The organism is Thiofilum flexile DSM 14609, from assembly GCF_000380185.1.
GTDB classification, from domain to species: Bacteria; Pseudomonadota; Gammaproteobacteria; order Thiotrichales; family Thiotrichaceae; genus Thiofilum; species Thiofilum flexile.
In genome coordinates this window covers 1-57,671 of sequence record NZ_KB904780.1, presented here as the reverse complement: position 1 = coordinate 57,671, position 57,671 = coordinate 1, and the positions used below count along the sequence as shown (strand labels likewise).

57 protein-coding genes, 2 tRNA genes and 1 rRNA gene (1 of these 60 running past the window's edge) are annotated in these 57,671 nt (G+C 43.4%); 36 read left to right on the top strand and 24 right to left on the bottom strand.

Annotated features, from left to right (window positions below):
* The 3 genes from A3IK_RS0112360 to A3IK_RS0112350 form a co-directional block, all read left to right on the top strand.
* Positions 1-281 carry the 3' portion of a pilus assembly PilX family protein gene (locus A3IK_RS0112360; protein WP_020560297.1) on the top strand. 208 nt of this gene lie to the left of the window's left edge, so the window shows 281 of its 489 coding nt (coding positions 209-489); its start codon lies beyond the left edge, outside the window; it ends in the stop codon at positions 279-281.
* An 86-nt stretch (positions 282-367) separates the two neighbouring features.
* Positions 368-844, top strand: a complete 477-nt coding sequence (locus A3IK_RS20435) for a type IV pilin protein (RefSeq protein WP_020560296.1) — start codon at positions 368-370, stop codon at positions 842-844.
* A 44-nt stretch (positions 845-888) separates the two neighbouring features.
* Positions 889-4,239, top strand: a complete 3,351-nt coding sequence (locus A3IK_RS0112350) for a PilC/PilY family type IV pilus protein (protein WP_020560295.1) — start codon at positions 889-891, stop codon at positions 4,237-4,239.
* A gap of 13 nt (positions 4,240-4,252) precedes the next feature.
* Here the strand turns inward: A3IK_RS0112350 and prmC are convergent, their stop codons facing one another.
* The 3 genes from prmC to hemA are packed head-to-tail and all read right to left on the bottom strand — an operon-like array spanning position 4,253 to position 7,470.
* Positions 4,253-5,107, bottom strand: a complete 855-nt coding sequence (gene prmC, locus A3IK_RS0112345; RefSeq protein ID WP_020560294.1) for a peptide chain release factor N(5)-glutamine methyltransferase — start codon at positions 5,105-5,107, stop codon at positions 4,253-4,255.
* Complete coding sequence (prfA, locus tag A3IK_RS0112340) at positions 5,104-6,186, bottom strand: peptide chain release factor 1 (protein ID WP_026220950.1); 1,083 nt, start codon at positions 6,184-6,186, stop codon at positions 5,104-5,106. Before prfA ends, prmC begins: the two co-directional genes overlap by 4 nt.
* Positions 6,187-6,189: 3 nt before the next feature.
* Complete coding sequence (hemA, locus tag A3IK_RS0112335; RefSeq protein WP_020560292.1) at positions 6,190-7,470, bottom strand: glutamyl-tRNA reductase; 1,281 nt, start codon at positions 7,468-7,470, stop codon at positions 6,190-6,192.
* 124 nt (positions 7,471-7,594) lie between these two features.
* Between hemA and A3IK_RS0112330 the strand changes: the two genes are divergently transcribed.
* The 13 genes from A3IK_RS0112330 to ilvN all read left to right on the top strand — a co-directional run bounded on the left by A3IK_RS0112330 (position 7,595) and on the right by ilvN (position 19,060).
* Positions 7,595-9,355: a tetratricopeptide repeat protein gene (locus A3IK_RS0112330; protein WP_020560291.1), complete on the top strand. Its 1,761-nt coding sequence runs from the start codon at positions 7,595-7,597 to the stop codon at positions 9,353-9,355.
* A gap of 39 nt (positions 9,356-9,394) precedes the next feature.
* Positions 9,395-10,090, top strand: a complete 696-nt coding sequence (gene lolB / locus A3IK_RS0112325) for a lipoprotein insertase outer membrane protein LolB (protein WP_020560290.1) — start codon at positions 9,395-9,397, stop codon at positions 10,088-10,090.
* A 3-nt stretch (positions 10,091-10,093) separates the two neighbouring features.
* On the top strand, positions 10,094-10,936 hold the full coding sequence (gene ispE / locus A3IK_RS0112320; protein WP_020560289.1) for a 4-(cytidine 5'-diphospho)-2-C-methyl-D-erythritol kinase: 843 nt from the start codon (positions 10,094-10,096) through the stop codon (positions 10,934-10,936).
* Positions 10,937-11,011, top strand: a tRNA-Gln gene (locus tag A3IK_RS0112315).
* A gap of 21 nt (positions 11,012-11,032) precedes the next feature.
* Positions 11,033-12,001 (top strand): ribose-phosphate pyrophosphokinase, encoded by a 969-nt coding sequence (locus A3IK_RS0112310; RefSeq protein WP_211209445.1) that lies wholly within the window; start codon positions 11,033-11,035, stop codon positions 11,999-12,001.
* A gap of 71 nt (positions 12,002-12,072) precedes the next feature.
* The gene (locus tag A3IK_RS0112305; RefSeq protein ID WP_020560287.1) at positions 12,073-12,645 is read left to right on the top strand and encodes a 50S ribosomal protein L25/general stress protein Ctc; all 573 of its coding nucleotides are present in this window, start codon (positions 12,073-12,075) and stop codon (positions 12,643-12,645) included.
* 15 nt (positions 12,646-12,660) lie between these two features.
* Positions 12,661-13,233, top strand: coding sequence for an aminoacyl-tRNA hydrolase (gene pth, locus A3IK_RS0112300; RefSeq protein ID WP_020560286.1), 573 nt, complete (start codon positions 12,661-12,663; stop codon positions 13,231-13,233).
* A gap of 27 nt (positions 13,234-13,260) precedes the next feature.
* Positions 13,261-14,352: a redox-regulated ATPase YchF gene (ychF, locus tag A3IK_RS0112295; protein WP_020560285.1), complete on the top strand. Its 1,092-nt coding sequence runs from the start codon at positions 13,261-13,263 to the stop codon at positions 14,350-14,352.
* A gap of 50 nt (positions 14,353-14,402) precedes the next feature.
* Positions 14,403-14,479 (top strand) — tRNA-Met (locus A3IK_RS0112290).
* Positions 14,480-14,918: 439 nt separating this feature from the next.
* Positions 14,919-15,839, top strand: coding sequence for a HipA domain-containing protein (locus A3IK_RS19375; RefSeq protein WP_020560283.1), 921 nt, complete (start codon positions 14,919-14,921; stop codon positions 15,837-15,839).
* Positions 15,840-15,842: 3 nt separating this feature from the next.
* Positions 15,843-16,598, top strand: a complete 756-nt coding sequence (locus A3IK_RS0112275; RefSeq protein ID WP_020560282.1) for an HIRAN domain-containing protein — start codon at positions 15,843-15,845, stop codon at positions 16,596-16,598.
* Between the two features lie 264 nt (positions 16,599-16,862).
* Positions 16,863-18,563 carry a biosynthetic-type acetolactate synthase large subunit gene (gene ilvB, locus A3IK_RS0112270; protein WP_020560281.1) on the top strand — a complete coding sequence of 567 codons (1,701 nt, stop codon included), beginning with the start codon at positions 16,863-16,865 and terminating at the stop codon, positions 18,561-18,563.
* A gap of 2 nt (positions 18,564-18,565) precedes the next feature.
* On the top strand, positions 18,566-19,060 hold the full coding sequence (gene ilvN, locus A3IK_RS0112265) for an acetolactate synthase small subunit (protein ID WP_026220948.1): 495 nt from the start codon (positions 18,566-18,568) through the stop codon (positions 19,058-19,060).
* Positions 19,061-19,126: 66 nt separating this feature from the next.
* Here ilvN and A3IK_RS0112260 read toward each other — a convergent pair whose 3' ends face one another.
* The 17 genes from A3IK_RS0112260 to A3IK_RS0112180 all read right to left on the bottom strand — a co-directional run bounded on the left by A3IK_RS0112260 (position 19,127) and on the right by A3IK_RS0112180 (position 35,733).
* On the bottom strand, positions 19,127-19,585 hold the full coding sequence (locus tag A3IK_RS0112260; protein ID WP_020560279.1) for a CopD family protein: 459 nt from the start codon (positions 19,583-19,585) through the stop codon (positions 19,127-19,129).
* 153 nt (positions 19,586-19,738) lie between these two features.
* Positions 19,739-21,682, bottom strand: a complete 1,944-nt coding sequence (locus A3IK_RS0112255; RefSeq protein WP_020560278.1) for a polysaccharide biosynthesis tyrosine autokinase — start codon at positions 21,680-21,682, stop codon at positions 19,739-19,741.
* 165 nt (positions 21,683-21,847) lie between these two features.
* Positions 21,848-22,993: an acyltransferase family protein gene (locus tag A3IK_RS20430; protein ID WP_020560277.1), complete on the bottom strand. Its 1,146-nt coding sequence runs from the start codon at positions 22,991-22,993 to the stop codon at positions 21,848-21,850.
* Positions 22,994-23,032: 39 nt separating this feature from the next.
* Positions 23,033-24,418 (bottom strand): undecaprenyl-phosphate glucose phosphotransferase, encoded by a 1,386-nt coding sequence (locus tag A3IK_RS0112245; protein WP_020560276.1) that lies wholly within the window; start codon positions 24,416-24,418, stop codon positions 23,033-23,035.
* Between the two features lie 304 nt (positions 24,419-24,722).
* Complete coding sequence (locus A3IK_RS0112240; RefSeq protein ID WP_020560275.1) at positions 24,723-25,565, bottom strand: glycosyltransferase; 843 nt, start codon at positions 25,563-25,565, stop codon at positions 24,723-24,725.
* Entirely contained in the window at positions 25,565-26,500 is a 936-nt protein-coding gene (locus A3IK_RS0112235; RefSeq protein ID WP_020560274.1) for a glycosyltransferase family 2 protein, read from the bottom strand. Before A3IK_RS0112235 ends, A3IK_RS0112240 begins: the two co-directional genes overlap by 1 nt.
* Positions 26,497-26,958, bottom strand: a complete 462-nt coding sequence (locus A3IK_RS0112230; protein WP_051081565.1) for an acyltransferase — start codon at positions 26,956-26,958, stop codon at positions 26,497-26,499. Before A3IK_RS0112230 ends, A3IK_RS0112235 begins: the two co-directional genes overlap by 4 nt.
* A 3-nt stretch (positions 26,959-26,961) precedes the next feature.
* Positions 26,962-28,212 (bottom strand): hypothetical protein, encoded by a 1,251-nt coding sequence (locus A3IK_RS0112225; protein WP_211209444.1) that lies wholly within the window; start codon positions 28,210-28,212, stop codon positions 26,962-26,964.
* A 66-nt stretch (positions 28,213-28,278) separates the two neighbouring features.
* Entirely contained in the window at positions 28,279-29,559 is a 1,281-nt protein-coding gene (locus A3IK_RS0112220; protein ID WP_020560271.1) for an oligosaccharide flippase family protein, read from the bottom strand.
* A complete protein-coding gene (locus A3IK_RS0112215) occupies positions 29,556-30,029 on the bottom strand; it encodes a glycosyltransferase (protein WP_020560270.1) in 474 nt (157 codons plus the stop codon). Before A3IK_RS0112215 ends, A3IK_RS0112220 begins: the two co-directional genes overlap by 4 nt.
* The gene (locus A3IK_RS0112210) at positions 30,026-30,490 is read right to left on the bottom strand and encodes a glycosyltransferase family protein (protein WP_020560269.1); all 465 of its coding nucleotides are present in this window, start codon (positions 30,488-30,490) and stop codon (positions 30,026-30,028) included. The genes A3IK_RS0112215 and A3IK_RS0112210 overlap by 4 nt, the downstream gene beginning before the upstream one ends.
* Complete coding sequence (locus A3IK_RS0112205; protein ID WP_020560268.1) at positions 30,487-31,437, bottom strand: class I SAM-dependent methyltransferase; 951 nt, start codon at positions 31,435-31,437, stop codon at positions 30,487-30,489. Before A3IK_RS0112205 ends, A3IK_RS0112210 begins: the two co-directional genes overlap by 4 nt.
* Before the next feature lie 5 nt (positions 31,438-31,442).
* Positions 31,443-32,507 carry a dTDP-glucose 4,6-dehydratase gene (rfbB, locus tag A3IK_RS0112200; protein ID WP_020560267.1) on the bottom strand — a complete coding sequence of 355 codons (1,065 nt, stop codon included), beginning with the start codon at positions 32,505-32,507 and terminating at the stop codon, positions 31,443-31,445.
* Between the two features lie 2 nt (positions 32,508-32,509).
* Positions 32,510-33,388, bottom strand: coding sequence for a dTDP-4-dehydrorhamnose reductase (gene rfbD / locus A3IK_RS0112195; protein WP_020560266.1), 879 nt, complete (start codon positions 33,386-33,388; stop codon positions 32,510-32,512).
* Positions 33,385-33,933, bottom strand: coding sequence for a dTDP-4-dehydrorhamnose 3,5-epimerase (gene rfbC, locus A3IK_RS0112190; protein WP_020560265.1), 549 nt, complete (start codon positions 33,931-33,933; stop codon positions 33,385-33,387). Before rfbC ends, rfbD begins: the two co-directional genes overlap by 4 nt.
* Positions 33,930-34,814, bottom strand: coding sequence for a glucose-1-phosphate thymidylyltransferase RfbA (rfbA, locus tag A3IK_RS0112185; protein ID WP_020560264.1), 885 nt, complete (start codon positions 34,812-34,814; stop codon positions 33,930-33,932). Before rfbA ends, rfbC begins: the two co-directional genes overlap by 4 nt.
* A 100-nt stretch (positions 34,815-34,914) precedes the next feature.
* Positions 34,915-35,733, bottom strand: a complete 819-nt coding sequence (locus A3IK_RS0112180) for a M23 family metallopeptidase (protein ID WP_020560263.1) — start codon at positions 35,731-35,733, stop codon at positions 34,915-34,917.
* 47 nt (positions 35,734-35,780) lie between these two features.
* On the opposite strand from A3IK_RS0112180, the gene A3IK_RS0112175 reads away from it, so the two are divergent.
* Positions 35,781-36,956 carry a pyridoxal phosphate-dependent aminotransferase gene (locus A3IK_RS0112175; protein WP_020560262.1) on the top strand — a complete coding sequence of 392 codons (1,176 nt, stop codon included), beginning with the start codon at positions 35,781-35,783 and terminating at the stop codon, positions 36,954-36,956.
* Positions 36,957-37,162: 206 nt separating this feature from the next.
* Here the strand turns inward: A3IK_RS0112175 and ypfJ are convergent, their stop codons facing one another.
* The gene (gene ypfJ, locus A3IK_RS0112170) at positions 37,163-38,008 is read right to left on the bottom strand and encodes a KPN_02809 family neutral zinc metallopeptidase (protein WP_020560261.1); all 846 of its coding nucleotides are present in this window, start codon (positions 38,006-38,008) and stop codon (positions 37,163-37,165) included.
* A gap of 150 nt (positions 38,009-38,158) precedes the next feature.
* Between ypfJ and A3IK_RS0112165 the strand changes: the two genes are divergently transcribed.
* The 4 genes from A3IK_RS0112165 (at position 38,159) to rpoS (ending at position 41,369) form a co-directional block, all read left to right on the top strand.
* Positions 38,159-38,761, top strand: a complete 603-nt coding sequence (locus tag A3IK_RS0112165) for an RNA polymerase sigma factor (RefSeq protein ID WP_020560260.1) — start codon at positions 38,159-38,161, stop codon at positions 38,759-38,761.
* Positions 38,758-39,168 (top strand): hypothetical protein, encoded by a 411-nt coding sequence (locus tag A3IK_RS0112160; RefSeq protein ID WP_020560259.1) that lies wholly within the window; start codon positions 38,758-38,760, stop codon positions 39,166-39,168. Before A3IK_RS0112165 ends, A3IK_RS0112160 begins: the two co-directional genes overlap by 4 nt.
* A gap of 126 nt (positions 39,169-39,294) precedes the next feature.
* Positions 39,295-39,708 carry a DUF3106 domain-containing protein gene (locus tag A3IK_RS0112155; RefSeq protein WP_020560258.1) on the top strand — a complete coding sequence of 138 codons (414 nt, stop codon included), beginning with the start codon at positions 39,295-39,297 and terminating at the stop codon, positions 39,706-39,708.
* Between the two features lie 617 nt (positions 39,709-40,325).
* Positions 40,326-41,369 carry an RNA polymerase sigma factor RpoS gene (gene rpoS, locus A3IK_RS0112150; protein WP_020560257.1) on the top strand — a complete coding sequence of 348 codons (1,044 nt, stop codon included), beginning with the start codon at positions 40,326-40,328 and terminating at the stop codon, positions 41,367-41,369.
* 13 nt (positions 41,370-41,382) lie between these two features.
* On the opposite strand, the gene A3IK_RS0112145 is transcribed toward rpoS, so the two are convergent.
* The gene (locus A3IK_RS0112145) at positions 41,383-41,754 is read right to left on the bottom strand and encodes an Mth938-like domain-containing protein (protein WP_020560256.1); all 372 of its coding nucleotides are present in this window, start codon (positions 41,752-41,754) and stop codon (positions 41,383-41,385) included.
* A gap of 147 nt (positions 41,755-41,901) precedes the next feature.
* Here A3IK_RS0112145 and alaC point away from each other — a divergent pair, with 147 nt between their 5' ends.
* The 13 genes from alaC to iscX (A3IK_RS0112080) all read left to right on the top strand — a co-directional run bounded on the left by alaC (position 41,902) and on the right by iscX (A3IK_RS0112080) (position 52,626).
* A complete protein-coding gene (alaC, locus tag A3IK_RS0112140; RefSeq protein ID WP_020560255.1) occupies positions 41,902-43,095 on the top strand; it encodes an alanine transaminase in 1,194 nt (397 codons plus the stop codon).
* A 12-nt stretch (positions 43,096-43,107) separates the two neighbouring features.
* Positions 43,108-44,418: a homoserine dehydrogenase gene (locus A3IK_RS0112135; protein ID WP_020560254.1), complete on the top strand. Its 1,311-nt coding sequence runs from the start codon at positions 43,108-43,110 to the stop codon at positions 44,416-44,418.
* A gap of 4 nt (positions 44,419-44,422) precedes the next feature.
* On the top strand, positions 44,423-45,853 hold the full coding sequence (gene thrC, locus A3IK_RS0112130; protein WP_020560253.1) for a threonine synthase: 1,431 nt from the start codon (positions 44,423-44,425) through the stop codon (positions 45,851-45,853).
* 166 nt (positions 45,854-46,019) lie between these two features.
* Positions 46,020-46,790 carry a serine O-acetyltransferase gene (cysE, locus tag A3IK_RS19365; protein ID WP_020560252.1) on the top strand — a complete coding sequence of 257 codons (771 nt, stop codon included), beginning with the start codon at positions 46,020-46,022 and terminating at the stop codon, positions 46,788-46,790.
* Positions 46,791-46,867: 77 nt separating this feature from the next.
* Positions 46,868-47,332: an Rrf2 family transcriptional regulator gene (locus A3IK_RS0112120; RefSeq protein WP_020560251.1), complete on the top strand. Its 465-nt coding sequence runs from the start codon at positions 46,868-46,870 to the stop codon at positions 47,330-47,332.
* A 22-nt stretch (positions 47,333-47,354) separates the two neighbouring features.
* Entirely contained in the window at positions 47,355-48,578 is a 1,224-nt protein-coding gene (locus tag A3IK_RS0112115; protein WP_020560250.1) for an IscS subfamily cysteine desulfurase, read from the top strand.
* A gap of 52 nt (positions 48,579-48,630) precedes the next feature.
* Entirely contained in the window at positions 48,631-49,020 is a 390-nt protein-coding gene (gene iscU / locus A3IK_RS0112110; protein ID WP_020560249.1) for a Fe-S cluster assembly scaffold IscU, read from the top strand.
* Between the two features lie 2 nt (positions 49,021-49,022).
* Positions 49,023-49,343, top strand: coding sequence for an iron-sulfur cluster assembly protein IscA (iscA, locus tag A3IK_RS0112105; protein WP_020560248.1), 321 nt, complete (start codon positions 49,023-49,025; stop codon positions 49,341-49,343).
* Positions 49,343-49,879 carry a Fe-S protein assembly co-chaperone HscB gene (hscB, locus tag A3IK_RS0112100; RefSeq protein WP_020560247.1) on the top strand — a complete coding sequence of 179 codons (537 nt, stop codon included), beginning with the start codon at positions 49,343-49,345 and terminating at the stop codon, positions 49,877-49,879. The genes iscA and hscB overlap by 1 nt, the downstream gene beginning before the upstream one ends.
* Positions 49,880-49,906: 27 nt before the next feature.
* Positions 49,907-51,772 carry a Fe-S protein assembly chaperone HscA gene (gene hscA / locus A3IK_RS0112095; protein WP_020560246.1) on the top strand — a complete coding sequence of 622 codons (1,866 nt, stop codon included), beginning with the start codon at positions 49,907-49,909 and terminating at the stop codon, positions 51,770-51,772.
* Between the two features lie 3 nt (positions 51,773-51,775).
* Positions 51,776-52,114, top strand: a complete 339-nt coding sequence (gene fdx, locus A3IK_RS0112090; protein WP_020560245.1) for an ISC system 2Fe-2S type ferredoxin — start codon at positions 51,776-51,778, stop codon at positions 52,112-52,114.
* Between the two features lie 12 nt (positions 52,115-52,126).
* Entirely contained in the window at positions 52,127-52,333 is a 207-nt protein-coding gene (iscX, locus tag A3IK_RS0112085; RefSeq protein WP_020560244.1) for a Fe-S cluster assembly protein IscX, read from the top strand.
* A gap of 86 nt (positions 52,334-52,419) precedes the next feature.
* On the top strand, positions 52,420-52,626 hold the full coding sequence (iscX, locus tag A3IK_RS0112080) for a Fe-S cluster assembly protein IscX (protein ID WP_020560243.1): 207 nt from the start codon (positions 52,420-52,422) through the stop codon (positions 52,624-52,626).
* Positions 52,627-52,715: 89 nt separating this feature from the next.
* Here iscX (A3IK_RS0112080) and A3IK_RS0112075 read toward each other — a convergent pair whose 3' ends face one another.
* Complete coding sequence (locus tag A3IK_RS0112075; protein ID WP_020560242.1) at positions 52,716-53,834, bottom strand: anhydro-N-acetylmuramic acid kinase; 1,119 nt, start codon at positions 53,832-53,834, stop codon at positions 52,716-52,718.
* Positions 53,834-55,486, bottom strand: coding sequence for a M23 family metallopeptidase (locus tag A3IK_RS20425; RefSeq protein WP_020560241.1), 1,653 nt, complete (start codon positions 55,484-55,486; stop codon positions 53,834-53,836). The genes A3IK_RS0112075 and A3IK_RS20425 overlap by 1 nt, the downstream gene beginning before the upstream one ends.
* 290 nt (positions 55,487-55,776) lie before the next feature.
* Between A3IK_RS20425 and tyrS the strand changes: the two genes are divergently transcribed.
* Positions 55,777-56,976, top strand: a complete 1,200-nt coding sequence (gene tyrS / locus A3IK_RS0112065; protein ID WP_020560240.1) for a tyrosine--tRNA ligase — start codon at positions 55,777-55,779, stop codon at positions 56,974-56,976.
* A 436-nt stretch (positions 56,977-57,412) separates the two neighbouring features.
* A 16S ribosomal RNA gene (locus A3IK_RS0112060) occupies positions 57,413-57,671 on the top strand; the annotation flags it as partial.

Genomic DNA, 57,671 nt, shown 5'->3' with positions numbered 1-57,671 from the left:
ATAGGGCTGCTGAATTAAAAGGTGAAAAAGAATTAGTGGGGAAGTTTGAAGACCGCGCGATGGAGGGTACGGTTAACTCAGATGCTACAATAATGATGAGTAAAAAAGTTAGCTGTAATATGTTAAATGACTTAGCGATGAGCACTTCAATGAAAGCAGATGATTATGAGTGTCGTTTATTTGATATTGAGGTGAATGCTAGGGTAGCAGGAACAGGGGCTAAAAGCACTCATGCTTTAGGTGTGATGCGTTTTACTCCCGCCTCGGCAAATAATAATTAAATAGTATTATTGATCTAAATTATTTATTTAATCTAAAAATATAAAATAACTACATTACACTCATCACTATAATAACTAGGTGTTAGATGAAAAAGTTAAAAATACAACAAGGTTTTACCTTAATAGAGTTAATGATAGTATTGGTGATTGTTGCAGTGATTGCCGCCTTCGCTTATCCCAGCTATCTCAGTAGTGTACAAAAATCAAATCGTACCGATGCCTTTATTAGCTTAAATGAGGTGGTACAATTACAGGGTGAGTATTTCATTCGTAATCGTAGTTATGCTAGAGACTTAACCCAGCTTGGTTATAGCGATACAACGATTGATAGTGGGCAAAAAAATTATGATATTAGTATGACCGTATTACCTAGTAATTGCTCAGGTAATAGCACGACATTATGTCAATCTTTTGATGCTATTGCTGTACCTAATACCGATAGCAGCCAACCAACGGGACAAGCTAAAGATGAAACTTGTCAAGAGTTGAGTATTAATAGTCAAGGAAGAAAAGCAGCTAAAGATAAAAAGAAGAACGACTCTACCAGTAGTTGCTGGCGTTAAGACTATTATTCATAGTTAAAATAATAATTTTAAAAGGTAGTAGTATGAAAAAGCGCTTTGCTGTTAAAAACTTAATGAGTAGTTTAGTATTACTACTCAGTTTTGTTTTAAATACTGTATCAGCAGATCCCATAGAGTTATTCACCAGTAATGCCGCTGAAAATGATGCTGCTAATGTATTATTTGTCTTAGATAACTCCGGCAGTATGTTAGTTTCTGTACCTGGTTCGGGCGGAAAGACCCGCATGAAAGTAATGCAGGAGTCTTTACAACAAGCTTTAGCTGGTGCTTCGAGTGATATTAATGTAGGTGTGATGCGCTTTGGTGGTAATGGTATTTATGAGAAAGCCAATGGAGTATCATTTCCAATTAGCCCTATTGATGCAGATGCTTATGCTATTGTTAAAGATTATCAAAGTTCTGATAATTTACCGGATATCACACAAGGAACTCCAGTACGTAATTATTTAGCGACTATTGCTAATTCATGGGTAGAGTTTAATGGTACACCGTTAGTCGATGCTTTATATGAAGCGGTATTATATTTTAGAGGTATGTCCCCTAATGCTGGGTTTTTACCGTCCACAGCTTTAAGAGCAGCCCACCCCTCTACTTATAGCGGGGCTATTAGCTGTAGCACTACACAAAACGTATGGTGTTTAAATGAGCGGGGAGGGTGTCCTGCAACTAAAACTAATTGTAGTTTATATACCTATCAAGGCTTACCGTTAAGCATGTGTTTATACCCAGAGTGTACAGCAGCTAATGGTTTTGCGAGCTATAAATCTCCTATTGCTGAAATATGCCAGAAAAATTTTATTGTATTAATGACTGATGGCGCACCTTCAGAAAATGCAGTTAAAGATAAAATAAAAACCGAGATTTTTAATAATACCAAAACTTGTCAAACATCCCCAGATTTCTTCGGTATGGGTGAGTGTGGTAGTGAATTAACGCAATATCTATCAGAAAATGATCAATCTGCGAGTATTGAGGGCAAGCAAGCGATTGAAACTTTTACCATTGGCTTTGGTTTAGAAGATGCTGCGGCTAAAAATTATTTAAAGAATCTAGCCTCACCTAATGGAGCATTTTATACCGCTAATAATGCTGAGGAGCTTACCAAAGCTTTTCAAAGTATTATTAAGGCTGCTGAAAAGCAATCACTCTCAGTGAGTTCTCCTGCCTATACCTTAAGTTCTTCTAATAATTTAGCCAGTGGTGATGAGATATTTATTCCGGTATTTGATAGTTCTACTAAGCCATTATGGAACGGTAATTTACGTAAGTTTAAATTATCTGAAGTAACGACTAATGGTGTAAAAGAAACTAAGATAATAGGAAAAAATAGTAAGCCAGCACTGAGTGAGAGTGAGGATGGGCGTTTTGCCGATGATGCTCAAGATGAGTGGAGTACAGCACCGAGTGGCAATGATGTCACTTTAGGAGGTGCAGCCAGCCTATTAGATCCTAATAAGAGAAATTTGTGGACTGATTTAGGTGATCAAGGCTTATCTCTTATTAATGAAGAAAATGCGTTGATTACCAAAAGCCTATTAAGTCGAACGGTGAGTGCCAAAACGAGCTTAGGTGATTTAAGTAACCTAAACTTAACACAGCAAAGCTATACCAATCTATGGTGGTATGATTGTGATGGACAATATCACACAGGCATGCCAGCAGGTGGAATGAGTGAGTTAATCACAAATACAACTTGTATGAAGATTGTTGATGATGCGACGCGTATTAAATATATTAAATTTATCAGAGGTTTTGCTAAAAAAGAGACTGGCGAAATTTCTGAGGTAGCACGTAAACATATGGGTGATATTATTCACTCTAAGCCCGTTATCTATAGTTATGCAACTGGTGAAAAAACGGTATTCGTAGGTTCTAATGAAGGTTTTCTCCATGCTTTTAATGCTGAAACTGGGGTAGAGCGCTGGGCCTTTATGCCTAATAGTTTATTAAAAAATATCGGAGTATTTTTTGATAATGATGAAAGATTAAAGCATGTATATGGTGTAGATGGCCAAGTCCGTATTTGGGTAAATGATGTCAATAATGATGGAGTTATTAACTCTAGTACGGGGCATGATGAAGGGGTTTATGCCATTTTTGGTTTAGGCCGAGGTGGTAGTCACTATTATGTATTAGATGTTACGAATCCAGATAAGCCTTATTTAAAGTGGCATATTGATCATAATACGGCGGGCTTTGAAAAGCTGGGAGAAACGTGGGGTAAACCGGCTTTAGCAGCTCTAAAAGCAGTTAACCAAAGTACAGGTGTTAGCCAAAATCAACCTGTTTTAGTATTTGGTGCTGGTTATGATGCTCGTAAAGATGAGCAGGACATTACTAAACGCCTCCCCGATCAAAAGGGATTAGATGTTTATATTGTGGAAGCTTTAACAGGTAAATTATTGTGGTCATTAAAAAATAATAGTGCTGCAACCTTAGAGCATAGTGTAGCCGGTGATATTCGAGTTTTAGACCTGAATCGGGATGGTTCACTAGATCGATTGTATTTTGCCGATACGGGGGGCTATGTATGGCGAGCCGATATTTATTCAACCGATGGAGGTAGTTACACCGCTCAGGTATCTAAGTTAGCGGATTTAGGTGGGAATACACAGGGAATTAGTCGGCGCATGTTTTTCGCAGAGCCAGATGTGGCCATGCAAATGAGTAAGGGGAAACCCATATTGACCTTGGCTTTAGGCAGCGGTTATAAAATGCACCCATTGAGTACAGCAATCCCGGATCGCTTTTATGTGTTAAAAGATGATTATGTCTACACCGCCCGCCCAGAGGGTGCGTCTATTCTGAAGGAAGATGTGAATGTCATGCCGCAAAAGAATTTGAGTAGTAAATCTTTCTTAGAGAGTGACTATAAAGGGTGGTATATGCCTTTAGCCTTTAATGGCGAAAAGAGTATGTCTAAGGCGCTGACCTTTATGGGGAAAATCATTTTCACGACCTTAGCCGTAGCCGATGAAGACGGTGTCGCGAGTGTCGCGGAGGCTTGTTCTAAATTGACCACCACCTCTCGCGCTTATGTCTTAGATTTAATGACGGGTGATGCGGTAGCCGACTTAGATCGTGATGGTGAGGGCAAAAATAAGTTTTTGGTCATTAAGGGCGGGGATGTGCTTGAGTCACCACAGTTAGTGTTTAAAAAGCCCACCGCTGCCGATGGCAGTGCTTGTGTACAAGGCGATTGCCAGCAGATAGTAGAGGTAAGAGTCGGTAAATTAAGTTTGCCGCTTTTGGATATAAACAATACCTCTAAATCTAATGATAAATTAGTTGAAAGTGTTGATTTATCTAAGATTGTGCCAAGAATGTATTGGTTAAACCAGGATGTTTCGCCCAATACCAATAGCGGTCACTAGCTACAGTGGTGTTTCAACGGACATGACCCAACGTTACACGGTCATGTCCGGCTAAGTCGGTGTGAGTATTAATCATTTGAAACCCTGCCTGAGTATATAAAGCCCTCACAGCTACCCCTTGATCATAACCATGTTCAACTAGTAACCACCCCTGAGTACTTAAGTAAGCAGGGGCTTGTTGAATAATAATCTTTAAATCATCCAATCCATCCTGACCTGCGGCTAGTGCTGTTAAGGGTTCAAAACGTACATCTCCCTGACTGAGGTGCTCGTCATGGGCGGCAATATAGGGCGGATTAGAAACGATCATGTCAAAACGATTAGCCGAATTTTGCGCTAGCTCAGCAAACCAACTCGATTGGAGAAATTGAATATTTGTAAGCTGATGGCGTTCAGCATTGCGCTTAGCGACCTCTAAAGCGGGAGCACTGCGTTCAATGGCTGTGATTTGTGTCAAAGGACGCTCACTAGCGAGTGCTAAGGTAATAGCGCCTGTACCTGTGCCTAGATCTAATACCTTACAAACGTGGTCATGAGGTAAGCGTTCTAAAGCTAATTCTACCAATAGCTCAGTTTCAGGGCGGGGAATGAGGGTATCTGGAGTGACCATGAGGTCTAGTGTCCAAAACTCACGCTGACCGATTAAATGAGCAATGGGATGCCCCTGTAAGCGTTGTTGAAGGAGTGCTTGGAAGTGCTGTGCTTGCTCTGGACTAAGTACTTTCTCAGGCCAAGTAAATAAATAGCTCCGTGGTTTATTTAATACCTGTGCCAGTAATAACTCCGCGTCTAAGTGGGCACTTTCAGCTCTAGGTGAAAGTGCGCTCACCGCCATTTGTAGCGCTGCTTTAATCGTTAAACTACTCATGCCTCATCAGCAAGCAGAGCTAATTGATCAGCCTGATACTCATTCACCAATGGCTCAATCACATCATCCAAATAACCCGTCATCACATCATCGAGCTTATAAAGCGTGAGATTAATACGGTGATCTGTCACCCGCCCCTGTGGGAAGTTATAGGTACGAATACGCTCCGAACGATCACCGGAGCCTACTAGATTGCGACGAGTTTCGGCTTGTTCAGCCGCTTGTTTTTGACGCTCACGCTCTAATAAACGGGCTTGTAATAGCGACATAGCACGGGCGCGGTTTTTGTGTTGCGAACGCTCGTCTTGGCATTCCACCACTAAGCCTGAAGGTAAATGGGTAATCCGAATGGCAGAATCGGTTTTATTAACGTGTTGTCCCCCCGCACCGGAGGCACGATAGGTATCTACCTTTAAATCAGCCGGATTAATGTCTTGAGCTTCGACTTCATCAATTTCAGGTAAAATCGCGACCGTTGCGGCAGAGGTATGTACCCGTCCTTGTGATTCGGTTTCAGGCACCCGTTGCACCCGATGTGCTCCTGACTCAAACTTTAAGCGTGAATAGGCTCCCGTGCCAATTAAACGGGCAATGACTTCACGATAACCGCCGTGTTCCCCTTCATTGCTACTGACCACTTCGACTTGCCAACGGCGTTGTTCGGCATAGCGCGAATACATGCGGAATAGATCTCCCGCAAAAATAGCCGCCTCATCGCCCCCCGTTCCGGCACGAATTTCCAAGAATACATTGCTGTGATCGTGGGGATCAGTAGGTAGCAATAAGCGCTGTAGCTCTAATTCTTGTGGGGCAATACGTTCTTTAGCGGCATTGAGTTCTTCATAGGCCATTTCCCGCATTTCGGGGTCATCGATCATTTCTTTTGCAGTTTCAATATCTTCTAGTGTTTGCTGATAGGTACGAAACGCGAGGGCGACTGGCTCTAACTGCGCATATTCAATCGACAGTTTGCGAAATTGTTGTTGGTCATTAATTACCTCAGATTCACCTAGTAATAAGGCGATCTCACTATAGCGTTCGCTGAGGCTTTCGAGTTTGTGCAAAATAGAATCTTTCACGATTTAATCACGATCAGTTAAGTTGAATAGCTTACGTGCATATTCCAGTTGAGCATAATCCCCCAAACGAGCCGCTTGATTGAGGGCTTGGGTAGGGGCGTGCGTTAATTTATTGGTAAGAGTATGGGCGAGGTACTCTAGTACTTCTTCAGTAGGGTGCTGATTATCCAACATTTGTCTAGCTTTAGATAATACTTCTTGGCGCATCAGGTCATTTTGCTGACGATAGTAACGAATCAACTGCATATGCTGCTGAGCGCGTAGCCATTCGGCAAACGTATTCACCTCAGTGACGACCATTTCTTCCGCTTGAGCCGCCGCTTCTCGTCGTGACTGTAGGTTTTCCTCAATCACCGACTGTAAATCATCCACGGTATAGAGATAAATATCATCTAATTCACTGACTTCAGGCTCTATATCGCGCGGTACAGCAATATCCACCATAAAGATGGGCCGATGTTTACGCTGTTTAAGAGCGCGTTCCACTAAACCTTTACCAATAATAGGTAAGGGTGCAGCCGTGGAGGAAATAACAATATCTGCTTTCGGTAAGTAATCCGCAATAGCACTTAAAGGAATCGCCGTCCCATGAAATTGCTCGGCTAAAGCTTGTGCTTTAGGCAGGCTACGATTAGCAATAATCACCGTACCAATATTATTGGCTACTAAATGTTTGCCAACGAGTTCAATCGTTTCACCTGCCCCTACTAATAGGGCGGTTTGACGCTCAAAATGACTAAAAATTTGCTTGGCTAAACTCACTGCTGCAAAAGCGACCGAGACTGGATTGGCTCCAATATTGGTTTGAGTACGAACTTTTTTAGCAGTCGTAAACGCATGTTGAAGTAAGCGATTGAGTTGATTACCCGTGGTATGGGCTTGGTGCGCGGTTTTGAGCGCATCTTTTAACTGCCCTAAAATTTGCGGCTCACCTAAAATGAGCGAATCTAAACCACAAGCGACCCGTAGGGTATGTTGTACGGCTTGTTCTGTATCATAGGTATAGAGATAAGGTTTTAGCTCATTCAGGGTAATACCATGGAAATTAGCAAACCATTGGGTGATAGTTTTGACTTGTTCAGGCTGTAAAACCACTACATAGAGTTCAGTACGATTACAGGTGGACAGAATTAAACTTTCTGTGGTGAGGAGTCGGGCTTCGTTAAGCGCTTGTTGTAAACGCTCTGGCGTAAAAGCCACTCGTTCACGTAATTGTACGGGAGCTGTTTTATGGTTGACGCCGATCACAAAAATAGTCATGGAAGCAGAGGCACTTTGGTACATTTAATTTTCCGAATCGCCGATTTTCTGCTACGTTATACACGATTACAAGGCAATTCGTTGCGCCATGCCCTTAAAGTATTAATATATCTAAACATTTGGGTGTCGCAAGACACTAGGGAATGATATGTCACCAACATCATTATCGCGTCGCTTATATCACACTATGCTCGCTTTAGCGCTAGTCGGAGGCGCTTTAACAACCCCAACGGTATTTGCACTAGATCCCGTCAAGGATTCCGCGCAAGAAACGCCTGAGGCACCGATTCAGCTGAATTTTAGCTCTGAGCGCAGCAGAAATATGTTTCATCTGATTGTAGGAGAGCTGTATCGACAACAAGACCAAATAGAACAAGCCTTAGAACACTATGCCATTGTTGCCGGAAATACCAAAGATATTAACATTTCTAAAGAAGCAGCTCAGATTGCTATAGAGGCAGGGGATAATAAATTAGCGGAACGTTTTGTTACTCAATGGGCTGAAGCCAAGCCTACTTCTATGGATGTCTATCAAGCACGAGCTATTGTACGCGCACGAGCTGGAGAGTATGACAAAGCGTTAGAAGATGTCGTTTGGTTACGTGATGCCGCGAATAAAAAATCGGGGCATGGGTTTGAGTATATTCTCTCAACCCTGACCTTAGAGGCAGGGCCTGAAGCCGCGTATGAGGTATTTAAACGTTATAGCCAAACAATAGATAAGTCGCCTGCGGTGAAAGTTGCAGTGGCTCATTTAGCCCAGACATTAGAGCGTGATACCGATACTATAGCCTTAGTGGATGAGATTGATAGAGTAGGTTCTGCTGCTGAGAAAGAACAAGCCGCTTATATTCGCTCTAAGATTTACCTGCGCCAAGGTAAACCGGAAGAAGCTTTAAAAATATTAGAACCCTTTATTAAAACGACTAAAGAATACGAATTAAAACTGGATTATGCGCGTACTCTGGTTATGTTAGAGCGTCGTGTTGAGGCTATGCCTATTTTTAAAGAGCTATATGAGTCTCAACCGGATGATGATAATACGTATTATACCTTAGGGTTACTGTATCTAGAGCAAAAAGAATATACCTTTGCTGAGCCACTCATTAAAAAGCTCTTGGAAATCCCCAGCCGTCGCCATGATGCCAATTATTTTCTAGGGCAGATCTTTGAGGGGCTAAATCGTCCAGATGATGCTTTCAAAGTGTATGAGCAAGCTTTACCTAATAGTCGTTTTGCCAATGAGGCTATGGTACGAGCGGCAGCCTTATTAAACACCAAGTCAGGGCTAGATTCTGCTTTAAAGTGGCTAGCGGAACAGGCGAGTAAATTGAATCTTAATGAGGCTCAACAAGCGGATGTACGCCGTGTAGAAGCCCAATTATTACAAGATGCTGAGCGTTATCCAGAGGCAGCGGAAATACTCACTAAAGCCGATAAATTACGCCCTAATAACCCCGATACGCTCTATCAGCGCTCCTTAGTCTATGAAAAAATGGGGAAAATCACGGAGGCAGAGCAAGATTTAAAGGCTATTTTAAGTAATAATCCCGATAATGCCCCTGCATTAAATGCGTTAGGATACTTATTGACTGTCAATACTCAGCGCTATAAAGAAGCTCAAGAAATGATTCAAAAGGCAGCAAAATTAAATCCAGAGGATCCTGCTATTATGGATAGCTTAGGCTGGGTGGCTTTTAAACTCAATGAGTTAGAGAGTGCTGAGACCGAGTTGCGTAAAGCCTTTAAGTTGTTGCCTGATGCTGAAGTGGGTAGCCATTTAGCCCAAGTGTTACATGCACGAGGTAAGACGGAGGAAGCAAAAAAATTGCTAGCCGACCTCATGAACAAGTATCCTAATAATAAATTACTAGCCGAGGCCAACAAACGTGTAGTGGGCTTAAAGTAGTCTATAGTTGTTAACTGATTAATTGTTCAGGATGAATTCATGAGAAATGGCCTTTTAGCGCTTGGCGCATGTTTATTGGCAACTGGCTGCGCACAGCAAACGACTCCTTTATCAGCAACGGATCCTTTAACGGTACCTGCTGCCTATGATGCACCTGTGTCTGTGCCTGCAGTGGCGGTGGCGACCACGATTAAAGCAGGTACACCGAAAGAAATGTGGGCGCAACGCAATGAGATTTTTAATCGCATGTCTGCGTGGCGTATGCAGGGTAAGGTGGGGTTACAGGTTAAGCAGCAAAGCTGGACGTTTAGCTTATCTTGGTTACAACAAGGTAATGATCAATATGAAATGAATATTAAGAATCCGCTGACCGGCTCTGTCATGGCCTATTTGAAAAGCTCTGGTAGTGTCGTGAATCTTAAAGCTGCCGATGGGAAAGAGTATCAAGACTCGGATGCTGAGCGTTTATTAAAGCAACGGACAGGTATTAGCTTGCCGGTGAGTGGTTTACGCTATTGGACGCGTGGTATTGCCTCCCCTCAGTCTGAAATTCAAGCATTACAACTGGATAACTTAGGGCGTCCTACCTCCTTACAACAAGAGGGTTGGGTAGTGACTTATACGGGTTATCAAAGTCGTTCACCGAGTGCTTTACCGACTAAAATGTCTTTAGAGCGTGCTGCAGAGCAAATACGTGCGAAGGTGGTAGCGCGCGATTGGCAAACTCGTTATTAACCCATGGATCGTTTAACACTACCTGCTCCGGCAAAATTAAATCTGTTTTTGCACATTACTGGGCGACGCCCCGATGGCTATCATTTGCTCCAAACGCTGTTCCAGATCTTAGATTATGGCGACAGTATTCAACTGATACGGCGTGATGATGGCAAACTTAGGCGTGTAGCGGGTAATGAATCAGTACCAGAGGAAACAGACTTAATGATTCGTGCGGCTCAGCTTTTAAAACAGGTGAGCCAAACGAGATTTGGGGTAGATATTGTGATTAATAAGCGCCTCCCTATGGGGGGCGGCTTAGGTGGTGGTAGCTCTAATGCTGCCACCGTTTTAGTAGGGCTGAATCAATTATGGCGGTGTGGTTTAAAGCCTGAGCAATTAGCCGAGTTAGGCTTACGTTTAGGGGCAGATGTCCCCGTATTTGTGCTAGGGCATACCGCATGGGCAGAAGGGGTTGGTGAGCAATTAACCGCTATTGATTTGCCCGAACGTTGGTATCTAGTGGTAGTACCCGATGCTCATGTCGCAACCCGTGAAATTTTTTTAAATCCACGCTTGACAAGAAACTGCGAACCCATCACAATGGCGACCTTCTTGAACGGGGTAACGCAAAATGTGTTTGAATCCATCGTTCGGGAGCAGCATCCTAACATTAATCAAGTCTTTGAATTGCTTAGTCAATATGCAAAGCCTAGATTAACCGGTTCTGGTGCTTGTGTGTTTGCTGAGTTTGATTCTCAAATAGCAGCAGACCAAGTACAACAAAAGTTATCCACTACTTGGGATACTTTTGTAGCTAAAGGTGTCAAACAATCACCCTTAGTGACTCAACTAAAACTCAATTGATGGGCTGTCGCCAAGCGGTAAGGCACTGGATTTTGATTCCAGCATACCTAGGTTCGAATCCTAGCAGCCCAGCCATCTCCCAACTGCGAGTTCTTCATGTCCGACGATAGAATGATGGTGTTTACGGGTAACTCAAACCCCGAACTGTCCAGCAAAATCGTTGACCACCTCGGTATCCCCCTTGGCAAAATTAAAGCAGAGCGCTTCAGCGATGGTGAAGTGCATGTTGAATTGCTAGAAAATGTGCGTGGTCGTGATGTTTTTGTGGTGCAATCTACCTGTACTCCCACCAATGATAATTTAATGGAATTACTGATTATTGTAGATGCACTCTATCGTGCGTCCGCAGGTCGTATTACGGCAGTAATTCCTTATTATGGCTATGCTCGCCAAGACCGTCGAGTCCGCTCCCGCCGTGTACCTATCTCCGCTAAATTAGTGGCTGATATGATTGTAACGGCGCATGTGGATCGGGTGTTGACCATTGATCTGCATGCCGAGCAAGTGCAAGGCTTCTTTGATCTACCCGTAGACAATATCTATGCCTCGATTGTGCTAGAGGAAGATTTACGTGCTAAAGAAGTCGCAACCGATAGCCGCCTATTAGTGGTATCACCCGATATTGGCGGGGTCGTGCGGGCGCGTGCTCTGGCTAAAAATCTAGGTGATCATACCGATTTAGCCATTATCGATAAACGTCGTCCTGAGCCGAATAAGGCCGAGGTGATGAATATTATTGGTAATGTAGAGGGGCGTCATTGTGTCTTGATCGATGATTTAATCGATACGGGCGGAACCCTGTGCAATGCGGCGGCGGCATTGAAAGAGCGCGGTGCTTTAAGTGTATGCGCTTATGCAACACACGCTGTTTTCTCCGGCAATGCGGTTAAAAATATTGAAAATTCAGTGATCGATGAGGTGGTTATCACCGATACCATTCCATTGAGTCATGAGGCGAGTAAGTGTTCTAAGATTCGCCAAGTATCCGTCGCTGGATTATTAGCTAAAACAATTTTACGAATTAACCGAGATGACTCGGTGAGTTCATTATTTGAAGAAGCCTAATTGAACTATTAATTAGGTGCGGGCTAATTTGGTCGCGAGTTAGCCCGTTTATTTAATCTTTGGAGTTAACCATGTCTAAAACCTATTCTTTAAAAGCTACCAAACGTGCCGATCAGGGCAAAGGTGCGAGCCGCCGCCTACGTCACACTGGTGCAGTACCTGCCATTGTTTATGGTGCAGGTAAAGAGCCTTTAAATATCACTCTAGATCACAATGAGCTAGTACGTAATCTACAAGATGAAGGTTTCTACTCGCAATTAATCGCGCTAGATGTGGACGGTACGATTGAGACGGTAGTATTGCGTGATCTACAACGTCACCCTGCTAAAGTATTGGTGATGCATGCTGACTTACAACGTATCCAAGCGGATCATTTAATTCGCGTAAGTGTACCGTTACACTTCATTAATGTTGAAACTTCAACAGGTGTGAAAGTTCAAGGCGGCGCGTTGAATCAATTATTAAACAACGTTGAAGTCTCTTGCTTACCAAAAGATATTCCTTCTTATATCGAAGTGAATATGCAAGATGTTGAAAAAGGCCAAATCCTGCACTTATCAAATCTAGTATTACCCGCTGGTGTGACTTTACCTCAACTCACGTTAGGTCAAGATCACGATCAAGCGGTAGCGGCTATTCACTAATTGAGTGATTAAGGAATGACTATCCAGCTAATTGCTGGCTTAGGCAATCCGGGCGCGAAGTACGACAAAACCCGGCACAACGCCGGGTTTTGGTTTGTAGATGAGCTTGCTCGACGCTATAACGCCAGTTTTAATTTTGAAAAGCGCTTTTCTGGCGAAGTCTGTCGTATTGTCGTTAAAAATCAGCCTATCTGGTTAATTAAACCCACTACCTTTATGAATCTAAGTGGTGTTGCGGTACGGCAATTAGCAGATTTTTATCGTATTCCTGTCGAACAAGTACTGATTGCACACGATGAGTTAGATTTAAATCCCGGAACCGTGCGCTTAAAGCATAGCGGAGGTCACGGTGGGCATAATGGTTTGCGTGATTTACACGCCCATATGACCAAAGATTATTGGCGTCTACGTTTGGGGATTGGTCATCCCGGCGATAAAAATAAAGTACATGATTATGTATTATCAGCCCCCTCCTTAAACGATAGTATTGCAATTACCAATGCCATTGATGCGGCAGCGGATAGTATTGAATTAATTACAGCAGGTGATATGCAAAATGCTATGCAACAATTGCATGGTAGAACGTAGGCATCTGTTTGAAAGAGGATTAAGAACATGGGTTTCAAGTGTGGCATTGTCGGATTGCCAAATGTCGGTAAGTCAACGCTGTTTAATGCCTTAACCAAGGCCGGTATTCAGGCTGAAAATTACCCGTTTTGTACCATTGAACCCAATGTGGGCATGGTTCCCGTGCCTGATCTGCGTCTTAATGCACTCGCAGAGATTGTAAAACCGGAGCGTATTTTACCGACCACGATGGAGTTTGTGGATATTGCAGGCCTAGTCGCGGGTGCCTCAAAAGGTGAGGGCTTGGGTAATCAATTTTTAGCCCATATCCGTGAAACCGATGCGATTGCTCAGGTGGTTCGTTGTTTTGAAAATGACGATATTATTCACGTCGCGGGTAAAATAGAGCCTCTTAGTGATATTCGCGTGATCAATAATGAGTTGATTCTGGCGGATATGGAGACGATTGATAAGGCCATGAATCGAGTCAGTCGTGCGGCTAAATCGGGTGCTAAAGACCTCGTATTACAATTACAAACCATGCAAAAGCTGGCGACTCATTTAGAGAATGGTAATCCGGTACGTTCTGCGGGATTAAATGCTGAAGAGTTAGCCTCTATTCGTGAGCTACATTTAATTACGGTGAAGCCCTTATTATTTATTGCGAATGTGGCTGAGGATGGTTTTGAAAATAATCCCTTTTTAGATCAAGTACGCGCTCATGCTGAGCTAGAAAAAGCTCAAGTCGTTCCGGTCTGTGCCGCATTAGAATCTGATATTTCTCAGTTAGAGCCTGAGGAGCAAGCTGAATTCCTAGAAACGATGGGTATGACCGAACCCGGTTTAAATCGGGTGATTCGTGCTGGTTATGATTTACTAGGGTTACAAACCTTTTTCACAGCAGGTGTGAAAGAAGTACGAGCGTGGACGGTGCATAAAGGGGCAACCGCTCCGAATGGCGCAGGGCGGATTCATACCGATTTTGAGCGTGGTTTTATTCGTGCTGAAGTGATTGCTTATGCTGATTTTATTGCCTACAAAGGCGAGCAGGGCGCGAAAGATGCGGGTAAATGGCGCTTAGAGGGTAAGGAGTATATTTTACACGAGGGCGATGTAGTACATTTTCGCTTTAATGTATAAGGTCTGTCTTGACAATTTAGCCAGCTCCCGTTAAGATTTGCGCCTCTCTTGGCTACGTAGCTCAGTCGGTTAGAGCACAGCACTCATAATGCTGGGGTCGTAGGTTCGAATCCAACCGTAGCCACCAAGATTTTATGAAAGCCCCTACAGGCCGCAATCTGTAGGGGCTTTTGTGTTTCAGATTGTCTCAGGTTATCCCATCGAAAACATTGTGTTATCCATTGCTTTTAGGCATCACTCAGAGACGAAGCAATGAAAACGCATAAAAAACTAACAGATTCAATACTTAAGAGCTTAAAACCTAAAGAGAAGGAATACAGCCTTAGTGATGATGCAAGTCTGTACCTAGTGGTCAAACCCACCGGCTATAAGTCATGGCGTTTTAATAATGGTGATTTAGACTCTCTGAACTCTCTAGATCATGTTACTTTTCAGCCATTTTGTAGCATATTGAGTAAGTAGTATTTCAATTCTTTCGCTACACTACCATCATGTCTCAAGTATTCTTTAGATATTAGTTGAATTATGATCGTCAATAATCCGAATTCTATTTTTAGGAGCTTTGAGTGTTCTATCCCGTTATAGAGATTACCCAGGCTGATGAACTGGAGCAATTAGGGACAAAATCCAAGTTCTGGTTCGTCACCCCTGAAGGGGAAAAACATTTATGCAAATTTGGTAGGCCTAATACAGGTGAAAACTGGTCTGAAAAAGCGGCTTGCGAGTTGGCAAAATTACTAGGAATTCCTTGTGCCACCTATGATCTAGCCTCTTTTAAGGGAAAACAGGCAGTTGTTAGTTATAACCTTACTGCTAAAGCTTTATATTTAGTTCATGGTAATGAGCTTTTGGCTAAAGTCTATGCCTCTGAGTATGATCGAGAAAACCGTTTTAGATTACGACAATATAAACTCAGTACTGTTATTAATTTCATTACTATGCTTGAAAATGGTTCTGTAAGCTTGCCTGATGATTGGGGTAGTCCCTTCAAAGTATCAGGTATTACAGAGTTATTTATTGCTTATTTATTATTCGATGCTTGGATTGGTAATCAAGATCGTCATGATGAAAATTGGGGCATTATTCTGGCTCATAAAAATGAAAGATTTTCTTTGTATCTATCTCCTTCTTATGACCATGCATCTAGTTTAGCCTGCCGAATGACCGACACAGAACGAGGGAAGCGGCTTCTTACCAACGATAAAGGCTATAATCTACAAGCCTACACAGCTAAAGCTAAAACCCCATTCTTTGCTAATGATGGTAGGCGATTAGGTACGATGGAAGCCTTGAATCAAGCAATGATGTTAGCCAAGAAAGGCAAAGTTATGAGGAATTGGTTTGATCAATTAGAGTCGATAACAGCTGATCAGATTTTCACTATTTTTGATCAGTTTCCTATTGGTTGGTTAAGTCAGGCTACCATAGACTTTACTGTACAATACTTGCAGGAAAACAAAAGAACCTTACTAGGTATGAGAGCTTAGCCCATGAGTAAACCTTTACTATTATTCTGGCAAAACCCCGTTAGCCGTAGGTGGTTGCCTGTGGGTAGACTTACTTATGCTAATAGTCGCTATGAGTTTTACTATACCCAAGAAGCTCAACATGCTCATAATAGAGGGGAGTTTTTGCCTTTCGGTGCATTACGAGAGTTTGGTAAGACCTATGTGTCTGAACAGCTTTTTCCAACCTTTAAAAACCGACTGCTTACCAAGTCGCGTCCTGAGTATAAGGAGTATTTGGGGTGGTTAGGTTTAGACCCTAATACTACTAATGATATGATGGAGTTGGAGTTATCAGGAGGTGGTAGAGCTACAGACGATTTACAACTATTTCCCTGCCCAGAAAATCAGGATGGTTACTACAGAGTTCGTTTCTTTGCTCATGGTTTGCGCCATATTCCGCAGCATTATGATGGTCGCCTAAAAAGCTTAAAGGCGAGTGATAGACTTTATCTAATGCGAGATGTACAAAATTTGCATAACCCTGACGCATTAGCTATTAGAACTGATAATCCCTTAGAGGTGGTGGGCTACTGTCCTAACTTTCTAGTGGAAGATTTTAATAAGCTACTAAAGAGTGCTGGAGTGGATCAGGTGCAACTTTCTGTAGCTAGAGTGAATGTGGATGCACCATTACAATTTATGTTGCAATGCGAGTTGCGTTGTGTATGGGTTGACGGTTTTAAACCCTTTGATACTGACCATTATCAGCCTGTAGCTACTGTACAAAATGCAGCTTGATTAAAAATTGGTAAGAGTATCACAAACCTCTTAGGTTTCGGTTTGTTATTGTCTTTTGCTAGGGCTTTTTGCTGTTGATGCGCATAATCCATTGTGCGTTGCCGCAATTATCCCTTTTGAATGATGAATTTCCCTTTGATTCGTATTATGATTCGAGTCTTTTCTTAATAGTGCGTGTGGCTCACTAAAGCACTTTTACTGTGCTAAACTGCCCAATCCTTACTATTAATGCTTTGTTTGACGAATCCTAATCAGGAGAAAAGAGTGGAACTGACCGGTGCCGAGATATTCGTAGAGTGTCTGAAGGCAGAAGGTGTTGATACCGTTTTCGGTTACCCAGGTGGAGCCGTGTTGTACATTTACGATGCCTTGTATAAAGCGCAAAACGAAATCAATCATATTCTAGCCCGACACGAGCAAGGGGCTGTACACGCAGCCGAAGGTTATGCTAAATCGACCAATAAGCCAGGCGTGGTGCTGGTGACCTCAGGCCCTGGTGCAACCAATGCCGTCACAGGGATTGCGGATGCCTATATGGATTCCGTGCCACTGGTGGTCTTCACAGGTCAAGTACCTCGTGCTCTGATTGGGAATGACGCTTTCCAAGAGGTTGATATTGTTGGTATTACGCGTCCTTGTGTGAAGCATAATTTCCTTGTTACTCGCCTTGAGGATTTAGCACCTACTATTAAAAAAGCGTTCTATATTGCCAGTACCGGACGTCCGGGGCCTGTTTTAGTGGATATTCCTAAAGACATTACCCAAATGACGGGTGAGTTTAGTTATCCTAGTGAAATCAGTATTCGTTCTTATAACCCTACAGTTAAAGGAAATAAGCGCCAAGTACGCCGTGCGATTGATCTGGTGCTTGAAGCTAAGCGTCCTATGCTGTATACCGGCGGTGGGGTTATTTTGGCTGGAGCTGCTAAGGAGCTGACCGAGTTTACCCGTTTAACAGGCTTCCCGATTACTAATACCCTGATGGGTTTAGGGGGCTATCCTGCGACTGATCCACAGTTTGTGGGGATGTTGGGTATGCACGGCACCTTTGAAGCCAACCATGCTATGCATGATTCGGATTTAATTGTGGCGATTGGGGCACGTTTTGATGACCGTGTGACAGGTAATATCGAAAAATTCTGCCCCTATGCCAAGATTATTCATGTAGATATTGATCCGGCGACCATTTCTAAGAATGTGAAAGTCGACGTTCCCATTGTAGGGGATGTGAAAAATGTACTGGCAGATTTAATTGAGGAATTACGCGGTCGTAAGCAAGGTGTTGATCCGCAGCAGATTACTGATTGGTGGAAGCAGATCAACGAATGGCGTAAAACTAATTGCCTCAGTTATAACCAACAAATGGACGGCCCTATCCTTGCTCAATATGTAGTGGATAAACTATGGGAAGTCACAGGTGGGGATGCCTTTGTGACCTCGGATGTAGGCCAGCATCAAATGTGGGCTGCACAGTTCTACAAATTTGATCAACCTAACCGTTGGATTAATTCAGGTGGTCTAGGCACCATGGGCTTTGGCTTACCGGCTGCGATGGGGGTGCAAATTGCTCATCCTGATGCCACGGTGGCCTGTATTAGCGGCGATGGCAGTATTCAGATGTGTATTCAAGAACTTGCTACCTGCTTACAATATCGGTTACCGATTAAAATCATTACCCTCAATAATGGTTATTTAGGCATGGTGCGCCAGTGGCAAGAGTTCTTCTATCAGAAACGTTACTCCATGTCGTATATGGAGGCACTGCCTGACTTTGTGAAGTTGGCAGAGGCCTATGGTCATGTGGGTATGCGGATTGAAAAGCCGGGTGATGTTGAGGGTGCTCTCAGAGAGGCAATGGCAATGAAAGATCGCTTGGTCTTTATGGACTTCATTACCTCGGCGGAGAACAATGTTTATCCTATGGTTCCAGCCGGTGCTGGTCATAATGAAATGATATTGGTGTAGCCATGCGACATGTAATTTCAATTCTGATGGAAAATGAAGCGGGTGCGCTATCACGGGTAGCGGGATTATTCTCAGCCCGTGGTTATAACATTGAGTCTCTGACTGTTGCGCCGACGGATGATCCAACCTTATCACGCCTGACTCTGGTCACTATGGGGAGTGATGAAATTGTAGAGCAGATCGCTAAACAGCTCCATAAGCTGATTGATGTAGTCAAACTCATGGATCTCAACGATTACCCACACATTGAGCGCGAAATGATGCTAGTCAAGATTGACGTGCAAAAACAAGGTGCTTGTGATGTGGTTAAACGTATCTCTGACATTTTCCGCGCACGTATTATTGATGTGGGTGAAAAATCCTATACGGTCGAAGTCACTGGCAGTCGGGGCAAACTAGATGGCTTCTTACAGGCATTGCATGAGCTGCGTGTAGTGGAAGTGGTTCGCTCCGGTAGTATGGGGATTGCGCGTGGTGCTATAGCATTAAACGCTTAATGCCTTGCTCTTAGCTCAATTAAGGAAGTACCTAGCCTAGTGTTAGGTACTCCGCTGCTAAGCGATTTATAGCCAATATTTTCCTGCCGCCGCAATCACAATCGTAATCAGCCCTAAGCTTAAATTAATCCCAATCATCATCCGAATTTGATTAAGCTGTGCTCCCGCATTAGCCCAATCTTGGCTAGCAACCGCCTGTTTTAAGCGCTTATAAGGGGCAAAAAAGACATGCCCAAAAATCGCCATCATAATCAGCCCTAGCAATTGCATGATATGAACAAAGATAGGGGTATTTTTCATACCGCCATAGGGCCCGAAAATCATCCAATAGCCGCTGATTAAAATCAAAACGATACTCGCAATGACCCATGGGAAAAATTTATCAAAAACACCACTCCAAAGGCTTAAACGGGTGGGCGCATCCAACTGACTAGCCGCAATAGGGCGTAGAATCATATAGGCAAAAAACATCCCACCTACCCAAATAACCACCGCTAAGACGTGCAAAGCTAAGGCAATAGACATAAAAAAGATCCCTCTTAATTCGTAAAGACTAAATTAGCACTATACCTAACTTAGAATGGAAATAGGTAGCTGACTAGAGTTGAAAATAAAAAAGGCAGGTTTAATACCTGCCTTTTTAGTCTCTACTTTTACTTTAGTGAGCTTAAGAACGAATTAAGCGGTCGCTTTTTCATTCTTATAGTAATAGTAGTCATAGTCATAACCTAAGCGTCCAGAGGTATCAACTTTATTCAATACAATACCCACTAGATTAGAGTTAGCTTGTCTGAGGCGCTTAATCGCGTTTTGTACAGCAGCTACCTTAGTATCACGGCTATTGACCGCTAATAAAGTGCTATCCGCAAGCGAGGACAACAATAATGAATCCGCCAGCCCTAATACGGGTGGGCCATCCAGAATAATAACTTCAAAATTACGCCGTGCTTGATCAATGAACTGTTTTAGGCGTTTAGAAGAAAGCAACTCAACCGGATCTTTTGGTGGCTCACCAGCAGTCATAATATACAGATTATCAGCCTGAGCTTTATGGAGTAGGTTCTCAGATTCTACTTTGCCGCGTAAATAATCGGCTAAACCGACCTTAGCATTCGCCGCTAAAGCTTCACCAAAGGAAGGATTACGTAGATCCGCATCCACTAATAAGGTTTTTACCCCTGCATTAGCATAAGCGAGGGCTAGATTAGAGGCGGTAGTGGTTTTACCTTCATTAGCGCATGCACTCGTCACATAAATCACATGTGAGCTTTGCTGCGTTTCAATCGTGCTAAAACGTAATGTGGTACGCAAAGAGCGGAAAGCTTCCGCAATGGAGGAGCGCGGGTCAGAGACAACTAAGCGAGCAATTTTATGGGCACTGGCGTTATTTTTCGCAGCAGGAATCGCAGCAAGAATAGGGAGACCCGTAGTTTGCTCTAAATCAGCGACATTCTTAATCCCATCGTACATAAACTCTTTTAGGAAGGCAGCAGCCACACCTAATAATAAACCGAGTAAAGTGCCAAAGGCTAAGTTAGTACTGAGTTTAGGTTTGTAACGTGAGGTAGGGACGTCCGCTTTATTCACCACCCAAACATTATTAGTGGTCATGCTACCTGCGAGGTCAATATCTTCAATACGCTTAAGTAAGGACTGGAATACTTCTTGATTATTGCGTGCTTCGCGTTGCAAGGTTTTGTATTCAATCATTTTACTTTGTTGTAGTAGCTGCTCAGCTTGACGCTCAGCCAGTGCTTCACGTAGTCCATTAACCCGCTCGCGAGCGGCCATTTTTTCAGAGTTACTGGCTTTGCCAGAGGTTTCTACCTTAATACGGTCATTTTCCGCTTGAACGACTTGCTCAGTCAGTTTGACAACAATTAGGTCAAGGGTAGTACTGGTATTTTGGGTTTCATAGTTGTCATCTGTACCTAATAGGCCATTTTTACGACCATATTCATTGAGTTGACGTTCTGAGTTTTGCAGCTTTTCTTTGGCATCAGCAATTTTCTTTTCTAAGGCCGCTGTTGTTTCGGTGGTCAAAAAGGAGCGTTTGGACTGATTATTGGTCACAAAATTATTGGCTAAAGCATTAGCAATTTTAGCGGATAATTCAGCGTTAGGCGTTTCTACGTGTACATCGACTAGACGTGAATTGCGAATGGGTTCCACTGTAATATTATCGAGTAAGCTATCGACTAGATTCGTTTCGGCATCCGTACTGCTACGAAACAGAGCCTTAATCTGTCCAAATAGCGAAGGGCTGATAGCTGTTTCATCTAACTGTAACTCTCTAATCGCTTGGACAATAAGTGAGCGGCTACTAATAAGTTCGAGCTGAGTGTCGAAATAGCCGCGCGGATCACGAATATCGCCAGGGCCTAATACATCGGTCTCTGCTAATTTAGCACCTGCTTCCCGTTCGATTTGTACAGTAGCAGTGGCGCGATAAACGGGCGTACTTAAAAAGGTAAATAGTAAAGTTAATAGGATAGTAGTAAGTAATATCCCCAATACCAGACCTTTACGCCGCATCAGCGTTTTCCAAAATTCTCTAAGGTCGAGGTTATCTTGTGTTTTTAATAGCTCACTGCGCTGCGAGATGGATCCGGTGGCTTGCATGGGCTGGCTACTTCCTATGTTTTGCATAAAATATCAATTTATTCAGGTATCATTAAGACAATTACGTCATGGGAGCTGATTATAGCGATTAATCTCAAAAATAATTAGCATCCTGTAATATTTTGTCTCGTCGTGGACAATAATTTTGCACCTAGAACCCAGCACTTAGCTAGTTTTACCGGATGAAATGTAATGTCGATTAATCCAGAGACGTATTGGAGTCTCAAAATAGCGGTAGGACAGGATAGCAAGTAAAGTCAAAATAGCAGCAAAAATATAAAAATGTAATGTGCTGCCTTCGGGAAGAAAGCTAGCGGTTACTTGTTTATAGACCCCATATACAGGGCGCTGCAAAATATAGAGTGAGTAACTAGCCTCGCCTAATAACACCAGAATAGGTAGGCTAAATACTCGACTAATCAAGGTTTTATCTAAAGCTAAGCATACAATAAAGGTAATAAAGAACGGTGCAATCAGTCCATTATTATAGGCAATTTTTACACCCGACCATTGCTCTAGCTGGGCTTGTCCTAAGATAAGTAGGGCAGCTAATAAAGCACTCAGTAACATTACTGTGGTATTAGTTGATACTGAAAATCCATGCCAATAACCTCGGCGAAAATATACCCCTACCACAAAACCCATTACAAAAGTACTGAGATGCATGAAAGGATTATAATAAATAAAATCATGTAGCGGCGGCGTTTGATCATGGCTTTGCATAAATACCCGCGCTTCATAGAGCGGGAGGCCGAGCTGTGTATTCAGGATATTATTCAATAAGCCAAACTGTAGGAATTGAGTAAAGACCCAAAAGAGTATTGCGAATAGGACTAGACTAGCAAAATGGCGCTTTTGTGCCCAAATTAACCACAGCGGAAAGGTTAAATAGAAAAAGGCTTCAACAGACAGCGACCAACCCGGAGAGTTATAACTCAGTGGATACCCACCCGGCACCCATGCTTGTAGCATAGTAATATTTAACAGTGCGGCTAGACCATCAAAACTACCCTTACGTACACTCTCAGCGATCATAAATAGTAGAGCTAAAAGATATACGGGATAAATACGTGCTAGCCGTGCGACCCAATAGCGTCCTTTGTTAAGCGGTGGCTTAGTACGGGGCGAATAATAGGCAATAGCCATAATAAAGCCAGACAATACAAAGAAATAACAAACGGCGATAGGGCCTGCTGTGATCAGAGGATTCAGCCAGTCAATATTAGCAGGCCATGCTTCTCGACCGAAGTGGAAAAACACGACGGTCAAGGCAGCAACATAGCGGGTGAAGGTTAACGATTCGAGTTTCAAAATGACTTCTCAGCTTGAGTACTAATTATACTATTATACTTAGTACGCATTTTTATCATTTAAGGTTTTAAAAGCAGTAGCAAGAATAATTTTTAAGTCTAACCATACACTCCAACGCTGAATGTAGTCTAAATCGTATTCAACTCGTTTTTGCATCTTATATAGGGTATCCGTCTCACCGCGCCAGCCATTGACTTGTGCCCAACCAGTAATGCCTGGTTTCATAGCATGGCGAGTCATATAGCCAGGGATCAGTTGCTTATATTGCTCATTATGAGCGATGGCATGTGGGCGTGGGCCTACAATAGACATATGACCTTGTAATACATTGAAAAATTGGGGCAACTCATCTAAGGAGGTACGTCTTAAGAATGCACCTACCTTAGTGATACGCGCATCACCGCGAGTAGCTTGTTTGACATCTGCGCCATTCTCACACACAGTCATGCTTCTAAATTTCCATACTTGGAATTTTTCACCCCGCAAACCATGGCGATTTTGTTTGAAGAGAATAGGGCCTGGAGATGATATTTTGATCGCCATGCCAATCATGATTAATAGTGGCGCAATCAAGGCTAGGATAATTAGGCTAAGCACAATGTCCTCAACCCGCTTAACAATGGCACTAAAACCCGTTAATGGTTCATCATAGAGACGCACTAAGGGCGTATTCATCATCTCCATGGGGCGGCTATTAAGGATAGTTTTAGTAAATTCATCAGGAATTAAGCGAATAGGTGTCATGGTGTCAGAGAGGCGGTTAATTATATCGTTAGCTCGTGGAGACCAACCAGCCGGTAGTGATAAGTAGATTTGGTCCCAAGTACCACTACGAGCAGCTTCTAGCATGGTTTCTAAATCACCAATATGAGCATATTGACTAGGGATGTGAGGCGTTTCCTGATCAGTAACGGTATAAAAACCAGCAATTTGTAGACCTGTTTCAGGGTGATTATCAATAGATTGAGCAAATTGCAAGGATTGACGGGTAACGCCGGCAATTGCAATAGAGCGATTATTAATACCTAAGGTTTTTAAGGTAGATTGTAAAGCGCGTAGTACATAACGCGAACTAATCAGTAATAGGGGAGTGATGAATAACCAAGCAATCAATATAAAGCGTGAAAATTCATTCGATGCTTTAGCCGCAAAGATAATAAAGATCAGTAATAAAAAGGTAGCTAACCAAGTGACTACCAAACGCATCCCTTCATCACGCATAAACGGACGACCACCCCAAGACGCATAAATCTCGGTAAATCGCCCGACAAAACCAAATAATAATGTCGCTCCTAAACCTGCTACTAAATAAGGGCTTAGGTCATAGGTTTTAGGATATATATAGGCTAAAAGTACTATGCTCAAAACGCTAAGGGCATCCGCGCTGCGATAGACGAGTTCAGAGCTGATTTTTTTATCTACCATCGCTTTACCAATCCGATCTATTCTAGGCCTAACTACTATGAGTAGTAGGGTTTTTATTGTAGAAACCAAAGTGTTAGCACAGGTTTTGTGTGTAAAAACAACACCTGCTGTCGTCACCATAAATCAAGCTATACGACATTAATTATTCAATAACAGTTTGTTTTTAATACAAAACTATCTTTAATAATGTGGTGTAACACTCACTAATTAAGAGAATCAATAGGGCTAATATAGCTTATTTTTCACACTTGTGTCTCAAAAAAACACTTAGTGGTGTTGTTTTCCTGCTAAAAACCCTCAACGGTTAGGTTGAGCTGCCCACTGAACGCGAAGATTCATCTTTTTCCCAGCGATAGCTAGCGAGCTGTTTAAATTGGCGTTTAGCACGAGTACGAATCACCAAGCTAATGAGGATATAAGTCAGTACTGCCACAAAATCTCTACTCAATAAACGTTGACGCAAGATCGAGGAATAAGGTTTAATTTCTTTTTGCGTACACAAGCCTTTAGAGGCCAGTTCCATATTGCCTAATCTAGCTCTAGATTTTATTTTAATCAGGGACTTGAGATTGTGTGGCGCTGCAATATAAATCTTAGCACCTTGTACATTACCGCGCTCATGGCGGGCAAATTGACACCGGACAAATCCGTCATCATTAATGACCGACGGAAATTCTTGAAAGCGTTCATGGCCTTGTTGCGAAATAACATAGCTACAAGTAGCCACTACACCATCACGAATATAGGGGAGACTCAACCATACTTTGTAGTATTGTTGTACGACCCAAGACGATTGAGTGGTATTAATAATAGGTTCGGGAGCTGCTAGCAGTAATTTACCTTTAGCCATTTCCTCAGTAATGCGTTGAATAGAGCCATCACTCAAGCGCGTGTCCGCATCGATATAAAACACAGGCCAGCTAATAATGTGTTTTTCAGCTTCATTCAGGGCATTAACCTTGGACGGCTTAGCAATATCCAAACACAGTATTTGTGGATAATGGGTGCGTACAATATCTGCAGTGTTATCGGTGCAGCCATTACAGGCAACAATAATCTGTGTCACACCTGCTTGATTAACCAAACTATCCAGACAGCGCTGAATGACGGTAGCTTCATTGTGAGCCGGTATAATGAGAGTCGCCATTAACGATACCCCCGCATCCAGTCTGCCCGTTGATCATAGACCGTTTGCCACTCGCGTGCAGCCTCACTATTAGGCTTAAATAATTGATGCATAAAGTGCTTATTCCACACATATAAAAATAATAAGCCTTTATGCACTGGCTGTTGCCAGCCTTGCACATGACGATAAGTCAGCTCAATTTTGCCTTTCATTAGCTTAATCATTTTGCCGGAAAAGCGGGAATGACTCGCACCACCATGATGAATAATGCGTGCCTCTGGTGTTACTATGGGGTGATAACCTAATTTAGCTGCTTTTAAACAAAAATCAGCCTCTTCGGCGTACATAAAAAATTGAGGATCCAGTCCGCCAATTTCATCCCAAAGCTCGCGGGTAGTTAAAAAGAAACAACCAGAAACAATATCCACTTCTTTAACCGAATCACGTTTCCAACAGCCGTAATTAGCCTGATTAAATAAACAAGTATGACTAAAAGTCTTACTTAAGCCAGTTGCACTAAAGAGTAAATTACTAATACTCGGTTTAGACCACGCATGTTGGGAGTTTAAGCTCAGATCATTATTCAGCGTCACACCGCTCCAAATACCGTTTTGTGGGTGTTGTTTAGCAAAGGCCATGAGTTTATCAATAGCACCGGCTAAAATTTTGGTATCAGGATTAAGTAGTAATAAATACTTACCTTGCGAATGTTTTACGCCAATTTGCATCCCACCGGCAAAACCGAGATTAGCACCAGAGTCAATTAGCTTTACTTGTGGAAAACGCTCAGCAATCACTTTTAACGAGTCGTCTTGTGAAGCATTATCAACCACTATTACTTCAATAGCGGTTTGTTGAGTTTGCTCATAAACAGATTGCAAGGCAGTGACAATGAGTTTAGCCGTATTATAAGAAACTAAAATAATACTGAGTTCTGGTGTATTACTATTACTCATGACACAACCCGCCCATAAGCGATAGTATTAATACCCGAACGTACTACTTTAGCGGGATTGCCAGCCACAATACTATTAGCAGGTACATCTCTAGTTACGACACTACCTGCACCGACTATGACATGATCACCCACTGTTACACCGGGCATAATAATAGAGGCACAGCCAATAAAGCAGTTTTTGCCTATTTTGGTTTTTTGGGCAAAAGACCCACCATGGCGCTGAGTCGAATAGTCATGTGCTAAAATAATGGCATCAAAGGCAATATAGGTTTTCTCACCAATTTCTACACATTTAGGATTGGTTTTATCAATTCTAGCCTTAAATGAAATACGCACATCGGGTGCAATTTGCATCCCATAAAAAGCCCTAAACATCCACGTTCTAAGCCATAATAGGCTATCTCGTAAATGAACTAGCCACATAAATACGCGTTGATTCAGGAATCGCAATCTCATCGCTTAATCCTGTAAGTTATTAGAAGTCTTGACATCATTATTAGCCGGGATGACTGGACTTGCCAGATTTTCCGTTGGATGGTCACTATTCCAAGATCGATAGAAACGTGCCCAGCTAATAGCACCTAACATGAAAAACATAATAGGCTGTAAAGTACCAAAGTAATCTACGGTAAAACCTATTAAAATCATAGACATAAAGGAAAGAATCCAAGCAGTCACCATCCACCGACTAGAATCATCATGTAGATGGACTTGATTTAGGATATTAAATACCGCATAGAAGCAGGCTATTAGTAGGACTAATGCGGCAAAAATGCCATGTTGTAAGGCGAGTAATAACCAGAAACTATCAATACTATTACCCATCCACTCCATCCAATAAGGACGCGTCCAATCATGATGAGCAATACCTAAAATAAGATTTTCAGGGATATCATCATCTAAGGTATATTGCCATTGCAACATACGGAAGTAGCCCGTATTAGGATTGAAAGTTAGGTAGGAAATTAAAATCCCAAAGAATCCACGATTAGAAAACGCATTCACTAGCATGGCAAAGGCCATAAAACCTAAAAATGAGGCTACCCAAAATTGCCGTGCGCCATGCCAAAATCTCACTAAAACAGCCGTTGCACCATGGAAAATAATGGATAGCAAGGGTGCAGAGGACATAGTGAGAATCATGGATACAATCAATGCAAAGAGATTGAAAATATAGGCCGGTCTAAAGGTTCTAATCACTAATAAAAAGGCAAATGGGAATAGCGAAGCAGCCAAAGTACCAAATAATAGTGGGTGAATAAAAACACTCGTAGCCCGCATAATAGGGCCACGTAAGTAATCCTCAGTGTAGAGCCGATAGTCTAATGCGGTTTTGCCAGTAATTATTTCTGCCCATTGATGCAGGATACGATGATGGGTAAACGCTTCGTAAATAGTAAAACCTACTAGTAAGGTAATGCCGATAATTAAAATCTGATTAACTTGAAAGAAACGGGCAGGCGTTATCACATACATACGTGCTAAATAAAAAGCACCTAAGGTTTCTAAGGCGTAAAGTCCGGTTGATTCAAGTGCTTTTTGTAAGCCATGATTATGCCAGAAGCTTGCAAAAGATAGTGCAACTAAGGCAATCAGCAATACATCCACCATATCAGCGCGTGGAATAATGACTTTAAAATTAAATAAAGCATAAAGTAGTGCTATACCTAAAATAACACGGTATACCTCAATACGTATGGTACCTGCCATAGTATAAAACTCGGCGGGAATAAATAGTGAGATTAAAAATAAGATAGCGAGTACTCTTAACATGATTTAAGCATAGCTTTTGAGTAATTGTTTATAAAAAAACAGGATGACTACGCCCCCTGTTAAGACTAAGTTTGCAATCAATGTTGCCATCGCAGCACCATTAATTCCATATTTAGGAATTAAAATCAGATGGCTTATAATATTGACTATTAAAGCCGTGACTAATAGTAGGTTTAAGAAGCGTACTTGCTCTTGCATAATAAACATAAAGGAAAAGGTCAAACTGCAGGCTCGAATGAGTTGGCCTAATAGCAATAAGGATAGCACGAAACTCGCCGCTACATATTGTGAACCAAAGGCTAACAGCATCCAGTCACGTACCAGCCAAAGGGCTAGGGTTACTAAGCTCAGTATCCCTATCACTAAGAGGGTACTTTTCCAAAAAAAGGCTTTCAGGTAGTGAGGTTGCTGGCGTTGCATTTTCAATAGTCTAGGATAGATCGTAGCATCTAGCGCACCTAGGAAAAATAGACTAATAAAAGAGAGGCGTGCTGCGGTGGAAAATAAAGCGACCTCATCATTAGTTAATAATAGGCCAGTCATGAGCGTGTCTGCCCACAACATTAAAAACGCAAACATTGAAACAGGTGCCAGCGGTAGTGATTGCTTTAAGAGTTGATCAAACGGAAACTGGTGACTAGAACGTGCGAATAATATGCGTAGCCACGGTTTTAACCAAAAAAAAGAAATAATACCGGCTAAGAATAAAGAGGCTGTATAGATAAGGACATAGTGCTGATGCTCAGCAAAGTTACCCCACCACAGACCTATTAAGAGCAGTAAGGCTATAGCAGGTAGGGTGTTTTGTACTAATAACGAGCTAGAGGTATGGCGTACCGCTTTTAAAAAGGCCGAATTAGTCATAACCCAGTTAAAAGTAATAATGCCCGTGCCAGCCGCCATTAAATAGAGTACCTCAAGCTGCCCATCAAATAACCACTGATTAATATAGGGTGCAAGGACAATCCAAATTAATAAAAAAACGATAGAACTCAGTAGCGTTAGGCGATAAGCAGAATGTAAGTAATGCGCATGACGTTCTGTATTGTGATCAGGTAAACGGGCTATATCCCGTACAATCCACTGTTCTAACCCTAGACGGCTAAAGAGTGATACGCCCGTGACTAAGGTCATCAACATAAAGACCATGCCCGCTTCATTTTTAGGTAATAAGCGAGCAATGAGAATGGCTACCGCAAAATTAAGTCCCACCCCAACAAAACGCGCGACGGTAGATAAAAGACTCTGGATTAAGAGTGAGTCGCGCCGGAGGTTTAACTTCATGCCCGAATCGCTTGATCGATAAAGTCAGTCAGGGCTTGACGGCGTGAGCCTGCTTGGCCTTGGGCGGGTTTTAAGTCGGACATTTGATTTAATAAGGCTAATAGTTGCTCTTGTGTGGTTGCCGTATACACACCGGGCAATTGTCCCATCCACTCTAAGCCATCGGCTTGATGATTATTCCGATGTTCACCTAGCTCAAATTGGCGATTCATCACAATAATTGGTTTATGTGCTTCAACTGCCGTAATAATATTTCCCATACCGGCATGAGAAATAATTAAATCCGCTTGATGGAGGTGCTGATTAAATACATCGGTTGTCATGAATTTTTCATACTGGATGTATTTCGGTAGATATTGTCCCTCAGCAATTTGGGCGATACCTTGATGGAAATTAGCCCCACACCATTCATCGACATAGCGCACTAAACGATCAAAGGGGAATTGAGTACCAACCGCGACAAAGATCATAAAACCGCTCCCTTAAAGAGAATATCTTTGCCATTACTGAGGTGTTCCCATTGGGTGAGGAATACATCGGCTTTGCCAAGTACCATATTGCCAGCGCGTGACAGCTTTTTCACATTGGCAATACTATCCACCCAAATAGTACGTATTCTCAATACCTTACCCAGCATAATAGCAACCGCACCCGGTGCGGCTCCGGTGGAAATAATCGCTTGCGGGCGTTCTTTCAACATAATTCTGAGTAGTTGAAAGGCACAAGGGATTAGTTTCCATTTATCATCCGCACTAACGTCGATAATGGTATAAATCTTTTGCTGCTTAGAAGGCTTAAAGAGCGCATCCGGCATGGCGTAAACGATTTCATAGTTCTGCTCTAAATTAGCACAGATCCGTGTGAGTTGAATCCAATGCCCACCCGGAGATGAAATCGCTAATAATTTAGGTTTTTTGGATGTGCTCATCATGGTTTGCGTAAATAAAAGGCCGCTTGATCGCCTTGATTGAGGGAGTTTAATTCTTGGGCGCGTTTTTCAAATTCTTTGATTTGAGCTGCTGTAAAAATGGATTTTTCTGGGTTTTCTGCCCATGAGCGTTCATCACGTAGCATAATACCCTGTTCATATTGTTCGCTGCCCCAGAATTGGAAAGCATTAGAGTCATAGATGGCTTTGTCTAAGGTAAAACCGCATTGCTCCGCTAATACTTTAATACTCTCAACAGAATGCAAAAATAAATGGCGCGGTGCATCGAGTTGTACCCAATTGATGCCGTAATGTTGCCATGCATAGGAGGTAACGGTAGGGACGCGTAATAGTACCGTGCCATTAGGTGCTAATAGTTCAAAGGCTTTTTTGAGTGTGGCTTGTTGTTCGGGTAGATGCTCAAAAGAGTGATGGAACATAATCACATCCCATTGCCCCTTTTCGCTAAAGAGATCACGCTTTTCAATACGTAAGCCATTAGGGTATTGAATCAAGTCTTGATTAAAAGGATCAAGGCCGAGCAAGTTTTTAAACCCTAATTCACGCAAGGAGTGCAAGAGTAAACCCGCCCCACAGCCAACATCTAACATCCGCGTATTTTCATTCAGATTCAGTGGGCGTAGGGTGGTTAATTTAGCATTCGGACTGAGCAATTGTAGGGCTTTGCCCATCATATTTTTGCCCGTAGCCGCATATTGATCACGCAGTCGGATCAGCGATTGTTTAGCGCCACCCTTGCTATTTGGGGCTACATAGGAGTAGTAATTGCTAGGGTAATGATCAGAAAGATTAGCGGGAATCGTGGTGATTTGTAAGCAGTGGCATTGACTACATTGAAAGTATTCATGCTCTTCTAATTGACCCATCATCATTTCTTTAACCGTATAGGTACGGTGTGAGGCGTTACTATCGCAAATCCGACATTGCATATGTATTACTCCTTATGAGTGCCGAATAGGGCTACATCGCCCGTCCAAAAGCCTTGTTGCTCCAAATACCATGCAACGGTTTTGCGTAAGCCGGTTTGGAAGGTTTCGACTGGACTATATCCCAATTCAGTACAAATCTTATTATTATTAATTGCATAGCGCCGATCGTGTCCGGGACGATCAGTCACATAAGTAATGAGTTGCTTATGTGGCACATGAGGGGAATCTGGAAAGCGTTCATCCATCAAAGCACATAAGGTGTGTACTAAGGATAAATTAGCCTGCTCATTATTGCCGCCAATATTATAAGTCTCACCTACACGACCTTTATGTACAATTAAGTCAATACCACGATTGTGATCTTCTACATAGAGCCAATCGCGGATTTGTTGACCATCACCATAAATAGGTACAGGTTCACCTTTTAATAGCCGTGAAATAGCTAATGGGATTAACTTTTCGGGATATTGATAAGGGCCGTAATTGTTCGAGCAATTACTAGTCGTCGTATTGAGGCCATAGGTATGTTGATACGCACGTACTACATGATCAGAAGCCGCTTTACTCGCCGCATAGGGTGAGTTAGGTGCGTATTGGGTGGTTTCAGTAAAGGCAGGATCCGTAGGCGAAAGCGTGCCATATACTTCGTCAGTAGAGACATGATGAAAGCGATGATGCGTACGTTTTTGCTCATCTAGCCACACTTTTTTGGCAGCTTTGAGCAAACTATGAGTACCATCAATATTGGTTTTTAAAAAGGCGTCCGGGCCATAAATCGAGCGATCTACATGCGATTCAGCAGCAAAATGGACAATAGTCTCAATATCATGCGCTTTGAGTAGCTCTTCAACTAAGGCTTGATCCAGAATATCACCCTGTACAAAACGAAAGCGTGGGTGATTGTGTAAATCGGCTAGATTTTCTTTCCGACCTGCATAGGTGAGGGCATCTAACACAGTTACAGTTTGCTCAGGATATTGATTGAGCCAGTAATAAACAAAGTTAGTACCAATAAAACCAGCGCCGCCAGTCACTAATAAATTGCGAGGTTGATAAGTTTGAGTGGTCATAATCAGGCATTCATTCCAAGAGTTGCGCGGTATTGTAGTAACATATTTCTTAAACTGTTACGCCAGTAGGGTAGGGTAATACCTAAAGTACTTTCTGTGAGCGCTTTATCCATTAAACTAAAAGCAGGACGGGTAGCAGGGGTGGGGTAGCTTACCGTACGAATCGAGCCAATAGGAATCGTTTTATCTAGTAAACCTAAACTCAGTGCTTCTTCTTGAATCGCAACGGCGAAATCATACCAGCTTGCCACACCTTGATCCGAACAGTGTAAGGTGCCAGTCGCTTTTTGATCAATAGCAGTCCATATAGTACTCGCTAAGGTATGTGCCCAAGTCGGGGTACCAATCTGATCATAGATCACATTTAAACGGTCTTTAGTTGCCATGAGCTTCAGCATGGTTTTAACAAAGTTATGACCATGGGCGGAATATAACCAAGAGGTACGGATAATCAGATAATCAGCCAGCGTATTGCGTACCGCTTCCTCACCCCGCCATTTCGTAGCGCCGTATACACTTAAAGGATGGGCTTTAGCATCCACCGCATATGGTAAGGCTTGCGTACCATCAAAAATAAAATCGGTCGAAATTTGAATAAGCTTAATAGCCCGCTTTTTAGCCGCCTCAGCCAAATATTGCACGGCTAAGTGATTAATCTTATCCGCCAGCTCAGGCTCACTTTCTGCTTTATCTACAGCGGTATAGGCAGCGCCATTAATAATAATGTGTGGTTGATATTGTTGGAGTACTTGCTCAATGCTCGCTGGATTCGTAATGTCTAGATTATCAATATCGGTCAAAATCAGTTCATGTTGAGGTGGACAACTGTGTTGCAGCTCATAACCTAACTGCCCGTTAGCACCCGTGATTAAAATTTTCATGCAAACAGCTCCGCATCTTTAAACCATACCCCATTCGCATCTTTAGCGGAGAGTTTGGGCATTTCATTAGCAGGGATAGGCCATTGAATAGCTAAAGTAGGATCATCCCAACGAATCGAATGTTCCGCATGAGGAGCATAGAAATCCGTGCATTTATAGATAAAATCGGCACTTTCACTCATGACATAAAAACCATGGGCGAATCCGGGTGGTACCCAAAATAAACGCTTATTCTCTTCAGATAATTCCACCCCAAACCATTGCCCAAAACTAGGCGAAGATTGGCGTAAATCGACCGCAACATCAAATACTTTACCCGCAGTAACCCGCACCAGTTTACCCTGTGTCTGTTCAGTTTGATAATGCAAGCCGCGCAGAATACCTTGTGCTGAGCGGCTGTGATTATCTTGTACAAAGTGGTGTGGCAAACCTGCTTGCTCAAACGCTTGTTGATTCCAAGTTTCCATAAAGAAACCCCGTGCATCACCAAATACCTTAGGCTCAATAATCACCGCATCTTTGAGTGGGGTAGGGATAATATTCATGGCAATAACCTCACTAAATAATACCCATAACCGCTTTTCTTGAGCGGTTCAGCTAAGCGCAGCAATTGCTCGGCATCAATATAACCCATGCGCCAGGCCACTTCTTCTGGGCTAGCGATTTTTAAGCCTTGGCGTTCTTCAATCACACGAATGTAATTGCTCGCATCTAATAAGGAGGCATGTGTACCCGTATCTAACCATGCCGTACCGCGTTTGAGCATTTCTACAAAGAGATTGTTTTGCTGGAGGTAGACATTATTCACATCGGTGATTTCTAACTCACCCCGTGGAGACGGTTTAATGGTTTTAGCAATGTCAACAACATGATTGTCATAGAAATATAAGCCCGTAACGGCATAGTTGGAGCGCGGTTTGGCAGGCTTTTCTTCAATGGTTAGGGCGCGGCCTTGGGCATCAAAATCAACCACTCCATAACGCTCAGGGTCTTGCACATAATAGGCAAATACGGTCGCGCCCTGATTTTGTGCGGCACAACTTTGCAGGCGTTTGGATAGCCCCTCGCCATAATAAATATTGTCCCCTAAGATCAGGGTGACTGGATTATTGCCTACAAACTCAGTACCAATAATAAAGGCTTGAGCCAAACCATCAGGTTTAGGTTGTACCGCATATTGAATATTAATACCCCACTGACTACCGTCTTTTAATAGACGCTGAAATTGCTCTGAGTCTTCGGGGGTGGTAATAATCAGAATATCCTGAATGCCTGCTAACATGAGAACAGTCAGCGGGTAATAGATCATAGGTTTGTCATAAACCGGCATGAGCTGTTTACTTACCGCTTGGGTCAGCGGGTATAAACGAGTTCCGCTGCCCCCCGCTAGAATAATGCCCTTACGCTTTAGGTTCGGGGTTTGCATATAGAATAGTTCCACTTTGGTCTTAACAGGTTTATGTGGCTGAATTGTAGACGAGTTATGATTCGCTTGTCACAACTCAGCGCTATTCGGTGCTGATTTTTTAGCGATTTAAAAATAAACTGGGATCAACACTGGTTTGGTTCAAATAAATCGACCAATGCAAATGCGGTCCCGTGGCACGTCCGGTTTTGCCGACTGTGCCCAATATTTCGCCTTGCTCTAGCCATTTACCCACTTGGGTATGAATAGTATTCAAATGTGCATAGAGGCTCAATACACCTTGCCCATGATCTAGGATTACGGTATTGCCGGTGTAAAATAAAGATCCAGTATAGATGACTCGCCCGCGATGTGGGGTTTTTATTGGCGTACCCGTAACAGCCGCAATATCCATCCCGCTATGGGGTTGACGTGGGACACCATTCATAATCCGCCGCATGCCAAAGCGTCCGGTATCCCGTCCTGAGACAGGGCGAATAAAGTTTAAATTTGGGACGAAATCGGAAAAGGTCTGCTTTAAACGATCAGTGAGGGCAATTTCACGGACAATGCGCTGAGAGGAGGCGGCATTCGGCGTGACTTTGTTTTTATCTCTAATTCTTAAGCGTTGAGTACGGTATTTCTTAGCCTTGACCGTAACCGGATAATTCGCCCATTGACCTGCAGTTTGTACTTGTAGGACTGCGGTGGAGGGTGCTAATTCTAAAGGCAAGCCGACTACCGCGAGCCAATGATCATAATAAGGTAAAATAGTGACCGCTTTATTTTGAAAATAGGCTTGCGGTTTGGGCTGTTGTACACTGCCTAAGGGAACTAAAGCGACTCCGCCGGGTACTGGGTTGGCTTTAGGGAAGGCGAATAGGGTGGTCGAGCTTATCAACATAATGAGGCTGAGTAGACTCTGAGCTAAATATTTCACAGCAAAACACCTTTTTCTCTTCATTTTAATCATTAAATAGTGAGCGTATGTTGAACCAAGACTCAATTGCGGCGCGTATGGCGGCGATTCAACCCTTTCATGTGATGGCGATCTTAGCACGAGCAAAACAATTGCAGGCACAAGGGCGGGATATTTTTCATTTAGAGGTTGGAGAGCCGGATTTTCCGACGCCAGCACCGATTATTGAGGCAGGTATAAAAGCACTACAACAAGGCCAAACCCGCTACACCCCCGCTTGTGGTATTCCGGTATTAAGAGAGGCAATTGCCCAGTATTATCACGAGCGTTTTGGGGTTAGGGTGGATCCTAAACGCATTATTATCACCCCCGGTGCATCGGGGGCGCTGCAACTAGTTTTAAGTACCCTATTAAATCCTCAAGATGAAGTATTGATTCCTGATCCTGCTTATCCCTGTAATCGCCATTTTGTACGTTTATTTGACGCTAATCCTATTAGTATTCCCGCTTATGCCGCTACGAATTATCAATTGACCGTGTCGGATATTGAACAGTATTGGAGTGCTAGAACAAAATTAGTCATGTTAGCCACACCTTCTAATCCAACTGGTACGGCATTAAATAAGGATGAGCTACAAGCACTGTATGCGGCTGTCAAAGCCCGTAACGGGCAGCTATTGGTGGATGAAATTTATCAAGGCTTATTATATGACGGTGAAGAGCATACGGCGCTTGCTTTGGGCGATGATGTTTGGGTTATTAATAGTTTTTCTAAGTATTTTGGTATGACGGGCTGGCGTTTGGGGTGGATAGTGGCACCGGAATGGGCGGTGGAGGCTATTGATCGTTTAGCACAAAATGTATTTTTATGCCCTTCCACGCCCGCGCAATATGCCGCATTAGCTGCTTTTACTCCAGAAGCACGAGCGATTATGGAGGCTAATAAGCAAGTATTAAAAGCACGGCGTGATTTTCTAGTACCGGCGTTAGGTGAATTAGGGTTGGTGATTAATAGCCAGCCTGTGGGAGCCTTTTATGTTTATGCGGATGCGGGGCGTTTTACTCAAGATGCACAGGCCTTATGCCTACAGTTGTTAGAGCAAGTAGGTGTGGCTGTGACGCCCGGCATTGATTTTGGCGAATTTGAAGCCAATACTCACATTCGCTTTGCCTATACCACTGATGTTTTGCGCTTAGAACAAGCAATGGAACAATTGAGACGGTATTTGCCACATTATTATTGAGCGATAAAAGGAGTCTCTAGTGGCTAAGGTACTTGAGTCAAAGTAATCGAGTATTTCTTTCGCAGTCGCTGTGAATACATCCTTGTACGCTACAAGGCGGCTTCCCTGCCGCCAAGACTGCTCCAGAAATACCCGCTTACTTTGGTATACCTACTTAACTAAAACCCCTTTTAGGCTGTTATTTTTTATAACAGGGTGGGCAATGATTAGATATTGCCTTTAAAGGTGTCACAGCGTCTCATATCACCATATTGTAGGCCGGTTTTAAACCACTGTACCCGCTGAGCAGAGGTGCCATGGGTAAAGGCATCGGGGTTCACCCGTCGCCCTGACATACGTTGTAGGCGATCATCACCGATAGAGGCGGCGGCCTGTAAGCCCTCTTCAAGATCCCCTTGCTCTAAAATATTACGCTGTTGTTGAGCATGATTCGCCCAAACTCCAGCATAGCAATCGGCCTGTAACTCCAGTAACACCGATAAGCGATTGGCACTCGTTTCATCCATACGTTGTTGCAACGTAGTGACTTGTTGAGAAATACCTAGCTCATTTTGTACATGATGCCCAATTTCATGACCTAATACATAAGCACGGGCAAAGTCACCGGGTGCGCCAAGGCTATTCAATTCATTGAAAAACCCCAGATCGATATAAACTTTTTGATCGCCCGGACAATAAAAAGGCCCAGTTGCAGCCGTTGAGTAACCACAAGCAGAGTTAATTTGATCGGTAAATAAGACCAGCTTAGGCGCATTATAACGCCCCCCCATTTGCCTAAAGAGTGGTGTCCAGACATCTTCGGTGTCGGCTAGCACGGTGGAGACAAATTTGGCCTCTTCATCATTGCCCGCTACTTTTCCCGAACTGACGGTTTGATTATTTCCCCCCATAAATTCATTGCCTACCATACCTAACATTTGCATCGGATCGGCTCCCATTAGGAGTCCAATCACAGCCATAACAATGACCCCGATGCCGCCAACCTTAGCTCCGGTACCGATTTGACGTCTATCTTCAACATTAGAACTTTGGCGTCCATCTCTCCAACGCATGTTTATTCTCCGGCGTGGTTTTGATAACAATAACGCGGGCATTATTTCACAGAATTCATAAGGGGTGCATAGTATTGTCAACAGTAGTGGGATTTAAAACGTTATACGGTGTGATTCCCAGTCGTAACGGTGCTTAAGGGATCAAAAGCTATGAAATCTGCTGAGTCACAAGTGGCTGTGCGGGGTCACGCCGAGTCAGAGGAGCAAGGAAACGCGACCTCTGTCCGAGCCATAAAAATGAACCAATTTCTACAGGGTGTAGAAAAAAAGGCCTTTATTGTTGCACGTTGGGCGACTAAGGATGCTGATGAGGCCTTAGATATTGTGCAAGAAGCAATGTTGAAATTGGTACAACGTTATTTAGAGCGCAGTGAGGCGGAGTGGGGGCCGCTGTTTCACACTATCTTGCAAAGTAAGATTAATGATTGGCATCGACGTCAATATGTGCGGAATCGCTGGCGAGTGTTTTTTCATAATGACCCTGAGGATGATCTTGATCCCGAAGATTTGGTGGTGCAAGAGGTATTTTTGGAGCCAGAGCATCAATTAATGGTCGAGGAATTAAATGGACGTTTATTGCAAGTGATTGGGCAGTTACCACCCCGTCAACGGCAGGCTATCGTACTACGCGCTTGGGAAGGCTACGATATTGCCCAAACGGCTACTATTATGAAGTGCTCGGAGAGTAGTGTAAAAACGCACTACTCGCGTGCGATACATCATTTACGTGAAAAGCTTGAGGATCTTTCATGACAGCTTCTGCACCCAAATCAACGCATTCGACCGAGCTTTTTGCCCATGGTTTAAAGTTAGAGTTAGATCGAGAGGCTGAAGGGCTAGATATGGCAACTCAATCGCGTTTAACTCAGATACGCCATCAAGTATTAACTGCAGAAAATAAACATAACCTGCGGTATTGGGGATGGTTTTCAGGTTTAGTAGTGGCGGGTATAGCGTCTCTTGTTTTGAGTCAATCTATACAGCTTTATGCTCCACCGGCTCCAGCCATCTCTACTCCACCTAGTAGGGTAGCCGTTGTGAGTAAATTACCAGCAGAATTAGATGTGTCCAGTATCGAGTTCATGTTAGCGTATGAGGATGAATTAGATATAGTCGAGTATTGGGATTTGTATACATGGTTAGTAGCAGAGCATAGTTAAGCGTCTTTGACCTAGCATAATAAGGTACTTGAAGTACTATCTTTTTCAGCAATACGTGATTTAAGTGCGACCATCACTGTAAGGGAAAGCTCATCTATGAAAGTTACAATGCTCAGGATTTTAATAGTGAGCAGTATATGGGGCAATAGTAGTTGGGCTATTGAGGATTGGAGCGCTTTGAGCGTCACAGAGCAGCAAGTGCTATTACCCTTTAAAAGTAAATGGGCGCAACTCTCAACCCAACAACAAGCTGTGCTTAAACGTTGGGCTACCTTATCTGATGAGCAACGTGCCAGTCTACAGGAGCGTTATCAACGTTGGCAGCATTTATCCCCAGAGCAACGTCAACAATTAACGGATCAATTACAGCGCTTTAAAGCATTACCACTGCATAAGCAGCAACGTATCAAATTATGGTGGAAGTGGCTGAAACGTTTACCCCAAGTAGAGCAGCGGCAATTACAGCGCCAATGGTCGCAATTAACCCCTTCACAACGTGAACAGTACATACAGTCCTTACAACAGCGCTTTAATCATTAAAAATAGGCTAGTTGGGCGGTTATTAGTGTAATACATGGAGTGAAAACTTTAAGCTAAAGCTAAGAATAGGGGTTTTCCTGTCAGTTCGTAGTTAAATTTCTACCGTTTGTCTGTTAAACGTCCTTTCTGAGCGCTAAAAACGGTACTTGTTACGACACAATAATAGCTTAATGGGAATAGGCTATGAAATAACCATTTTGGCAATAATCTAAAGGTAGTATTAGTACTCTGTTCTTTAAGTATAAAGCATAGAATAGGTATTGATTGTTTTTAAGATTGATAGTATTAATAATAAATTAACTATCGTCATATAGAGTGTTAGTGGACCAATTCGTATTAAAAATAGCTGATAAAGTTATATTTTTTGATAAATGGGTTGTCATATTCAGCTTGTATTCATACTAAATAACAAAAAGAAGGGATAGCTAGGCTATAACTTAACCGGTTTTCTGTGAAAAATATCACTGTTAAGTTAGCGTTCAGCTATTTTATAGGGTGAGAATTTGTGTTAGCGTTACAGCACATTAAAATTAGAACGTGTTAATTGGGGAGTAAACGGATGAAACAGTCCCAGCTGTATCATTCATATGTGCCTAGGACAACAAAGGAGTTGTATGATGCCTCATGCCATGATGTTCAAAGAAGAAGGTACTCAGCCTAGTTATGAGCCAACGCTCGCAGCGGCTGACCTCAATCATGAGGAAGCCGATACCCTGCTAGAAGGAGATGAGACAGAATTAGCCGAAGATTTGCTGGCTGATGATGAGCTATTACTAACGGAAGAGGATGAGCAGGCAGTAGAAACCGCCCTTCAACGTTCGCTTTCAGACCCCGACGCGACTCAATTATATTTACGAGAAATTGAGGCTTCACCCTTATTAACCCCTGAGGAGGAAGTGTTTTATGGTCGTTTAGCCCGTCAAGGTGATGAGCTAGGCCGCCAAAAGATGATTGTATCGAATTTACGCCTAGTGGTTAAAATCGCTCGCCGCTATATGGGACGTGGTCTGGTACTGTCGGATCTGATTGAAGAAGGCAATCTGGGTTTAATCCATGCAGTCGAAAAATTTGATCCAGAGCGTGGTTTTCGCTTTTCGACCTATGCGACGTGGTGGATTCGACAAAATATTGAACGCGCTTTAATGAATCAAACCCGGACAATTCGCCTACCCATTCACGTCAATAAAGAACTGAATGGCTACATGCGTAAACTCCGTGAAATGACGCAACAGTTAGGACGCGAGCCGAGTATGGTCGAAATGGCTGAAGCTCTCGGACGCTCAGTGGATAGCCTGCGTAAATTACTCGATTTCAATGAGCGTGTGACCTCTCTAGATACCCCTGTTGGTAAAGAGGGTGATAGCCCACTTGTGGATTTTATTGCGCCTGAAGAAAGCAATTGCCCCACCGCCGCCATGGAAGAAAATGATATTACCCAGTCGGTTGAGGGTTGGTTAGTACAGCTAGATCAAAAGCAACGTGAAGTTATAGTGCGCCGCTTTGGTTTGCATGGTTATGAGCGGGCTACGTTAGAGCAAGTCGGGGCAGCTTTAGGCTTGACTCGTGAGCGGGTACGTCAAATTCAAATGGAGGCTCTCAAGCGTTTACGGCGCATTTTAGAAAATAAAGGCTTATCCAGCGAAAGCTTATTAGGATTATAAGGGGGCATTAGCGTTAATTAATAAATAGGGCAGCAGCTACAGAGCGAGCCTCCATCAATAATAAGTTAAATGTGCGGCAGGCTGCTGAGGTATCCATGATTTCAAACCCCAGCTGACGCTCGACAAGTAATTGGTAGCAGCGCGGAGCCAATGGTTGATAGTGGCTTCCGCTACCAATCAGTAATACTTCAGCTTTTATTTGCAAAAGTGGTTCTAAATCATGGACGTCCCATTGGGCAAATGTTTTGTTTAACCACGGTGTCTCTAATGACTGTGCGGTTAATAAAATAGCTTGTTTACAGGGTTGTCCATTCACCCAAATCGAATCCTTATCATAGCCCGTGATCCGATAGCTACTGTCTAAGAGTGTTTCACTAAATTTCATCGTAGATCCTTCCTAACTCCCCCTGCCATGGCTTCGATTACTAGAGCAAGGTCTTGTAATTGACAGGTTAACAGGTGAATTGTAATGTGACCTATTCCTTTATCAAGTCCCCACTCGTTGGGTTTGTTACGCAACAGGAAGATTAACGTGCAAAATGAGTTTTTACGGATAAATCGTTTACCGACCTATGTATTCAAAGTGACCGATACTTTAAAGCGCGAGGCGCGAGCACGAGGGGAGGATATTATTGATTTTGGGATGGGCAACCCTGATCAACCAACGCCAGCGCACATTGTGGCGAAGCTAGTAGAAAGTGTCCAAAATGACGATACCCATCGTTACTCCATGTCACGCGGTATTCCTAAACTCAGAAAAGCGATTTGTTCTTGGTATAAACGTCGTTTTAATGTAGATCTTGACCCCGAAACCGAGGCTATTGCCACCATTGGTTCTAAAGAGGGTCTAGCTCATCTTATGCTTGCAACGCTCAGTCGCGGTGATACCGTCTTAGTGCCGAATCCGGCTTATCCGATTCACCCCTATGGCAGTATTATTGCAGATGCGGATATTCGTCATGTGCCTTTGGTTGAGGGAAAGGACTTTTTCGCTGAATTAGAATCAGCTATTCGTAATTCTTACCCTAAACCTAAAATGCTTATTCTCAACTTTCCCGGCAATCCGACAGGGCAATGTGTGGATTTAGATTTCTTTGAGCGCGTAGTGGCAATTGCTAAAGAGCATCAGGTCTGGGTCGTACACGATATTGCTTATGGTGAATTAGGCTTTGATGGCTATTTACCCCCCTCTATTTTACAAGTGCCGGGTGCTAAGGATATTGCTGTAGAAACCTACTCCCTATCTAAAACCTATAATATGCCGGGCTGGCGGGTAGGATTTGTGTGTGGTAATCCTACTTTGGTTAAAGCCTTAGAGCGTATTAAGTCCTATTTAGACTATGGCACTTTTACTCCCATTCAAGTGGCGGCAATAGCAGCCTTAGACGGCCCTCAAGAGTGCGTGGCAGAGATTCGGGCTATGTATCAAAACCGCCGCGATGTATTGTGTGAGGGTTTGAGTGCAGCAGGGTGGGCGGTGGAAAAACCACAAGCCGGTATGTTTGTCTGGGCAAAAATCCCAGCAGAGTATCAACACTTAGGCTCATTAGAATTTGCTAAAAAGCTATTAAATGATGCCAAAGTAGCGGTAGCCCCCGGAATTGGATTTGGTGAATACGGTGATGATCATGTACGCTTCGCACTGATTGAAAATGAGCATCGTACCCGTCAAGCACTACGGGGAATTAAGCAAATGTTTCGTGCTGATAAATTAATAAAAGAGTGAGAGGATGTATTCATGGAGCCTGTTAAGGTTGGTCTACTCGGTTTAGGCACTGTTGGTGGTGGTACTGCAACGGTTTTACGGCGTAATGCACAAGAGATTGCGCGTCGTGCAGGACGTGAAATTGTGATTGACTATGCAGCTGCGTTGGATACTAGCCGTGCTGCAGGGTTAGGTTTAACCAATGTGCGCTTGACGAACAATGTGATGGATATTGTGCAAGATCCAGCGATTGACATTGTAGTTGAGTTAATCGGGGGCTATACCGTGGCGCGTGATATGGTAATGCGGGCGATTGCTAACGGTAAGCATGTCGTGACAGCGAATAAAGCGCTGATTGCATTACATGGTAATGAGATTTTTGCTGCTGCCCAAGCAAAGGGCGTGATGATTGCGTTTGAAGCAGCCGTCGCCGGCGGTATTCCGGTGATTAAGGCATTACGCGAGGGCTTGGCTGCGAATCGTATTGAGTGGTTATCCGGCATTATCAATGGCACGAGTAATTTTATTCTGACCGAAATGCGTGATCATGGGCGTAGTTTTGATGATGTATTAGCCGAAGCACAACGCCGTGGCTATGCTGAAGCCGATCCTACCTTTGATGTAGGGGGTATTGATGCGGCGCATAAGTTAACGATTTTATCCTCAATTGCCTTTGGTATTCCCTTACAATTTAATAAGACCTATATCGAAGGTATCACTCGTATTAGCGCAGAAGATGTGGCATATGCTTCAAAATTAGGCTATCGCATTAAACATCTAGGGATGGCTCGCCGCACGGATAAAGGGATTGAGCAACGTGTCCATCCAACCCTTATTCCTGAGCGCCGCTTGATTGCCAATGTCGATGGGGTTATGAATGCGGTACTGGTGAAAGGTGATGCCGTAGGGCCTACTTTATTCTATGGCGCGGGCGCGGGTTCTGAGCCGACGGCTTCGGCGGTAGTGGCGGATATTATTGATGTGGTACGCACTATGACCACAGACCCTACTTATCGAGTGCCCCATTTAGCCTTCCAAGCAGGTCAATTAGTCGATACTCCGATTCTGCCTATTGAAGAAGTAGAAACCTCTTTCTATTTACGCATGCAAGCAGAGGATCGCCCCGGTGTATTGGCGGAGGTTACTAAGATTTTAGGTGATCGTGAAATCAGCATTGAAGCCTTCCTGCAGCAAGAACCTAAAGCCAATGAAAGCCAAGCGACCATTATTATGCTCACTCACAAAGTCCGTGAGGGTAATATGAATGAAGCAATTCAAGCCATTGAGCGTTTAGATAGTATCTGCGGCGAGGTCACTCGTATTCGGATGGAGACTTTGGGCTAAGATTATGCACTATATTTCAACTCGTGGTCAGTCACCTGCCCAAAGCTTTAGCCAAATTTTATTAGGTGGTTTAGCGCCGGATGGGGGCTTGTATTTGCCCGAAACCTATCCCGTTTTTACGGATGCGGATTTAAGCGCTATGCGTGGTATGAGTTACCACGATCTCGCTTTTGCCGTATTGTCACGCTTTGTTACGGATATTCCCGCAGAAGATTTGCGCGATATTATTAAGCGTACCTATCGAGCAGAGGTCTATTGCCATACCCGCTCCGATGAAAAGGCTGATGACATTACGCCCTTACGCACCTTAGCGCCAAATTTACATATTCTGGGCTTATCCAATGGGCCAACACTAGCCTTTAAAGATATGGCTATGCAGCTATTGGGTAATCTATTTGAATATGTCTTAGGCAAAGCAGGGCAGGGTATTAATATTTTGGGGGCGACGTCGGGTGATACCGGATCATCTGCAGAGTATGCCATGCGCGGCAAAAAGGGCGTAAAAGTCTTTATGCTCTCCCCATATCAAAAAATGAGTGCTTTCCAAACCGCGCAAATGTTTTCCCTACCGGATGAGAATATCTTCAATATTGCCGTGCGCGGGGTATTTGATGATTGTCAGGATATGGTGAAAGCGGTCTCTAATGATCATGCTTATAAAGCAGCTCATCAAATTGGTGCGGTGAACTCTATCAATTGGGCGCGGGTTGCTGCCCAAGTGGTGTATTACTTTAAAGGTTATTTTGCTGCGACGAAGGCCAATACCGAGCAGGTTAGTTTTTGTGTACCCTCCGGTAATTTTGGTAATGTCTGTGCCGGGCATATTGCCCGCATGATGGGCTTACCGATTAAGCATTTAGTCGTTGCTACCAATGAAAACGATGTATTAGACGAGTTCTTCCGTACTGGTGTGTATCGTCCACGCGGCTCTGCAAACACCTATCATACTAGTAGCCCCTCTATGGATATTTCTAAGGCCTCGAATTTTGAGCGCTTTATTTATGACCTGATGGGGCGCGATGCCGAACAAATTCGCGTGCTGTGGGGTGAGGTGGATAAAGGGGGCGCATTCGATTTGAGTCAATCCCCAGCTTTCAAGGCTGTTACGGAGCAATTTGGCTTTCAGTCGGGTGTCAGTACCCATGCAGATCGTTTAAATACCATTCGTAAAGTCTGGAATGATTATGGTGTGATGATTGATACCCATACTGCTGATGGTGTGAAAGTTGCTTGGGAAAGACGTGAGGCTGATGTGCCAATGATTGTGCTAGAAACAGCACAACCGGCTAAGTTTGCTGAGTCGATTCGTGAGGCTTTGCATCAAGAGCCGTCTCGTCCTAAGGGTATGGAGCATTTAGAGGCTTTACCACAACGCTTTGAAGTCATGGATGCTAGCGTTGATGCCATCAAAGCTTATATCACACAACATATCTAATTCACTCTATTAAATCAGCAACACTGCTAAATATCGGTGTTGCTATGTTGTAAAAATAATATTATTTCAATACTGCTATCTTTGACCTTATAATCTAGTCAGGAATTTGGGTGTCATTGCATGACTAGGGTAGAACATAGCTCTGGCAGTAAGTAAGGAAGTTTTCATGTTTAAACGCCTGCGTGAAGATGTGTATTGCATCTTTGATCGTGATCCTGCGGCGCGAAATGTATTTGAGATTTTGACAACTTATCCGGGGCTACATGCACTATTATTTCATCGGATGAGCCATGCTTTATGGATAAGAAATTTAAAATGGATAGCCCGTGTGCTGTCTAATGTGGGGCGCTTTTTAACAGGTATTGAAATCCATCCGGGCGCTCAGATAGGGCAGCGCTTTTTTATTGATCATGGCATGGGTGTCGTGATTGGTGAGACGGTAGAGATTGGTGATGATTGCACCTTGTATCAAGGTGTGACACTAGGGGGTACTAGCTGGCAACCTGGTAAGCGTCATCCGACCTTGGGTAATAATGTGGTGATTGGAGCCGGTGCTAAGGTATTAGGGCCTTTTAAGGTACATGATGGTGCTCGGATTGGTTCTAATGCAGTGGTTGTGAAGGAAGTACCCGCAGGTGTTACTGTGGTAGGTATTCCGGGGCGGCAAGTGAATAATCGCTCAGAAGATGAAAAACGCCGCGAAGCGATTGCTGAAAAAATGGGATTCGATGCTTATGGCGCGACTCAGGATATGCCCGATCCGATAGCCAATAGTATTAATCGGATGCTGGATCATATTGATTTAATGGATCAGCGCATTGAGGGTATGTGTGCTGAGTTAAAACGTTTAGGAGGTGACTTAGAAGTGGCACCATTACCTAAATTAGATGCCGAACGTATTGATTGTAAAGACTTGGTATGCGCCGACCATCAATGACCTTACAAAACCAACAATACTTGACTGTTTTTGTAGGGTATTGATATGATGCCCTTAGTTTGAATGGAGAGCCAAATATGAAGCTTACAACCAAGGGACGCTATGCTGTAACAGCTATGCTGGATTTAGCCCTACACCATAAGGGCGAGCCAGTATCGTTGGCTGAAATCTCTGAGCGCCAAGATATTTCGCTGTCTTACTTAGAACAATTGTTTGCTAAATTACGGAAAGCCGGTTTAGTAGTAAGCATGCGTGGCCCTGGCGGGGGTTATCAGCTTTGCAGCGACCCTAAGGAAATAGCCATTGCTGATATTATTGCTGCAGTCGATGAGCATGTGGATGCGACTCGTTGTGGGGGATTAGGCGATTGTCAAGATAATCGTCGCTGCCTCACTCATGATTTATGGACGGATTTGAGCAATCAAATTCGGGTATTTTTATCTGGCATTACTCTAGCGGATATGACGGAGCGTGCAGATGTACGCCAGACGGCAGCTCGTCAAGTAAAGCGTCTAGAAATGGTGGCAGATTCTGCCCGTTAATTTATTGCATTTGGGTATTACTATGAGCCAAAGAACCTCTCCTATCTACTTAGATTACTCTGCTACAACACCTGTAGATCCCCGTGTTGCTGAAAAAATGATGCAATACCTGACTCCTCAAGGTGTATTTGGTAATCCTGCTTCACGCAGCCATGCGTTTGGTTGGGAGGCTGAGACTGCGGTAGAAGAGGCAAGAGAGAATGTAGCTGCCTTGATTAATGCTGATCCTAAAGAGATTGTATGGACCAGTGGTGCTACCGAGTCCGATAATCTAGCAATTAAAGGAGCAGCCCATTTTAATATTCGCCGTGGCAAGCATATTATTACGCTCAAAACAGAACATAAGGCGGTACTCGATACTTGTCGTCAATTAGAGCGGGAAGGGTTTGAGGTCACTTATTTAGATCCACTACCCAATGGTTTATTGGATTTTGATGCGTTTAAGGCGGCTTTACGTCCCGATACAACTGTCGTGTCGATTATGCACGTCAATAATGAAATCGGGGTAATTCAAGATATCGCAGCGATTGGTGAATTATGCCGTGCGAATAAGACGGTGTTTCACGTGGATGCCGCACAAAGTGCCGGAAAAGTACCCATCGATATGGAAACCTTAGCGGTTGATTTAATGAGTTTTTCGGCTCATAAAGTCTATGGCCCAAAAGGTATAGGAGCACTGTATGTACGTCGTAAACCACGGGTACGGATTGAGGCACAAATGCACGGCGGTGGGCATGAGCGCGGGATGCGTTCAGGGACTTTACCTACTCATCAAATTGTAGGGATGGGTGAAGCCTTTAGAATCGCTAGAGTCGAAATGGCGTCTGATAATGAGCGTATCTTAAGTCTACGTAATCGCCTCTATGAGGGCTTAAAGCATATTGATGAAGTCTATGTGAATGGTGATTTAGATCATCGGGTAGCAGGTAATCTCAACATTAGTTTTAACTTTGTTGAGGGCGAGAGCTTAATGATGTCGCTGAAAAATCTAGCTGTTTCATCTGGATCTGCCTGTACTAGTGCCAGTTTAGAGCCAAGTTATGTATTGCGTGCTTTAGGGCGTAGTGATGAGCTGTCGCATAGTTCACTGAGAATTTCGATTGGTCGCTTTACCACCGCAGATGAGATTGATGAAGCGATAATCAGCATTGAAAAAGCAGTCGATAAGCTTCGTGAATTGTCTCCTTTGTGGGAAATGCATCAAGAAGGTATTGATTTAAGTAAAGTAGAATGGGTAGCTCATTGAAACAGTGTTTTACTGTGTTCAATAATGAGTTATCAATTGTGGAGAAAGAAACATGGCTTACAGTGAAAAAGTAATTGATCACTATGAAAATCCGCGTAATGTGGGTAGTTTCATTAAAGGTGATAAGAGCGTAGGCACCGGCATGGTGGGCGCTCCGGCGTGTGGCGATGTAATGAAGCTACAAATTAAGGTCAATGATAATGGTGTGATTGAGGATGCCAAATTCAAAACCTATGGTTGTGGCTCAGCAATTGCCTCTAGTAGCTTATTAACCGAATGGGTTAAGGGCAAAACGCTAGATGAAGCCAAAGCGATCAAAAATACCGATATCGCAGCAGAGTTGGATTTACCACCAGTAAAAATTCATTGCTCCGTATTGGCAGAGGATGCGATTCGTGCGGCTATTGAGGATTATCAACAAAAACAGCAAGTACAGGGTTAGTTATGATTACCTTAACTGAAGCAGCAACAGAGCGTGTGCAACGGTTTTTAGCAAATCGAGGTAAAGGCGTTGGCTTACGCTTAGGTGTGAAAACCACGGGGTGTTCTGGTATGGCCTATACCTTGGAGTTTGTGGATCAGCTAGAAGACACTGATACCGTGTTTGATGCTAACGGTGTTAAGGTGGTTCTAGATCCAAAAAGCCTAGTGTACTTAGATGGTACAGAGCTAGATTATACGCGTGAGGGATTAAATGAAGGTTTTAAATTTTCTAATCCTAATGAAAAAGCGCGTTGCGGTTGTGGCGAAAGCTTTACTGTGTAATGCAAAGTATCACTCTGCCCACCCAATGGTTTGAATTATTTGGTCTACCGCTGCAGTTTGAGGTAGATCCTGTAGTGTTGACGCAACGTTTTAGAGCTTTACAAACCCAGTTTCACCCTGATCGTTATGTCAATCAGTCCGATACGGAAAAGCGTTTTGCTGTACAGGCTACTTCATTAATTAATGAAGCTTATGCTGGTTTAAAAAATCCCCGCTTACGCGCGCGTTATCTCTTAGAGCAAGCGGGTATTATATTGAATGATGAGCTGGATACTATTCAAGATAGAGACTTTCTGATTCAACAAATGCAGTGGCGCGAAGCGATAGAGGAGGCATTAGAAGATGCAGAACCTCTAGACGCTTTAGATCAGGTAGGGGATGAAATCCAAGCAGTCACCCTCACACTCTATAGTGAATTTGCTCAAGTCTGGGCGCTCAAAAACTTAGAACGAGCTAAGCAAATTGTATTAAAGCTGCGCTTTTATGAGCGTTTACAAGAAGAAATTCGCCGTCAACAAGAACGTTTAGACGCATAATACCCCACTTTTGCATAAGGAATGATTATGGCGCTGTTGCAAATATCAGAGCCAGGCATGGCTACTATACCCCATCAACGTCGATTAGCGGCAGGTATTGATTTAGGTACGACTAATTCACTCATTGCTACGGTACGTAGTGGCGAGGTAGTGACTCTAGCCGATGAGCAGGGTCGTCATTTATTACCCTCCGTGGTGTATTTTAAAGCCGATGCTGAGCCTTTAGTGGGTGATGCGGCTAAAGCTCATCAACTCACTGATCCCTTAAATACCATAGCATCGGTTAAGCGCTTAATGGGGCGTGGTCAGCAGGATACTATGCAAACGCTAGCAGGCCATTTGCCCTTTAAGCTCGCTGTAACCGATAGTGCTGTACCGCGTATTCAAACCAGTGCGGGCACGGTCATGGCGCATGAGGTGGCGGCAGAGATTCTGCTGGAGCTTAAAGAGCGAGCAGAGGTCGCTTTAGGGGGAGAGCTAAGTGGTGTGGTGATTACCGTACCTGCCTATTTTGATGATGCCCAACGCCAAGCCACTCGTGATGCGGCGACCTTAGCCGGTTTAAATGTCTATCGCTTGCTTAATGAGCCAACTGCCGCCGCTGTAGCTTATGGTTTAGATCAGCAAGCAGAGGGCGTGATTGCGGTTTATGATTTGGGGGGTGGCACCTTTGATATTTCCATTTTGCGTCTTGAAAAAGGTGTGTTTGAGGTATTAGCCACAGGTGGCGATTCAGCACTAGGGGGTGATGATTTTGATCATGCTATTGCTGAATATTTGCTACAAGCGGCAGAATTAAGTACCTCAGATAATCCTCGTTTATTACGCGAAGCCTTAGTGGTGGCGCGTGCAAGCAAAGAGCAATTAAGCACTGCTAATGAAATAACCGTGCAATTAGGGGAGTGGTCGGGACTTTTAACGCGGACTCAACTAGATGGATTAATTGCTCCTTTAGTACAAAAAACCCTGCAAGCGTGTCGGCGGGTGGTACGGGATGCCAATCTAGCTAAAGGCGATATTCAGCAGGTCGTATTAGTAGGTGGTTCGACTCGTGTACCTTTAGTGCGCTCACAAGTGGCAGATTTTTTCCAAACCGAACCGTTATGTTCCCTTGATCCTGATCGAGTAGTGGCATTAGGGGCTGCCTTACAAGCGGATGTATTAGCGGGGAATAAACCCGATGCTGAGATGCTGCTGCTGGATGTGATTCCCTTGTCATTAGGGCTTGAAACTATGGGAGGGTTGGTAGAAAAAATCATTGATCGTAATACCACTATTCCGGTAAGCCGTGCTCAAGAGTTTACCACCTTTAAAGACGGTCAGACCTCCATGTCTATTCATGTCTTGCAAGGCGAGCGGGATACGGTTGAGCATTGCCGTTCTTTGGCGCGTTTTGTTTTGCGTGGTATTCCACCGATGGTAGCGGGAGCTGCCCGCATTCGGGTAACTTTCCAAGTCGATGCGGATGGTTTATTGAGTGTTAGTGCGCAAGAGTTAACGAGTGGAGCCAAATCAAGCATCGAGGTTAAGCCTTCTTATGGCTTAAGTGACCGCGAAATTATGACTATATTGCAAGACTCCGTGACGAGTGTGCAGGAAGATATTGCTGCTAGACGTGTACGTGAGCAACAAGTAGAGGCAGAGCGGGTACTCGAAGCGATTGATTCGGCCTTAAAAAATGATGGCGATCAGCTACTTGATCATGAAGAAAAAATGACTATTTTAGCTGCACGTGAGCAGCTAGCGGCTGTGCGTCAAAGTACTGATCCACAAGCCATAGAAATGGCAATTAAGCACTTAGAGCAAGCGGCTGCTTTTTATGTTGAGCGGCGTATGAATCATAGTATTCGTAAGGCGATGGCGGGTCATACCGTCGATGAATTCAGAGGTTAATCCATGCCAAAATTAATATTTCTACCCCATGAAGTCATTTGCCCTGAGGGTGCAATGATTGAGGCTAAGGCCGGTATGAGTATTTGTGATGCAGCACTACAAAATGATATTGAAATTGAGCATGCTTGTGAAAAATCATGTGCTTGCACAACTTGCCATGTTTATGTCCGTGAAGGGGGAGAATCTTTAGAGCCTGCTAGCGATCTAGAAGAGGATTATTTAGATAAAGCTTGGGGTGTTGATCCAGATTCTCGTTTAAGTTGTCAGGCAATAGTGGGCGATGAGGACTTGGTAATTGAGTTACCAAAGTACACTATTAATATGGTTTCTGAACAGCACTAGGAGGATTTTACGATGAGCTTAAAGTGGACTGATACTTTTGATATTGCTCAGGAATTATACGATACTCATACCGAGGTTGATCCGCGTTATATTCGTTTTACCGATTTACATCGTTGGGTAACAGAACTAGAAGGATTTGATGATCAGCCCGATCATTCTAATGAAAAAATTCTGGAAGCTATTCAAATGGCATGGATTGACGAAGCAGGGCTGAATTAATTTTTTTTATTGGTTCAGCGACAACTCAGTGATAATTAGACAAGATCACCCTTAGCTTAAACATTCTTATCATGAGGGCAACAGCGATGGGACTAAAGTGTAGGGATAAGCAAGATATTGCGATTGAACTTGATGAGGCGCATCCAGAGCTTAATCCAGCTAGTATTAAAAACGCACAGCTACGTAGCTTGGTGTTGGAGTTGGATGATTTTGAGGATGAGCCTGAAAAACTTACGGATAAAGCTTTAGAAGCGATCCGTAAGGTCTGGTTAGATGAGCGTGGAATGCTTTAAAACTAATGATTGCGCAATTAATAAAAAAGCCCATATATTTATGGGCTTTTTTATTAGAAGAAACTCGGTCTTAGATGAGTGAGGACGTTTCAAGCCGAATACACACCACCTAATACTCTCTCACCCCGTGCGCCGGTAACAGAGGGCATATTACTGGGTTTTCCTTCTAAGGTTTGTTTGGCAAACCAAGCAAAGGCTATTGCCTCTACCCAATCAGGATCAGCACCTAAGTCTGCTGTACTTAAAAGCTTCACATTAGGACAGTGATGCTGAATACGCTCCCATAAATAGCGATTATGCACCCCACCACCACACAGTACTAATTCTTGCGTTTGTGGCGCTTGTTCTTGTAAAGCTTGGCTAATAGTAATAGCTGTTAGCTCAGTAAGAGTGGCTTGCACATCTTGAGCCGCGACTTCACGATGGCCTATCTTTTTAGCTACCCAACCGAGATTAAAATGTTCCCGTCCAGTACTTTTAGGTGGTATTAGTTTAAAGTAAGTATCTTTAAGCATAGCCTCCAGTACATCCGTGTGAATAGTACCTCCCCGTGCCCATTCCCCATCTTTATCATAATGTTGCCCAGTATATTTAAAGGCCCATTGATCAATCAGAGTGTTACCAGGCCCCGTATCAAAGCCATAAACGGGCGCGGTGCTATCCATATTTAATACCGTGAGATTCGCCAAGCCACCAATATTTAATACAGTGCGGTGAGTCTCTGGGTTGAAAAATATGGCACGATGAAAGGCGGGTACTAAAGGAGCGCCTTGTCCACCGGCTGCCATATCACGCCGTCTAAAATCAGCTACCGTAGTGATGCCGGTGTGCTCGCTAATTTGATTAGGATCACCCGCTTGTAGGGTGAAAGGCATGTCCGCAGTAGGCGCGTGGCAAATGGTTTGACCATGACTGCCAATAGCGCTAATTTGTTCTGGGCGGATCTGAGCTTGCGCTAAAAGTTCATTAACCGCCTGAGCAAATTGTAGACCTAAGAGTTGGTCAATATGACCATACTCCATTAGGCTCCCACGCCATTCAGGGGATAGTATCTGATTGATTTGTTGACGTAAGTCATTAGTCAACGGGTAGCAAAGCGCGTAATGTAATTGCACACTACCCTCTTCAAAACTAACTAATACTGTATCAATACCGTCTAAGCTAGTACCGGACATAAGCCCAATGTAATAAGGTGTCGTCTCACCCATCAATTTGCCTGCTGTGTTAACTTTAAATTATTAGTGGCAGAATCATTATCTAGTTGAAGCCGCGCTAGGCGCTTTATCAGACGCGCTGCATAGCGATTAAAAGCCAAGCGTTCTTCAGGTGTCAATAATCCCGTTTTAGGTAATGCAACCGTCATTGGGTTTAATGCTTCGTTATTTTGACGGAATTCGTAGTGTACATGATTACCCGTCGACCGTCCTGTCGAACCGACATAACCAATGACTTGACCCCGTTGTACACTACTGCCCGCTTCGAGTCCTTGTTTAAAAGCGGACATATGACCATAAAGGGTAGTAATACCTCCCTCATGGCTTAATTCAATAACTTTGCCGTAACCACTTTGGCGACCGATGAATTTTACCACACCAGCACCCGTAGCATAAATAGGTGTTCCACTAGGAGCTGCAAAATCAGTTCCTTTATGTAGACGCCACTTACCTACAACGGGATGAGTACGAAAGCCAAATCCTGAGCTCATTTGCCCACCTTGTAGGGGGCGACGATTAAAAGCAGTCTGTTGTAATAGTTCAGCACCCGTATTAGGGCTGAGGTAATGGGCTTTACCCCCAGCGGAATTAAAGCGCACCCGTTGAAAAGTCTTGTGATTGTGTCGGATGTCGGCGGCTAACAGGTTTTCACTGTAAATGCTTTTATCCTTGTAGCGAAAGTCCTCAAAAATGAGGGCGATACGATCCCCTTGTTTAAAATTACGTAGATTGATTTCGTCTTTAAAAATCTGAATAAGCTGCTTGGTGACCGTACTAGGAATACCCACATCATGAGCGGATTGGGAGAGGGACGTAACTATATTGAAAGTTAGCTCCGTGTCTTGGGCAGAGTAATGGATATTGTCCCACTCACCCTGGTATTGACTACCCCAGCGGGTAATAACAAAGGCTTTATTATTGTCTTGAGCATAGATGAGCTGGTTTAGCTCTTTACCTTTGGCACGTAAAAAGACCCGCCGTCCGGCTTTTAATTGTTTTAAATTTTCAGCAATAGCGGGGTTTTTAGCCAATACAGGTATGACATGCTCAAATTTATTAGCCTTAAGCAGTGTTTCTAGGCTCTGAGATTCCGTAATAGCAATATGATTCCAGCGTCCATACTCGGCAGCCTTAGGGAGCATGAAAATAGGAGCCGGTATATTTTTAACCTTGCTCTCTGTAGTGGCTAAGTCAGTAGCATCCGAGCTATCCAATGGGAAGGGCATAACAACCTCATCTGGACTAGTCGTATTATATTGATATTGCTCTAATTCCAACTCTAATAGCCGCTCGGCTTTATCCTCAGCTTGACGATCAGCTTCATCTAAGCTAGCTAATTCTTGCTCTATCTGTAAAGCAGAACGAATTTGCTCATCAAGATTAGTTTGAGTGTTCAGTTGTAGACGCGAATAAACAGGCACATTACCAATAGCAGCCAGCACCAAAACCATCATCAATGAGCGCGTAAAAAAATAGCGAATGGGATGATGGATAGGTGAGGCATTGAGAAAGTGAGCCAGCGGATTAATGGTGGGTATTTTATCGCTAGGAGTGACGTAATTATCGTAATGATTACGTGTGGTGATTTTATGGTCTTGGGTAATAATGACTTCGATACCCCCGCTAGGGAGATTATATCGCTCCATAGCTTGGCTCCATTTTTTATTCTTCTTATAGGAGGGTCGCCTTTGTACTGAATTCAGCAAAGTGAATACTCCATGTAACACATCAGCTTAATTTAATAGTGAAAGTGGACAATAACAGCAAGTACTTTCATTAAGGGTAAGTCCTTAAACCCAAGAAAAATGGGGTTAGTACTAACGCAATCAAAAATCCCTATCTTAGCAAAAAAGTAACACTACGGACGTTTCATGCTAAGCTAAGCTCTGCCTTTTTAGGCTAAAAGTATTTTGTTGTCAAATCATGAGATAGGTATATGGAGCATATTGCTGATCAACTGCGAGAACTAGAGCGTGGTACTGAGGAAATTCTAGTCAAACAAGAACTCATCGAAAAACTCAAAAAAAATCAGCCATTGCGTATTAAAGCAGGATTTGATCCTACTGCACCTGATTTACATTTTGGCCATACGGTACTTATTAATAAGCTGAGGCAATTTCAAGAGTTCGGTCATCATGTGATTTTTCTGATTGGTGACTTTACCGGCATGATTGGTGATCCGAGCGGAAAATCAGCCACTCGCCCACCTTTAACGCGTGAGCAGGTATTACAAAACGCTGAGACGTATAAGGAACAGGTCTTTAAAATCCTAGACCCTGAACGTACCGAAGTGGCTTTTAATTCTACCTGGATGTCTGGGCTGGGAACGGCAGGTTTAATTCAGTTAGCAGCTAAGCATACGGTAGCGCGTATGTTAGAGCGTGATGATTTTAATAAACGTTATAAATCGAATCAGCCGATTGCGATTCATGAGTTTCTCTATCCGCTGGTTCAGGGCTATGACTCTGTCGCTTTAAAGGCCGATGTGGAGCTAGGTGGGACAGATCAGACGTTTAATCTATTAGTAGGACGTGAGCTACAAAAACAATATGGTCAAGAATCGCAGGTGGTGATGACTGTACCTTTATTAGAGGGGTTAGATGGTGTCAATAAGATGTCTAAGTCTTTAGGCAACTATATCGGCATTACTGATAAGCCCGACGATATGTTTGGTAAAATCATGTCCGTTTCGGATGAACTCATGTGGCGCTATTTTGATCTGTTGAGTTTCCGCAAGCTGTCGGATATTCAGGACCTCAAAAAAGAAGTAGCTGCTGGTAAAAATCCGCGTGATGTAAAATTCTCCTTAGCAGAAGAGCTGATTACTCGCTTTCATAGCCCAGCCGCAGCGGTAGCAGCACGCGAGAGTTTTATTGCACGTTTCCAAAAGGGAGCCTTACCTGAGGATCTACAAGAGATTGAGGTCGTTGTTGAGGGTGAGGGGATTAAAATCGCATCATTACTGAAGCAAGTAGGCTTATGTAGTAGTACCTCTGACGCATTACGTATGATTGAACAAGATGCAGTGAAAATTGATAGCGAACGTGTAGAAGACAAGAACCTATTGATTACTAAAGGTTTTGTGGGTGTTTTTCAGGTGGGTAAACGCAAGTTTGCACGAGTCACTGTAAAATAATTCAGAATTTTTTCAGAAAGTAGTTGACGGGAGTAAGGAGATGTATATAATGCGCATCTCCGAACGACGCAACGGAAACAAAAACGAAAGAGAAATCAAGTAGTTAGCTGAAGTTGTAGTAGTTTGAAAAGATTCCGGTGTGAATCGAAGTTCAGAAAAATAATCGAGTTTAGCAAATAGTGCTTGACAAGATGAAACAAACGAACTAAAGTGCGCACCTCTCGTTAAGCAAGGACTTAACGCGTTATTTAAAAAGAAAGCAAATAAACTTGTGTGGGTGCTTGAATCATCTGTAGTAACAGAATGTATCAAGTATTCACTTTCGTCAAGAAAGTAATTCACTATTATATATTCTGAGCAAAAAACACGTTGGTAGGTAGTGGTGTTGTTTAGTATTCATATTAAACAGTATAGCTAAGCTATTGACACAAAGATTAAACTGAAGAGTTTGATCCTGGCTCAGATTGAACGCTGGCGGTATGCTTAAGACATGCAAGTCGAACGGTAGTCCCTTCGGGGATGAGAGTGGCGCACGGGTGAGTAACACGTGGGAATCTACCCAGTAGCGGGGGATAGCCTGGAGAAATCCAGATTAATACCGCATACGCTCTACGGAGGAAAGGCTTCGGCCACTATTGGATGAGCCCGCGTTGGATTAGGTAGTTGGTGAGGTAAAGGCTCACCAAGCCTGCGAT

Bases quoted from the DNA above. Each gene is read 5' to 3' on its own strand.
- A3IK_RS20435 (WP_020560296.1), top strand. From the start codon at position 368: ATGAAAAAGTTAAAAATACAACAAGGTTTTACCTTAATAGAGTTAATG.
- A3IK_RS0112350 (WP_020560295.1), top strand. From the start codon at position 889: ATGAAAAAGCGCTTTGCTGTTAAAAACTTAATGAGTAGTTTAGTATTA.
- prmC (WP_020560294.1), bottom strand. From the start codon at position 5,107: ATGAGTAGTTTAACGATTAAAGCAGCGCTACAAATGGCGGTGAGCGCA.
- hemA (WP_020560292.1), bottom strand. From the start codon at position 7,470: ATGTACCAAAGTGCCTCTGCTTCCATGACTATTTTTGTGATCGGCGTC.
- A3IK_RS0112330 (WP_020560291.1), top strand. From the start codon at position 7,595: ATGTCACCAACATCATTATCGCGTCGCTTATATCACACTATGCTCGCT.
- lolB (WP_020560290.1), top strand. From the start codon at position 9,395: ATGAGAAATGGCCTTTTAGCGCTTGGCGCATGTTTATTGGCAACTGGC.
- ispE (WP_020560289.1), top strand. From the start codon at position 10,094: ATGGATCGTTTAACACTACCTGCTCCGGCAAAATTAAATCTGTTTTTG.
- A3IK_RS0112310 (WP_211209445.1), top strand. From the start codon at position 11,033: ATGTCCGACGATAGAATGATGGTGTTTACGGGTAACTCAAACCCCGAA.
- A3IK_RS0112305 (WP_020560287.1), top strand. From the start codon at position 12,073: ATGTCTAAAACCTATTCTTTAAAAGCTACCAAACGTGCCGATCAGGGC.
- pth (WP_020560286.1), top strand. From the start codon at position 12,661: ATGACTATCCAGCTAATTGCTGGCTTAGGCAATCCGGGCGCGAAGTAC.
- ychF (WP_020560285.1), top strand. From the start codon at position 13,261: ATGGGTTTCAAGTGTGGCATTGTCGGATTGCCAAATGTCGGTAAGTCA.
- A3IK_RS0112275 (WP_020560282.1), top strand. From the start codon at position 15,843: ATGAGTAAACCTTTACTATTATTCTGGCAAAACCCCGTTAGCCGTAGG.
- ilvN (WP_026220948.1), top strand. From the start codon at position 18,566: ATGCGACATGTAATTTCAATTCTGATGGAAAATGAAGCGGGTGCGCTA.
- A3IK_RS0112260 (WP_020560279.1), bottom strand. From the start codon at position 19,585: ATGTCTATTGCCTTAGCTTTGCACGTCTTAGCGGTGGTTATTTGGGTA.
- A3IK_RS0112255 (WP_020560278.1), bottom strand. From the start codon at position 21,682: ATGCAAGCCACCGGATCCATCTCGCAGCGCAGTGAGCTATTAAAAACA.
- A3IK_RS0112245 (WP_020560276.1), bottom strand. From the start codon at position 24,418: ATGGTAGATAAAAAAATCAGCTCTGAACTCGTCTATCGCAGCGCGGAT.
- A3IK_RS0112240 (WP_020560275.1), bottom strand. From the start codon at position 25,565: ATGGCGACTCTCATTATACCGGCTCACAATGAAGCTACCGTCATTCAG.
- A3IK_RS0112235 (WP_020560274.1), bottom strand. From the start codon at position 26,500: ATGAGTAATAGTAATACACCAGAACTCAGTATTATTTTAGTTTCTTAT.
- A3IK_RS0112230 (WP_051081565.1), bottom strand. From the start codon at position 26,958: ATGAGATTGCGATTCCTGAATCAACGCGTATTTATGTGGCTAGTTCAT.
- A3IK_RS0112225 (WP_211209444.1), bottom strand. From the start codon at position 28,212: ATGGCAGGTACCATACGTATTGAGGTATACCGTGTTATTTTAGGTATA.
- A3IK_RS0112220 (WP_020560271.1), bottom strand. From the start codon at position 29,559: ATGAAGTTAAACCTCCGGCGCGACTCACTCTTAATCCAGAGTCTTTTA.
- A3IK_RS0112215 (WP_020560270.1), bottom strand. From the start codon at position 30,029: ATGATCTTTGTCGCGGTTGGTACTCAATTCCCCTTTGATCGTTTAGTG.
- A3IK_RS0112210 (WP_020560269.1), bottom strand. From the start codon at position 30,490: ATGATGAGCACATCCAAAAAACCTAAATTATTAGCGATTTCATCTCCG.
- A3IK_RS0112205 (WP_020560268.1), bottom strand. From the start codon at position 31,437: ATGCAATGTCGGATTTGCGATAGTAACGCCTCACACCGTACCTATACG.
- rfbB (WP_020560267.1), bottom strand. From the start codon at position 32,507: ATGACCACTCAAACTTATCAACCTCGCAATTTATTAGTGACTGGCGGC.
- rfbD (WP_020560266.1), bottom strand. From the start codon at position 33,388: ATGAAAATTTTAATCACGGGTGCTAACGGGCAGTTAGGTTATGAGCTG.
- rfbC (WP_020560265.1), bottom strand. From the start codon at position 33,933: ATGAATATTATCCCTACCCCACTCAAAGATGCGGTGATTATTGAGCCT.
- rfbA (WP_020560264.1), bottom strand. From the start codon at position 34,814: ATGCAAACCCCGAACCTAAAGCGTAAGGGCATTATTCTAGCGGGGGGC.
- A3IK_RS0112175 (WP_020560262.1), top strand. From the start codon at position 35,781: ATGTTGAACCAAGACTCAATTGCGGCGCGTATGGCGGCGATTCAACCC.
- ypfJ (WP_020560261.1), bottom strand. From the start codon at position 38,008: ATGCGTTGGAGAGATGGACGCCAAAGTTCTAATGTTGAAGATAGACGT.
- A3IK_RS0112165 (WP_020560260.1), top strand. From the start codon at position 38,159: ATGAAATCTGCTGAGTCACAAGTGGCTGTGCGGGGTCACGCCGAGTCA.
- A3IK_RS0112160 (WP_020560259.1), top strand. From the start codon at position 38,758: ATGACAGCTTCTGCACCCAAATCAACGCATTCGACCGAGCTTTTTGCC.
- rpoS (WP_020560257.1), top strand. From the start codon at position 40,326: ATGCCTCATGCCATGATGTTCAAAGAAGAAGGTACTCAGCCTAGTTAT.
- A3IK_RS0112145 (WP_020560256.1), bottom strand. From the start codon at position 41,754: ATGAAATTTAGTGAAACACTCTTAGACAGTAGCTATCGGATCACGGGC.
- A3IK_RS0112135 (WP_020560254.1), top strand. From the start codon at position 43,108: ATGGAGCCTGTTAAGGTTGGTCTACTCGGTTTAGGCACTGTTGGTGGT.
- thrC (WP_020560253.1), top strand. From the start codon at position 44,423: ATGCACTATATTTCAACTCGTGGTCAGTCACCTGCCCAAAGCTTTAGC.
- cysE (WP_020560252.1), top strand. From the start codon at position 46,020: ATGTTTAAACGCCTGCGTGAAGATGTGTATTGCATCTTTGATCGTGAT.
- A3IK_RS0112120 (WP_020560251.1), top strand. From the start codon at position 46,868: ATGAAGCTTACAACCAAGGGACGCTATGCTGTAACAGCTATGCTGGAT.
- A3IK_RS0112115 (WP_020560250.1), top strand. From the start codon at position 47,355: ATGAGCCAAAGAACCTCTCCTATCTACTTAGATTACTCTGCTACAACA.
- iscU (WP_020560249.1), top strand. From the start codon at position 48,631: ATGGCTTACAGTGAAAAAGTAATTGATCACTATGAAAATCCGCGTAAT.
- iscA (WP_020560248.1), top strand. From the start codon at position 49,023: ATGATTACCTTAACTGAAGCAGCAACAGAGCGTGTGCAACGGTTTTTA.
- hscB (WP_020560247.1), top strand. From the start codon at position 49,343: ATGCAAAGTATCACTCTGCCCACCCAATGGTTTGAATTATTTGGTCTA.
- hscA (WP_020560246.1), top strand. From the start codon at position 49,907: ATGGCGCTGTTGCAAATATCAGAGCCAGGCATGGCTACTATACCCCAT.
- fdx (WP_020560245.1), top strand. From the start codon at position 51,776: ATGCCAAAATTAATATTTCTACCCCATGAAGTCATTTGCCCTGAGGGT.
- iscX (WP_020560244.1), top strand. From the start codon at position 52,127: ATGAGCTTAAAGTGGACTGATACTTTTGATATTGCTCAGGAATTATAC.
- iscX (WP_020560243.1), top strand. From the start codon at position 52,420: ATGGGACTAAAGTGTAGGGATAAGCAAGATATTGCGATTGAACTTGAT.
- A3IK_RS0112075 (WP_020560242.1), bottom strand. From the start codon at position 53,834: ATGGGTGAGACGACACCTTATTACATTGGGCTTATGTCCGGTACTAGC.
- A3IK_RS20425 (WP_020560241.1), bottom strand. From the start codon at position 55,486: ATGGAGCGATATAATCTCCCTAGCGGGGGTATCGAAGTCATTATTACC.
- tyrS (WP_020560240.1), top strand. From the start codon at position 55,777: ATGGAGCATATTGCTGATCAACTGCGAGAACTAGAGCGTGGTACTGAG.